Source organism: Massilia cavernae (genome assembly GCF_003590855.1).
Lineage (GTDB): Bacteria > Pseudomonadota > Gammaproteobacteria > Burkholderiales > Burkholderiaceae_D > Telluria_A > Telluria_A cavernae.
Genome location: NZ_QYUP01000115.1, coordinates 1 through 57,552 on the forward strand (window position 1 = coordinate 1; position 57,552 = coordinate 57,552).

At 62.5% G+C, this 57,552-nt stretch carries 52 protein-coding genes and 1 pseudogene; 20 read left to right on the top strand and 33 right to left on the bottom strand.

Annotation, left to right across the window (positions count from 1 at the left end):
* The 6 genes from D3872_RS12645 to D3872_RS12670 form a co-directional block, all read left to right on the top strand.
* Positions 1-516 (top strand): flagellar basal body P-ring protein FlgI (locus D3872_RS12645; protein WP_182915796.1); only part of this gene is annotated, 516 nt, incomplete at its 5' end.
* Between the two features lie 12 nt (positions 517-528).
* On the top strand, positions 529-1,506 hold the full coding sequence (gene flgJ / locus D3872_RS12650; RefSeq protein ID WP_119811104.1) for a flagellar assembly peptidoglycan hydrolase FlgJ: 978 nt from the start codon (positions 529-531) through the stop codon (positions 1,504-1,506).
* Between the two features lie 86 nt (positions 1,507-1,592).
* Entirely contained in the window at positions 1,593-3,560 is a 1,968-nt protein-coding gene (flgK, locus tag D3872_RS12655) for a flagellar hook-associated protein FlgK (protein WP_119811105.1), read from the top strand.
* A gap of 23 nt (positions 3,561-3,583) precedes the next feature.
* Entirely contained in the window at positions 3,584-4,813 is a 1,230-nt protein-coding gene (flgL, locus tag D3872_RS12660; protein ID WP_119811106.1) for a flagellar hook-associated protein FlgL, read from the top strand.
* Between the two features lie 112 nt (positions 4,814-4,925).
* Positions 4,926-6,251 carry an IS4 family transposase gene (locus tag D3872_RS12665; protein ID WP_119811147.1) on the top strand — a complete coding sequence of 442 codons (1,326 nt, stop codon included), beginning with the start codon at positions 4,926-4,928 and terminating at the stop codon, positions 6,249-6,251.
* 195 nt (positions 6,252-6,446) lie between these two features.
* Positions 6,447-7,133 carry a transposase gene (locus tag D3872_RS12670; protein ID WP_119811107.1) on the top strand — a complete coding sequence of 229 codons (687 nt, stop codon included), beginning with the start codon at positions 6,447-6,449 and terminating at the stop codon, positions 7,131-7,133.
* A gap of 56 nt (positions 7,134-7,189) precedes the next feature.
* Here D3872_RS12670 and fliR read toward each other — a convergent pair whose 3' ends face one another.
* The 13 genes and pseudogenes from fliR to fliF all read right to left on the bottom strand — a co-directional run bounded on the left by fliR (position 7,190) and on the right by fliF (position 18,442).
* A complete protein-coding gene (fliR, locus tag D3872_RS12675; protein WP_119811108.1) occupies positions 7,190-8,005 on the bottom strand; it encodes a flagellar biosynthetic protein FliR in 816 nt (271 codons plus the stop codon).
* Between the two features lie 33 nt (positions 8,006-8,038).
* The gene (gene fliQ, locus D3872_RS12680) at positions 8,039-8,308 is read right to left on the bottom strand and encodes a flagellar biosynthesis protein FliQ (RefSeq protein WP_119811109.1); all 270 of its coding nucleotides are present in this window, start codon (positions 8,306-8,308) and stop codon (positions 8,039-8,041) included.
* Between the two features lie 9 nt (positions 8,309-8,317).
* The gene (fliP, locus tag D3872_RS12685; protein WP_182915798.1) at positions 8,318-9,034 is read right to left on the bottom strand and encodes a flagellar type III secretion system pore protein FliP; all 717 of its coding nucleotides are present in this window, start codon (positions 9,032-9,034) and stop codon (positions 8,318-8,320) included.
* A 40-nt stretch (positions 9,035-9,074) separates the two neighbouring features.
* Positions 9,075-9,737, bottom strand: a complete 663-nt coding sequence (gene fliO / locus D3872_RS12690; protein ID WP_119811111.1) for a flagellar biosynthetic protein FliO — start codon at positions 9,735-9,737, stop codon at positions 9,075-9,077.
* Positions 9,734-10,153, bottom strand: a complete 420-nt coding sequence (gene fliN, locus D3872_RS12695) for a flagellar motor switch protein FliN (protein WP_119811148.1) — start codon at positions 10,151-10,153, stop codon at positions 9,734-9,736. Before fliN ends, fliO begins: the two co-directional genes overlap by 4 nt.
* Positions 10,154-10,205: 52 nt before the next feature.
* On the bottom strand, positions 10,206-11,186 hold the full coding sequence (gene fliM, locus D3872_RS12700) for a flagellar motor switch protein FliM (RefSeq protein ID WP_119811112.1): 981 nt from the start codon (positions 11,184-11,186) through the stop codon (positions 10,206-10,208).
* Positions 11,187-11,197: 11 nt separating this feature from the next.
* Positions 11,198-11,698: a flagellar basal body-associated protein FliL gene (fliL, locus tag D3872_RS12705; RefSeq protein ID WP_119811113.1), complete on the bottom strand. Its 501-nt coding sequence runs from the start codon at positions 11,696-11,698 to the stop codon at positions 11,198-11,200.
* Between the two features lie 225 nt (positions 11,699-11,923).
* A complete protein-coding gene (locus tag D3872_RS12710) occupies positions 11,924-13,216 on the bottom strand; it encodes a flagellar hook-length control protein FliK (RefSeq protein ID WP_229459299.1) in 1,293 nt (430 codons plus the stop codon).
* Positions 13,217-13,241: 25 nt separating this feature from the next.
* A complete protein-coding gene (gene fliJ / locus D3872_RS12715) occupies positions 13,242-13,682 on the bottom strand; it encodes a flagellar export protein FliJ (protein ID WP_119811114.1) in 441 nt (146 codons plus the stop codon).
* A 37-nt stretch (positions 13,683-13,719) separates the two neighbouring features.
* The gene (gene fliI, locus D3872_RS12720) at positions 13,720-15,117 is read right to left on the bottom strand and encodes a flagellar protein export ATPase FliI (RefSeq protein WP_119811115.1); all 1,398 of its coding nucleotides are present in this window, start codon (positions 15,115-15,117) and stop codon (positions 13,720-13,722) included.
* The gene (locus tag D3872_RS12725) at positions 15,117-15,770 is read right to left on the bottom strand and encodes a flagellar assembly protein FliH (protein WP_229459300.1); all 654 of its coding nucleotides are present in this window, start codon (positions 15,768-15,770) and stop codon (positions 15,117-15,119) included. Before D3872_RS12725 ends, fliI begins: the two co-directional genes overlap by 1 nt.
* Positions 15,770-16,765, bottom strand: a complete 996-nt coding sequence (fliG, locus tag D3872_RS12730; RefSeq protein WP_119811116.1) for a flagellar motor switch protein FliG — start codon at positions 16,763-16,765, stop codon at positions 15,770-15,772. Before fliG ends, D3872_RS12725 begins: the two co-directional genes overlap by 1 nt.
* Positions 16,758-18,442: pseudogene (gene fliF, locus D3872_RS12735) on the bottom strand (flagellar basal-body MS-ring/collar protein FliF). The gene fliG and the pseudogene fliF overlap by 8 nt, the downstream one beginning before the upstream one ends.
* Before the next feature lie 233 nt (positions 18,443-18,675).
* On the opposite strand from fliF, the gene fliE reads away from it, so the two are divergent.
* Positions 18,676-19,026 (top strand): flagellar hook-basal body complex protein FliE, encoded by a 351-nt coding sequence (gene fliE, locus D3872_RS12740; protein WP_119811117.1) that lies wholly within the window; start codon positions 18,676-18,678, stop codon positions 19,024-19,026.
* A 73-nt stretch (positions 19,027-19,099) separates the two neighbouring features.
* On the opposite strand, the gene D3872_RS12745 is transcribed toward fliE, so the two are convergent.
* The 13 genes from D3872_RS12745 to D3872_RS12805 all read right to left on the bottom strand — a co-directional run bounded on the left by D3872_RS12745 (position 19,100) and on the right by D3872_RS12805 (position 33,291).
* On the bottom strand, positions 19,100-20,290 hold the full coding sequence (locus D3872_RS12745) for an IS4 family transposase (protein ID WP_119810180.1): 1,191 nt from the start codon (positions 20,288-20,290) through the stop codon (positions 19,100-19,102).
* Positions 20,291-20,494: 204 nt separating this feature from the next.
* Positions 20,495-21,256 carry a flagellar brake protein gene (locus D3872_RS12750; RefSeq protein WP_119811118.1) on the bottom strand — a complete coding sequence of 254 codons (762 nt, stop codon included), beginning with the start codon at positions 21,254-21,256 and terminating at the stop codon, positions 20,495-20,497.
* Positions 21,249-21,605, bottom strand: a complete 357-nt coding sequence (locus D3872_RS12755) for an EscU/YscU/HrcU family type III secretion system export apparatus switch protein (protein ID WP_119811151.1) — start codon at positions 21,603-21,605, stop codon at positions 21,249-21,251. The genes D3872_RS12750 and D3872_RS12755 overlap by 8 nt, the downstream gene beginning before the upstream one ends.
* The gene (fliK, locus tag D3872_RS12760) at positions 21,595-22,719 is read right to left on the bottom strand and encodes a flagellar hook-length control protein FliK (protein ID WP_229459301.1); all 1,125 of its coding nucleotides are present in this window, start codon (positions 22,717-22,719) and stop codon (positions 21,595-21,597) included. The genes D3872_RS12755 and fliK overlap by 11 nt, the downstream gene beginning before the upstream one ends.
* A gap of 30 nt (positions 22,720-22,749) precedes the next feature.
* On the bottom strand, positions 22,750-23,079 hold the full coding sequence (locus D3872_RS12765; RefSeq protein WP_119811120.1) for a flagellar protein FliT: 330 nt from the start codon (positions 23,077-23,079) through the stop codon (positions 22,750-22,752).
* A gap of 2 nt (positions 23,080-23,081) precedes the next feature.
* A complete protein-coding gene (gene fliS, locus D3872_RS12770) occupies positions 23,082-23,522 on the bottom strand; it encodes a flagellar export chaperone FliS (protein WP_119811121.1) in 441 nt (146 codons plus the stop codon).
* A 34-nt stretch (positions 23,523-23,556) separates the two neighbouring features.
* The gene (fliD, locus tag D3872_RS12775; protein ID WP_119811122.1) at positions 23,557-25,602 is read right to left on the bottom strand and encodes a flagellar filament capping protein FliD; all 2,046 of its coding nucleotides are present in this window, start codon (positions 25,600-25,602) and stop codon (positions 23,557-23,559) included.
* Positions 25,603-25,703: 101 nt separating this feature from the next.
* Entirely contained in the window at positions 25,704-26,066 is a 363-nt protein-coding gene (locus D3872_RS12780; RefSeq protein ID WP_119811123.1) for a flagellar protein FlaG, read from the bottom strand.
* An 81-nt stretch (positions 26,067-26,147) separates the two neighbouring features.
* The gene (locus D3872_RS12785; RefSeq protein ID WP_119811124.1) at positions 26,148-27,674 is read right to left on the bottom strand and encodes a flagellin N-terminal helical domain-containing protein; all 1,527 of its coding nucleotides are present in this window, start codon (positions 27,672-27,674) and stop codon (positions 26,148-26,150) included.
* 370 nt (positions 27,675-28,044) lie between these two features.
* The gene (locus tag D3872_RS12790) at positions 28,045-29,568 is read right to left on the bottom strand and encodes a flagellin N-terminal helical domain-containing protein (RefSeq protein ID WP_119811125.1); all 1,524 of its coding nucleotides are present in this window, start codon (positions 29,566-29,568) and stop codon (positions 28,045-28,047) included.
* 312 nt (positions 29,569-29,880) lie between these two features.
* Positions 29,881-31,437, bottom strand: a complete 1,557-nt coding sequence (locus D3872_RS12795) for a GGDEF domain-containing protein (protein ID WP_119811126.1) — start codon at positions 31,435-31,437, stop codon at positions 29,881-29,883.
* Positions 31,438-31,555: 118 nt separating this feature from the next.
* Positions 31,556-32,203 carry a response regulator gene (locus tag D3872_RS12800; protein WP_119811127.1) on the bottom strand — a complete coding sequence of 216 codons (648 nt, stop codon included), beginning with the start codon at positions 32,201-32,203 and terminating at the stop codon, positions 31,556-31,558.
* On the bottom strand, positions 32,203-33,291 hold the full coding sequence (locus D3872_RS12805) for a sensor histidine kinase (RefSeq protein ID WP_119811128.1): 1,089 nt from the start codon (positions 33,289-33,291) through the stop codon (positions 32,203-32,205). Before D3872_RS12805 ends, D3872_RS12800 begins: the two co-directional genes overlap by 1 nt.
* A 105-nt stretch (positions 33,292-33,396) precedes the next feature.
* Here D3872_RS12805 and greB point away from each other — a divergent pair, with 105 nt between their 5' ends.
* Positions 33,397-33,963: a transcription elongation factor GreB gene (gene greB, locus D3872_RS12810; protein WP_119811129.1), complete on the top strand. Its 567-nt coding sequence runs from the start codon at positions 33,397-33,399 to the stop codon at positions 33,961-33,963.
* A gap of 22 nt (positions 33,964-33,985) precedes the next feature.
* The gene (locus tag D3872_RS12815) at positions 33,986-35,359 is read left to right on the top strand and encodes a DUF3422 family protein (RefSeq protein WP_119811130.1); all 1,374 of its coding nucleotides are present in this window, start codon (positions 33,986-33,988) and stop codon (positions 35,357-35,359) included.
* Here D3872_RS12815 and D3872_RS12820 read toward each other — a convergent pair.
* The 3 genes from D3872_RS12820 to gmk are packed head-to-tail and all read right to left on the bottom strand — an operon-like array spanning position 35,331 to position 38,505.
* A complete protein-coding gene (locus D3872_RS12820) occupies positions 35,331-37,574 on the bottom strand; it encodes a RelA/SpoT family protein (protein ID WP_119811131.1) in 2,244 nt (747 codons plus the stop codon). The two genes, D3872_RS12815 and D3872_RS12820, sit on opposite strands and share 29 nt — an antisense overlap.
* Positions 37,575-37,623: 49 nt before the next feature.
* Positions 37,624-37,827: a DNA-directed RNA polymerase subunit omega gene (rpoZ, locus tag D3872_RS12825; protein WP_119811132.1), complete on the bottom strand. Its 204-nt coding sequence runs from the start codon at positions 37,825-37,827 to the stop codon at positions 37,624-37,626.
* 33 nt (positions 37,828-37,860) lie between these two features.
* Positions 37,861-38,505: a guanylate kinase gene (gene gmk / locus D3872_RS12830; protein WP_119811133.1), complete on the bottom strand. Its 645-nt coding sequence runs from the start codon at positions 38,503-38,505 to the stop codon at positions 37,861-37,863.
* Positions 38,506-39,011: 506 nt separating this feature from the next.
* Here gmk and D3872_RS12835 point away from each other — a divergent pair.
* The 6 genes from D3872_RS12835 (at position 39,012) to D3872_RS12860 (ending at position 47,076) form a co-directional block, all read left to right on the top strand.
* A complete protein-coding gene (locus D3872_RS12835) occupies positions 39,012-40,688 on the top strand; it encodes a DUF1302 domain-containing protein (RefSeq protein WP_119811134.1) in 1,677 nt (558 codons plus the stop codon).
* Between the two features lie 12 nt (positions 40,689-40,700).
* Positions 40,701-42,056 carry a DUF1329 domain-containing protein gene (locus D3872_RS12840; RefSeq protein ID WP_119811135.1) on the top strand — a complete coding sequence of 452 codons (1,356 nt, stop codon included), beginning with the start codon at positions 40,701-40,703 and terminating at the stop codon, positions 42,054-42,056.
* A gap of 79 nt (positions 42,057-42,135) precedes the next feature.
* The gene (locus D3872_RS12845) at positions 42,136-43,197 is read left to right on the top strand and encodes a WD40/YVTN/BNR-like repeat-containing protein (RefSeq protein ID WP_220476936.1); all 1,062 of its coding nucleotides are present in this window, start codon (positions 42,136-42,138) and stop codon (positions 43,195-43,197) included.
* 17 nt (positions 43,198-43,214) lie between these two features.
* Positions 43,215-45,659 (top strand): efflux RND transporter permease subunit, encoded by a 2,445-nt coding sequence (locus D3872_RS12850; protein ID WP_119811137.1) that lies wholly within the window; start codon positions 43,215-43,217, stop codon positions 45,657-45,659.
* Between the two features lie 49 nt (positions 45,660-45,708).
* Positions 45,709-46,260, top strand: coding sequence for a DUF2889 domain-containing protein (locus D3872_RS12855; RefSeq protein ID WP_119811138.1), 552 nt, complete (start codon positions 45,709-45,711; stop codon positions 46,258-46,260).
* A gap of 30 nt (positions 46,261-46,290) precedes the next feature.
* Positions 46,291-47,076 carry an SDR family oxidoreductase gene (locus D3872_RS12860; protein WP_119811139.1) on the top strand — a complete coding sequence of 262 codons (786 nt, stop codon included), beginning with the start codon at positions 46,291-46,293 and terminating at the stop codon, positions 47,074-47,076.
* Between the two features lie 65 nt (positions 47,077-47,141).
* Here D3872_RS12860 and D3872_RS27045 read toward each other — a convergent pair whose 3' ends face one another.
* Positions 47,142-47,306, bottom strand: coding sequence for a lipase secretion chaperone (locus D3872_RS27045; RefSeq protein WP_119811140.1), 165 nt, complete (start codon positions 47,304-47,306; stop codon positions 47,142-47,144).
* 483 nt (positions 47,307-47,789) lie between these two features.
* Complete coding sequence (locus D3872_RS12875; RefSeq protein WP_119811141.1) at positions 47,790-48,626, bottom strand: LysR family transcriptional regulator; 837 nt, start codon at positions 48,624-48,626, stop codon at positions 47,790-47,792.
* A gap of 167 nt (positions 48,627-48,793) precedes the next feature.
* Between D3872_RS12875 and D3872_RS26045 the strand changes: the two genes are divergently transcribed.
* From D3872_RS26045 to D3872_RS26050, 3 genes are all read left to right on the top strand, one after another.
* Positions 48,794-49,480: an MBL fold metallo-hydrolase gene (locus tag D3872_RS26045; RefSeq protein WP_229459302.1), complete on the top strand. Its 687-nt coding sequence runs from the start codon at positions 48,794-48,796 to the stop codon at positions 49,478-49,480.
* 330 nt (positions 49,481-49,810) lie between these two features.
* Entirely contained in the window at positions 49,811-49,978 is a 168-nt protein-coding gene (locus D3872_RS26500; RefSeq protein WP_229459303.1) for a hypothetical protein, read from the top strand.
* Positions 49,962-50,834, top strand: a complete 873-nt coding sequence (locus D3872_RS26050) for an alkyl sulfatase dimerization domain-containing protein (RefSeq protein ID WP_229459304.1) — start codon at positions 49,962-49,964, stop codon at positions 50,832-50,834. Before D3872_RS26500 ends, D3872_RS26050 begins: the two co-directional genes overlap by 17 nt.
* Positions 50,835-50,897: 63 nt before the next feature.
* Here the strand turns inward: D3872_RS26050 and D3872_RS12885 are convergent, their stop codons facing one another.
* The gene (locus D3872_RS12885) at positions 50,898-52,316 is read right to left on the bottom strand and encodes a DUF1254 domain-containing protein (protein WP_229459305.1); all 1,419 of its coding nucleotides are present in this window, start codon (positions 52,314-52,316) and stop codon (positions 50,898-50,900) included.
* A 147-nt stretch (positions 52,317-52,463) separates the two neighbouring features.
* The gene (locus tag D3872_RS12890) at positions 52,464-55,163 is read right to left on the bottom strand and encodes a winged helix-turn-helix domain-containing protein (RefSeq protein ID WP_119811143.1); all 2,700 of its coding nucleotides are present in this window, start codon (positions 55,161-55,163) and stop codon (positions 52,464-52,466) included.
* A gap of 293 nt (positions 55,164-55,456) precedes the next feature.
* Here D3872_RS12890 and D3872_RS12895 point away from each other — a divergent pair, with 293 nt between their 5' ends.
* Both D3872_RS12895 and D3872_RS12900 read left to right on the top strand, forming a co-directional pair.
* On the top strand, positions 55,457-56,227 hold the full coding sequence (locus D3872_RS12895) for an enoyl-CoA hydratase/isomerase family protein (protein ID WP_119811144.1): 771 nt from the start codon (positions 55,457-55,459) through the stop codon (positions 56,225-56,227).
* A gap of 62 nt (positions 56,228-56,289) precedes the next feature.
* Positions 56,290-57,534: a thiolase family protein gene (locus D3872_RS12900; protein ID WP_119811145.1), complete on the top strand. Its 1,245-nt coding sequence runs from the start codon at positions 56,290-56,292 to the stop codon at positions 57,532-57,534.
* The last annotated feature ends 18 nt before the right edge of the window (positions 57,535-57,552 follow it).

Below are 57,552 nucleotides of genomic sequence, written 5' to 3' on the forward strand. Positions count from 1 at the left end.
TTCTCGACCGTCAGCAAGGTGGTCGAAGCGATCAATACCCACTTCGGCCCGGACATCGCGACCGCGCTGGACGGCCGCGTGATTCGCGTGCGCTCGCCCTCGTCCTCCGACCAGCGCGTGGCCTTCCTGGGCATCCTCGAAGGCCTGGAAGTGAACCCGGCCAGGTCGGCCGCCAAGGTCATCATGAACGCCCGCACGGGTTCGGTGGTGATGAACCAGGCCGTCACGCTGGAAAACTGCGCCATCTCGCACGGCAACATGTCGGTATCGATCGGCGTCGACACCGAAGTGAGCCAGCCGAACACGCTTTCCGGCGGCCGGACCGTGGTGACGCAAAAGGCGAGCATCGATATCAAGAAGGAACCGGGCCGCGTGATCAACGTCAAGGGCGGCGCTTCGCTGGCCGAAGTGGTCAAGGCGATGAACGCGATCGGCGCCACGCCGCAAGACCTGCTGGCCATCCTGCAGGCGCTGAAGGCGGCCGGTTCGCTGCGCGCCGAGCTCGAGATCATCTAAGGCTTGACGAACATGGTATCCGCGACCAACGACCTGACCGGCAAGCTTGCGCTCGACACGCAGGGACTTGGCCAACTGAAGCAGTCGGCCAGGACCGGCTCGCCGGAAGCTTTGAGGACCGCCGCGACCCAGTTCGAGGCCATGTTCATCAACATGATGCTGAAAAGCGCCAGGGAAGCCACGCCCGCCGACGGCCTGATGGACAACCAGCAGACCAAGACCTTCACCACCATGCTCGACCAGCAGCTGAGCCAGAACCTGGCCAAGCGCGGCGTCGGGCTGGCCGACGTGCTGATCCGCCAGCTGTCATCGCAGCAGGTCAACGCGCAGGCGCTCGCCATCGGCGCCGAGCAGAATGGGCAGGGCGCCAATACCTCGCTCGACCTCACCTCGCTGGTGCCGAAGCAAGCACCGCATTCGCTGCATGGCAAGGAACAGGCGCTGTCGCCGTTCGCCACCGGTACCGGCGCCAAAGCGTCCGCCAGCGCCGTGCCGGCCACGCCCGGCATCACCGCCAGCGGGCGGGTGCAGTCGCCGCACGTGCGCGGCTTCCAGGAAAAGCTGGGCTCGCACGCCGACGAAGCGAGCCGCACCACCGGCATCCCGGCCAAGTTCATGCTCGGCCAGGCCGCGCTGGAAACCGGCTGGGGCAAGCGCGAGATCCGGAATGCCGACGGCAGCAGCAGCCACAACCTGTTCGGCATCAAGGCCGGGCCTGGCTGGAAAGGCAAGGTTGCCACCGCCGTCACCACCGAATACGTGGACGGCGTGCCGCGCACCAAAGTGGAAAAATTCCGCGCCTACGACAGCTACGCCGACAGCTTCAAGGACTACGCCAGGCTGATCACCAACAACCCGCGCTACGAAAAAGTGTTGGCCAACGCCACCGACGCCAGCGGCTTCGCGCAAGGCCTGCAGCGCGCCGGCTACGCCACCGACCCGATGTACGCGGCCAAGCTGACACGCATCATCAAGCACTCGCTGGCGTAAAACGGCAGTGGATTGCAAATTTGTCAAATCAAGTTTTGCAAAACGCTGCCGTTACATAGATTAATTAATGGAAGGCTAGGGAAATCATGGCGGGAAGTATCCTCAATATCGGCAAGAGCGGACTGTTCGCCGCGCAGGTGGGCCTGGCCACGACCGGCCACAACATCGCCAACGCCAACGTCGCCGGCTACACCCGTCAGGGCGTGGTGCAAGCGACCGCCAACGCGCAGGACTACGGCATCGGCTTTGTCGGCAGCGGCACCCAGATCGCCGAGATCAAGCGCTACTCCGACAACTTCCTGAACGCCCAGGTGCGCAGCGCCCAGGCCTCGAAAAGTTCGCTGGACTCCTACTACGCCCAGATCAGCCAGATCGACAACCTGCTGGCCGACAACACCTCCGGCCTGTCGCCCGCGCTGCAGAACTTCTTCGCCGGCATTCAGGACCTGGCCTCCGACCCGTCGTCGGTGGCCGCGCGCCAGGCCGTGCTGTCGAACGCCGAATCGCTGGCATCGCGCTTCCAGGACCTGGACAGCCGCATGAGCGAGGTGCGCGAAGGCGTTAACAGCCAGATCGACACCAAGGTCACGCTGATCAACTCCTACGCCAGCCAGATCGCCGACCTGAACGACAAGATCGGCAAGCTCAGTTCGTCCGGCCACGGAATGCCGAACGACCTGATGGACGCGCGCGACCAGCTGATCGCGGACCTGAACAAGGAAGTCAAGGCCAGCGTTGTCACCGGCGGCAACAACAGCGTGACGGTTTCGATCGGCGCCGGCATGCCGCTGGTGGTGGGCGCCAAGTCCTTCCAGCTGGCGGTGGCGACCTCGCCGACCGACCAGACCCGCATGCAGGTCGCCTATGTGGCCGGCAACAAGATGACCGTGCTGGCCGACGACGCACTGCCGGGCGGCGAGCTGGGCGGACTGCTCGAATTCCGCGCCAAGACGCTCGACCGCGTCCAGAATTCGCTGGGCCGCGTGGCCATCAGCATTGCCGAAACCATCAATGCCCAGCACAAGCTGGGCCAGGACGGCGCCGGCAACCTGGGCGGCGACTTCTTCACGGTCGGCCCGGCCGTGGTCGGCCGGTCGCACACCAACAGCCTGGCCAGCACCACCGAAGTCAAGGCGCAGGTGACCGACAGCACCCAGCTGACCAACAGCGACTACAAGGTCGACTACGACGGCGTCAAGTTCACGGTCACGCGCATGTCGGACAAGAAGACCACCGACATCAGCCCCTACCCGCAGACCCAGCCGCAAGTCATCGACGGCGTCGCGTTCGACATCAGCGGCAGCGCCGCCGCGGGCGACTTCTTCATGGTGCGCCCGACCATTGCCGGCGCCAAGGACTTCAACCTGGCGCTGAGCGACATCTCGCACATTGCCGCGGGCGCGCCGATCACCACCGGTTCGCCGCTGACCAATAGCGGCACCGCCAAGATCAGCGAAGGCAAGGTCGACGCCGGCTACCTCACGCCGGGCAACAAGCTCACCAGCCCGGTGACCTTGCAATACACCAGCGCCGGCGCGGGCGGCCTGACCGGCTTCCCGGCCACGCAGGCGGTTACTGTGACCAACAACGGCGTCGACACCGTATATGCGGCCGGCACCACCCCGATCCCATTCGTGGCCGGCGCCAACTACAACTTCGGCGGCGTCAACGTCAGCTTCACCGGCAAGCCGTCCGAGGCCGACAGCTTCACGGTCGGCCCCAACACCAACGGCGTGCGCGACAACCGCAACGCACGGGCGCTGGGCGACCTGCAGACCAAGAACATCCTGAACGGCGGCACCGCCACCTACCAGTCCGCGTACGCGGAGCTGGTCAGCTTCGTCGGCAACAAGACGCGCGAAGTGCAAGTGAACGGCAAGGCATCCGAAGCGCTGCTGGGCCAAGTCACGGCCACCCAGCAAAGCGTGTCCGGGGTCAACCTCGACGAAGAGGCCGCCAACCTGCTCAAATACCAGCAAGCCTACCAGGCTGCCGGCAAGGTCATGCAAATTGCAGGCACACTGTTCGACGCGCTGCTCGCGATCGGCCGCTAAACCGCAAGAACCGGAAGACTACCATGCGCATCAGCACCGCCACCATGTTCGAGACCGGCACCAGCCAGCTCGGCACACTGCAAAGCAACATGGCCAAGACCCAGATGCAGCTCTCGACCAACCGCCGCATCCTGGCGCCCTCGGACGACCCGGTGGCCTCGGCGCGGGCGCTCGAAGTGACGCAATCGCAATCGGTCAACACCCAGTTCGCCACCAACCGGCAGAACGCGCGCTCCTCGCTGTCGCAGGTCGAACTGGCGCTCGCCAGCACCACCACGCTGCTGCAGGACATCAAGACCCTCACCGTCAGCGCCGGCAACGGCACCTTGCTGCCGGCCGATCGCCAGGCGCTGGTGATCGAACTGACCGGGCGCATGAACGACCTGATGGGCGTGGCCAACAGCGGCGACGGCGTCGGCGGCTACCTGTTCTCCGGCTACCGCTCCAGCACGATGCCGTTCACGCAAACCGCGACCGGCGCGCAATACCACGGCGACCAGGGCCAGACCAAGCTGCAGGTCGGCTCCTCGCGCCACATCGCCATCAGCGACTCGGGCAGCGCCATCTTTGAGAACAACCCGACCGGCAACGGCACCTTCCAGACGGCGGCAGCGGCCACCAACACCGGCACCGGCATCGTCTCGTCGGGCTCGATTTCGAACGCGAATGCGCTGACGGGCCACGACTACACGGTGGCGTTCCAGCTGACCGGCACGCCGCCGGTGAGGACGTACACGGTGACCGACAACACCACCGGTATGGCGGTACCGCCGCCGCCGGCGGCGCCGGCGATGCCCTACGAGAGCGGCCGGCAGATTGCGTTCGACGGGATGGTGTTCGACATTTCCGGCGCGCCGGCGAACGGCGACACCTTCACGGTCAAGCCGAGTGAAAAGCAATCGATCTTCACGACCCTGACCAACCTGATCGACACGCTGAAGCTGCCGGCGGGTGGAGCGGGGCAAGCCGCGCTGACGAACGGCCTGAACACCGCGCACGACAACCTCGACGCCGCGCTCGAGAACGTGCTGGCGGTACGGGCCGGCGTCGGCTCGGCGCTGAAGGAGCTGGACTACCTCGATGGCGCCGGCGAAGACCGCAACATCCAATACTCCGCCACGCTGTCGGATTTGCAGGACCTCGACCTGGTGAAGACGATATCGCTGTTCACGCAACAGCAAATGACGCTCGAAGCCTCGCAAAAATCGTTCAAGACGCTGTCGGGGCTGTCGCTGTTCAACTACATCGGCTAAGTTTCCAAAATCGGGGTCAGACCATAATGGCGTTGACTTAAGCTTTTGAAGCCCACTTTTTCGTGGCTCTGGTGTTGTAAACAATATTTTGTTGTGTTAACTTTGCGGCGTGATACTTTCAGACGCCATATTGTTTGCCAACGAAGTACCTGAGCCGTTCGACTGGAACCGACTCGGCGAACATTTGCCGTTTGAATGGATAGAGGCCGCCCTTGTGGAGCAAGGGAAGGCAAGCATACGCCATCGTCGCCTCCCGGCGCAGCAGGTCGTCTGGTTAGTGATCGCACTGGCGCTGTATCGCCATCATTCTATCGGCGAGGTACTCGCTGAACTGGACTTGGCGCTGCCAAACGTAACAGCGCCGTTTGTGACGGATGGTGCGGTGACACGAGCGCGCCAGCGACTTGGCGCGAAGCCCGTCGAGTGGCTTTGCCAGATGTCGGCGAAGGCGTGGAGCAGCCAGGACAAAGAAGCCTACCTGTTCAACGGCCTCGTTTTATTGGCAATCGACGGCACCACTCTGCGCACCCAAGACAGTGCGGCAAACCGGGCCCACTTCGGGGCGCAGGCCTATGCCAAGGGGACTGTCGCGAGCTATCCCCAGGTGCGCGGCGCGACCCTGACCCATGTGCCCACCCATCTGGTTGTCGACGCACGATTTGGTCCTTACGCCACCAGCGAAAAAGCCTTCGCAATGGAACTTATCGACAGCATCGCCGACGATTCGCTGACCGTCGTCGATAAAGGTTTCTTGTCTGCGGAGCTGCTGTGTCGAATCACCACTCGCGGGCGCAATCGTCATTTCCTCGTTCCCGCCAAGAGTAATACCAAATGGACCGTTATCGAAGGTGGTCCAGATGACGCGATCGTGGAAATGCAAGTGTCGGCAGCGGCGCGCAAGAAGGCGCCCGAGCTGTCCAAGACTTGGCGCGCACGCGCTATCGCGATGATCGATTCGAAAGGCCAAAAGCATTTCTTGCTCACATCCCTGACCGATCGCATCGCATTTAAGGCCGCTGAACTGATCGCGTGCTACGCCCGCCGCTGGCACATTGAAACCAGTTACCGCGAGCTCAAACAATCAATGATGGGCATGGCGTTGACGTTGCGTAGTCAAACGGTCGACGGCGTCATGCAGGAGATTTGGGGCGCGATTATTGCCTACAACCTGATTCGACTTGAAATCGCGAAGGCGGCGCTCGATGCCGGATGTGCCCCGACCGACATCAGTTTCGTGCGTGCGTTTCACACCATCCAATATGAACTGCTTTGGGCTGCCGCCACTCGGGCGCAAGGCAAGCTGCCATCCTTGCTTCAGAACATGCGGCAAAGGCTCGTCACCGAGCTCACTGTAAAACGACCCGGCAGGAAACATGACCGGGTCGTTAAATCGAAATCGCAGCGCTACCCATTCAGGAAAACTAAGAAAATAGCTTAAGTCAACGCCATTAGGGTCAGACCACCATTGTTGAAAGCTTTTCAAAATCGGGGTCAGACCAAGGGTCAGACCACCATTGTTGAAAGCGTTTTGCTCCATGCGTCTGTCGCGCATCGCGTCCGATTGACGCCCGTTCATTGCATGATCGTCTTGCTGGCTTAAGGTTGAAGTCGCTTCAACTTTTGAGGAACGATCATGGCTCGGCGTGCTCGCCTGGTTCTGCCTTCTGTCCCCCTTCATATCATCCAACGCGGCAATAATCGTCACCCGTGCTTTATCGAATACGGGGACTACAAAGTCTATCTGTCCATGCTTCAGGATTGCGCAGTCCGGACTGATTGCGAGGTGCATGCATACGTGTTGATGACCAACCACGTACATTTACTCGTAACACCGCTAGAGGCAGATTCCGCAAGCGAACTCATGAAGATTCTGGGCCAGCGATATGTTCAATACATCAACCGCAAATACATTCGGACCGGCACTTTATGGGAGGGACGTTTCAGGTCCTGCCTCGTAGAGGATGCCCGATACCTCCTGACCTGCTATCGATATATCGAGCTCAACCCAGTCAGGGCGGGAATCGTCGGCCATCCGATGCAATACCGCTGGTCGAGTTATCGCTCGAATGCGGAAGGTGTCACAAGCAAGCTCATCAAACCGCACCTGACCTACCAACACCTTGGGCCGATTGAGAGCGAACGGCTGGATGCCTATCGGGCGCTATTTCAGGATGAATTGTCTGCGGAAACGCTGACGAAGCTCAGGCGTGCGACGAACGGAAATTACGCTTTCGGCGGCCGCGTGTTCGCATCGAGGGCGGAGGAGCTATTGCAACGACCGACAGAGCCTCAATGTCCTGGAAGACCGAAGATCACGTAGTCGTAGTTTCGAAAATGGTGGTCTGACCCCGATTTTAGAAATGTTGGCAGCGGGATCTACGGCCGCGGGGCCGCGGTCGGCGGCGTACGCTCGCTCGCCGTCCGCGGGATCAGCCGGCTCGCTTCAATCCCTTGGTTGAACAGGTTCTGGATCGGCCCGGCCAGGTACGGCATCATCAGGCTGATCACCAGCAGGCCCACGCCCAGCGTGATCGGGAAGCCGATACCGAACAGGTTCAGCTGCGGTGCGGCGCGCGTCAGGATGCCAAGCGCGATGTTGGTGATCAGGAGTGCCGCGACAATCGGCAGCGACAGCTGCAGCCCCGCACTGAATATCTTCGCGCCCCAGCGCGCCATCTCGTATGGCGCCCCCGCCGAAATCGGGGTGGCGGATATCGGCAGGGTGTAGAAACTCTCCACCAGCGCTTCGAGCAGCACCAGGTGCGCGTTGACGGCAAGGAAGGCCATCGTCGCCGTCAGCGCCAAGAACTGGCTCACCGCCGACGAACGCCCCTGCGACAGCGGGTCGAAGAAGGTCGCGAAACCCAGGCCCATCGTCATGCTCGATACTTCGCCCGCCATCTCGATCGCGGCAAACACGATGCGCATCGCAAAACCCATCGCCAGCCCGATCAGCAACTCCTGCACCAGGATCAGCAGCCCGGCCCAGGAGATCGGGTCCGCCGCCGGCGCAGCGGGAATCGTGGGGGCGACGATGGCGGCCAGCATCACGCCGAGCGCGACTTTCACGCGCACGGGCACGCTGGTGTTGCCGAACAGGGGGGCGGAGGCGACCAGCCCGAGGATGCGGGTCAACGGCCATAGCAGGGCCGCGATCCAGGTGTTCATCTCGGCTGTGGTGAGCGTGATCATGGCATCAGCTCGCCACGTTGACAGCAGAATTCATCAGCCAATCAGGCCGGGAATGCCGGTGAGTACGCCACGCATGTAGTCGAGCATGACGGCAAGCATCCACGGCCCGGCAATCACCAGCGCGACAAAAATGCCGACCAGCTTGGGAATGAAGGACAGCGTCGCTTCGTTGATCTGGGTGGCGGCCTGGAAAATGCTGACGATCAGGCCGATGATCAGCGCGACCAGCAGCATCGGCGCCGCCACCATCAGGGTGACTTCCATCGCCGTGCGGCCCATCGTCATGACGCTTTCCGGGGTCATGGCCTTCTCCTAGTAGAAACTTTGCGACAGCGAACCGAGCAGCAGCTGCCAGCCGTCGACCAGCACGAACAGCATCAGCTTGAAGGGCAGGGCGATCACGGCGGGCGACATCATCATCATACCCATCGACATCAGCACGCTGGCGACCACCATGTCGATGATCAGGAACGGGATGAAGATGGCAAAGCCGATCTGGAACGCGGTCTTCAGCTCGCTGGTGACGAAGGCGGGGATCAATACCCGCAGCGGGATGTCTTCCGGACCCTGCAGCGCGGGCGAACGCGAGATCTTGACGAACATGGCGAGGTCCGACTGGCGCGTCTGCTTGACCATGAAGGCCTTCAGCGGCACCACCGCGCGGTCCATCGCTTCGCCCATCTTGATTTCATTGCGTTGCAGCGGTTCGTAGGCGTCGGTGTAGATCTTGTCGAACACCGGCCCCATCACGAACAGGGTCAGGAACAGCGCCAGCCCCACCAGCACCTGGTTGGGCGGCGCGCTTTGCGTACCGAGCGCCTGGCGCAGCAGCGACAGCACGATGATGATGCGGGTGAAGCTGGTCATCATCAACAGCGCCGCCGGCAGGAAGGACAGCGCCGTCATCAGCAGCAGCGTCTGGACCGGCAGCGAGTACGAGGTGCCGCCTCCCGGCGCCGGGGCGCTGTTGAAGGCCGGGATGCCTTGCGCGAAGGCGCACAGCGGCAGCGCAAACGCGCCCAGCACCATCAGGTACTTGAGCGCGGTGGCAAAGGTCGGGAGCTGCAGCTTATCTTGCATTACGTTTGTCTATCGTCTGTTTGAGCCAGTCGGCGAAGCCGCCGGCCGGCGCTGGGTTCGGGTGCAGAATGGCGGCGTGCTCGGGCCCGTGCTGCTTCGGCATCGTCGCCAGCGCGTTCACGCGGCCCGGCGAGGCGCCCACCACGATCCATTGGTCCCCCACTTCCACCACCATGATGCGCTCGCGCCCGCCAAGGTTGAGCGCGCCGACCAGGCGCAGGTTTGCCGGCCCGCCCACCGCTTTCGGTCCGTAGCGCTTCATGAACCAGGCCAGGCCGGCCAGGAGGCCGAGTACCAGCAGCAGCGCGAAGATCGTCTGGATCAGGTTGCCGGCCGAGGTGCCCACATTCGGCGACTGCATCGGCTGCACCGGACGCGGCGACGCCGCCTGCGGCTGGGCCGGCGGCGACGGAACCATCTCGGGAACTTTCGGCATGTCGCCTTCGGCTACGGGCGCTTGGGGCGCACCGTTCACGGCAGGCGCGGCATATCCCGGGTCGGCCGCCGTGGCAGGGGCCGGCTTCGCAGCCGCAGTTGCCGCGGGAGCGGCGCTTGTTGGATTGGTAATAATTTGGGCGGCAGCAGTGCCGGCGAGCGCCGGCGCGGCCAGGCCGCACAGCAGCGCCGCCGCAGTAAGCACGCGCGCCGTCATTTGTTGAGTTTTCTGATCCGTTCGGACGGGGTGATGATGTCCGTCAGGCGAATGCCGAACTTGTCGTTCACGACCACCACCTCGCCCTGGGCGATCAGGCAGCCGTTGACCAGCACGTCCATCGGTTCGCCGGCCAGGCCGTCGAGCTCGACCACCGACCCCTGTGCCAGTTGCAGCAGGTTCTTGATGGCGATCTTGGTGCGGCCCAGTTCAACCGTCAGCTGGACCGGGATATCGAGGATGAAGTCGATGTCGTTCGGGGTGTCGGTCCTGGTGCCCTGGTTCGAGAAATCCTTGAACACGGCGGCGGTCGCGGCTTGCTGCTTTTCGAGCGCTTCGGCTTCCGCCTTGGCCTGCTCGGCAATCGCGGCGCCCCAATCGTCGTCCATGCTTTGGTCGTCTTGGTTATCGGACATGTTGCTCTCCTGTGTTTCCATGCCGGCGGCTCAATCGGCGCCGGATTTGTTGTTACTTGAGGTTCTCTGACGTGGCCAGCAGCTTTTCCACCTTCAGCGCGTATTGGCCGTTCAAGACGCCATAGGTGCATTCCATCACCGGCACGCCGTCGACGGTAGCTTCGATCGTCTCGGGCACGTTGAGCGGAATGATGTCGCCGACCTTCATGTTCAAGATTTCGTCGAAGGAAGCGCGGCCCGTGCCCAGGGTCGCTACCAGTTCCACTTCGGCAATCTGGATCTGCTGGGTCATCAGGCGGATCCAGCGCTTGTCCACTTCCAGCGCTTCGCCTTGCAGGCTCGACGTCAGCGTGTCGCGGATCGGCTCGATCATGGAGTACGGCATGCAGATGTGGATCTGGCCGCTGACCGAACCGAGTTCGACCGTGAAGGTGGTGGACACCACCACCTCGTTCGGCGTCGCGATATTCGCGAACTGGGTGTTCATTTCCGAGCGGATGTATTCGAACTCGACCGGGAACACCGGCTCCCACGACTTGGTGTAGGTCTCGAACACGATATCGAGGATGCGCAGGATGATGCGTTGCTCGGTCTGGGTAAAGTCGCGGCCCTCGACGCGGGTGTGGAAGCGGCCGTCGCCGCCGAACAGGTTGTCCACCAGCAGGAACACCAGGCCCGGGTCGAACACGATCAGGCCGGTGCCGCGCAGCGGTTTCATGTGCACCAGGTTGAGGTTGGTCGGCACCACCAGGTTACGGATGAATTCGCTGTACTTCGATACCCGCACCGAGCCCACCGACACTTCCGCGCTGCGCCGGATGAAGTTGAACAAGCCCACCCGCAACAGGCGCGCAAAACGCTCGTTGATGATCTCGAGCGTCGGCATGCGGCCACGGACGATCCGTTCCTGCGTCGCCAGGTTGTAGGTGCGGACCCCGGAAGTCTCTTCAGGCGCGGCTGCGTCGTCCTGATCGCCGTTGACGCCCTTCAGGAGGGCATCGACTTCTTCCTGGGATAGGAAATTATCGGACATGGCTGCTTTGCTTACTGGATGATGAAACTGGTGTACAGCACGTCGGTGACTTCCTGCGGCTCGCCCTTGTCGACAAACGGCGCATTGATCGAAGCGATCAGTTCGCTTGACAGTTGCTGCTTGCCCTCCGGGGTCGACAGTTCCGAGGCCTTCTTGGCCGACAGCAGCAGCAGTACGCGGCTCTGGACCTTCGGCATGTTGGCCTTCAGGACCTCGACCTCTTCCAGGGTCGGCACCTGCAGCGTGAACTGGATCTGCAGGTATTGTTCGCCCTCTTCAGGCTGCAGGTTGACGACGAACTTTTCGATCGGCACATACACCGGCGGCTCGCCCGGCTGGGCTTTCTCTTTTTTCTGCGCGACGTCGGCGCCGCCCTTGGCGCCGAGGGTGAAATACCAGGTCGCGGCGCCGCCGACGGCAAGCGTCAGCACGGCCAGGATGATGATCAGGATCAGCTTCTTCGGGGAAGCTTTTGGTGCTGCTGCCGCTTCCGCTTTCGGATCAGCTTTCATTTTTGCATTCGCTTTCAAGAGACCTCAACCGGCTGAAAATGATTCACGCCGCCATTATGTCATTATCGGGAATAAACGCGCAGGCGAATCGCTTGAATAGAGGCAATAAGGATGGTCTATCCTTACCTTGTCTCATAGACAGATGCGAATGTTGAAACAAGCGGCGCGCATGCCTTGCGGGGCAGGGCGACGGTCTCGGCCATCCGCCTGCCCGCCATCGGACGATCAGGCAAAGATGTCGACCGTGCCCGGCAGCGAGCCGGAGGCCACCGGTCGCGCGACCGGAGCTGCCGCGGCGTCGGCGCTGCCGCCGTTGCCGTTGCCGGCGAATCGGCCACCCGAACCGGCGCCGCCCGCCTGGCGTTCGCCCTCGGCCTGGCGCTGGTCGTGCGTGCCCGCATCGACGGTGGCGTTACCCAGCGCGATGCCGCTCTCGTCGAGCATCTCGCGCAGCTTCGGCATCGCGTTTTCCAGCGCCTGGCGCACTTCCAGCTGGCTAGAGGAGAAGGCCACGCTGGCCTGGTCGTTGGTCACGTTCAGCACCACCTGCACCGGGCCCAGGTCGGGCGGGTTCAGGGTCAGCGTCGCGCTCTGGTCCTTGCCGGCCACCATCCACACGATCTTCTGGCCGATCTGGTTATCCCAGGCCGGTGTGCCGACCCGCGCCGAGATCTTGTCGGTGGCCACGCCGGCCGCCGCCTGCGCGATGTTCAGCGATGCCTGCGCCGCAGGGGCGGCCAGCGGCGCTGCCGCCGGCGCCTCCTTCAGCGGCGCCGGTTCGGCGCGCTCGCGCATCAATACGTTGGCGAACTTGGAAGGCTCGGCCTTCAGTTCGGCCGGCAGTTCGGCGCCGGCTTGCGCGCCGCTGTCGGTGGCCGCTGCCACGCCTTGCGACAGGGCGTCCTGGCCCTTGGCCGCAGCCGGCTGCTGGTCGCCCAGCGCCAGTTCCGCGCCCTGGATCAACTGGCCGGACAGGTCGGGCTGCACCGCTTCCACATCTTGCACGATCGCCGCTGCACCGCCGGCCGGCAGCGCCTCGGATGCCAAGGCTTCCTTCGGTACCGCGCCTTGCAGCTGGTTGAAGCTGGCCACCAGCGCGAGCATGTCGGTCACCGGCATTTCGCTGGCCCGCGCCGCGGCTTCGGCCGTGGCCTGGCCGGCTGGCTTCTCTTCCGCTGCGGCTGCCTTGCTGTCTTTTGCGCCGGCGGCGGCTTCCGTGGATTCTCCCGTTTCAGCCCTTTCGGCTGGCTGGCGCGCAGCATCGGCTTGCGCCGGCTTCGATGCTTCCTGCTTTGCCGTCGGCGCCTTGTCGGCCTGCTTCGCCTGGGCGGCAGGTTTCGCCTGCACTTGAGGCTGCGCCTGCGGGGCGGGAGCGGCCAGGTTCTGGCGTTGGGTCATTTCGCGCGACAAGGCCTGGCTGAACTGCAGGCCGCTGTTTTCGGACTGCGGCAGCGCGTTCTGGCGCGCCGGCGCCGGGCTGGCGGAAGTGAGTTGGGTCAGTAGGTTCTGGGTCTGCATGGTGCTGGTATGGTTCGTTAGTGGGTCAGCGTTTGTAGAACGCCTGCCGTGCTGCGTGTTCGTCCATCGCCTTCTGGTCGCGCTTGTTCTCGATGCGCAGCGCTTCGGCCGCCGCGCGCTCGTGCAGCGTGCGGTAGGAGAGGCGCTTGCGTTCGGCCGCCTGCCAGCTCAGCTTCTCCGCGTTGCTCTTGTACTCGGCGTGCTTGATCACTTCGCGCTGGCCGTTGATGGCGTTATCGAGCTTGTCGACGAAGGCGACGAAATTCCGGTATGCCATCGGCGTCATGCCCGCCATCTGGCTCTGTTCGAGGCGCTTCGCATAATCGTCGCGGTAGCCGAGCAGCATCTGGAGCTTTTGCTGGGCGTCTTCCACAGCCTTGAGCGCAGCCCCGAGCCGCTTGGCGCAATCGTCGGTCTCGCGCTGGGCGAGGTCGATCAGGGTGTCGAGGGCTGAGGTTTTGGCCATGATGGGTCAAATTATAGGTGCCGCCCGCGGCAATCAATCAGCTGAACAGAGAGGTAAGTTGCCCCAAACTCTGCTGCATGCCGGTGTTCTCGCTGATCTCCTGGCACAGGAAGGTTTCAATCTTGTCATGCAGGGCGATGGCCTGGTCCAGCACCGGGTCGCTGCCGGAGGCATAGGCGCCCACGCTGATCAGGTCGCGCGAACGTTGGTAGCGCGAATACAGCTGCTTCAGGTGACGCGCGGCGCGCTGGTGTTCGACCGAGGTAATCGTGTGCATCGCGCGGCTGATCGACTGTTCGATATCGATCGCCGGATAATGGCCGGCTTCGGCCAGGTGGCGGTTCAAGACGATGTGGCCGTCCAAAATACCGCGCGCCGCGTCGGCGATCGGGTCCTGCTGGTCGTCGCCCTCGGACAGCACCGTGTAGAAGGCGGTGATCGAACCGCCGCCCTCCAGGCCGTTGCCGGCCCGTTCCACCAGCACCGGCAGCTTGGCGAACACCGAGGGCGGATAGCCCTTGGTGGCGGGCGGTTCGCCGATCGCCAGTGCGATCTCGCGCTGCGCCATCGCGTAGCGCGTCAGCGAATCCATGATCAACAGGACGTTCTTGCCCTGGTCGCGGAAGTGCTCCGCAATGGCGGTGGCGTAGGCCGCACCCTGCAGGCGCATCAGCGGCGGGCTGTCGGCCGGCGCCGCCACCACGGCCGAACGCGCGCGTCCGTCCGGGCCGAGGATATGTTCGATGAATTCCTTGACCTCGCGTCCCCGTTCGCCGATCAGGCCGACCACGATGACGTCGGCGGTGGTGTAGCGCGCGATCATCCCCAGCAGCACCGACTTGCCGACGCCGGTGCCGGCGAACAGGCCGAGGCGCTGGCCGCGGCCGACGGTCAGCATCGCGTTGATGGCGCGTACGCCGACGTCGAGGGTTTCGGTGATCGGCGCGCGGTCGAGCGGATTGACCGGACGCGCATTGATCGGCGCCACTTCGTCGGTGCCGAGCGGGCCGAGGCCGTCGAGCGGGCGGCCGGCGCCGTCGACCACGCGGCCCAGCAGCTTGTCGCCGACCGGCAGGTGGCGCGCGCGGTCGCTCGGGCGGCGGCGCGGATGATCGACGGTGCCCGGGCGCGGCACCGAGGCTTCGACCGGGAACACGCGGGTGCCCGGCACCACGCCTTCGATGTCGCTTTGCGGCATCAGGAACAGGCGCTCGCCTTCGAAGCCGACCACTTCGGCCTCGATGCGCGCACCCGAGGCTAGCGGGATGGTGCAGGCGCTGCCCACCGCCAGCTTCAGTCCCACGCATTCCATCACCAGGCCGGCCACGCGCGTGACGCGGCCCGACACCTGCATCGGCTCGACGAAGCCGACCAGCGAGTCGCAGTCGCGCAGGTAGGACTTCCAGCGCGCGGTGTGGCGGTCGGCGCCGCTCATCAGTCCAGCCACTCCACGTTCTTGCCGAGCGAGTGGGACAGGCGGTTCCAACGCGACGCCACCTGGGCGTCGATCTGGTTGCTGGCGGTGTCGATCTTGCAGCCGCCGCGCGCGATGCGGGCATCCTCGATGACGCGCCAGCCACCCTTGTCGAGTTCTTCGCCGATGGCGTCGCGCACGATGGACGCATCTTCCGGATTGAGCATCAGGATCGCCGGCTGCTGCAGTACCGGCAAGTATTCGATCGCTTCGCGCACGACAGGGATCACCAGCTCGGGCTTGACCTGCAGGGCGGTGCGCATCATGTTCCTGGCCAGGTGCAGCGCCAGTTCCAGCACGTCGCCGGCGATGTTCTCGTCGGCCTGCGACAGCGCGTTGCCGAAGGTGACGGCGATCGACTGCAGGTGCTCGAGCTGGGCCGCCGCTTCGGCGCGGCCGACCGCCAGCGCATCGGCGTAGCCGGCCGCGTGGCCTTCATCGTAGCCTTCGGTCCTGGCCTGCTCGCGGATCGCGTTCAGCTCGTCGACGGTGGGCAGGCTGATCGCCGGCACGTCGAGCGGCGCCGGCGCCGCGGTGGGGACAGGGCGCGGGTCGAAGGAGTTCATCTCCCAGCGCTGGTAAGCCGTCTGCATCTCTTTCGGAATGGTAGCCATCAGACGAAGGAATCCTCACCTTTGCCGCCGAGGACGATCTGACCTTCGTCGGCGAGGCGGCGCACGATCTGCAGGATCTGCTTCTGCTGCGACTCCACCTCGGACAGGCGCACCGGGCCCTTCGACTCCAGGTCGTCGCGCATCATCTCGCCGGCGCGCTGCGACATGTTGCGGAAGATCTTCTCGCGCAGGTCCTGCGACGCGCCCTTGAGCGCGATGATCAGCATCTCCGACTGCACTTCGCGCAGCAGCAGCTGGATGCCGCGGTCGTCGATGTCGATGATGTTATCGAACACGAACATCTCGTCCATGATCTTCTGCGCCATGTCGTTGTCGTAGTTCTTGATGTTGTCCATCACCGAACTTTCCTGCTCGCCGCTCATGAAGTTGAGGATCTCGGCCGCCGCGCGCACGCCGCCCAGCGAGGACTTCTTGATGTTCTCGTTACCCGACAGGAGCTTGGTCAGCACGTCGTTCAGCTCGCGCAGCGCGGCCGGCTGCACGCCGTCCAGCGTGGCAATGCGCAGCACCACGTCGTTGCGCAGGCGGTCGGTGAAGTTCTGCAGGATCTCGCAAGCCTGGTCGCGTTCGAGGTGGACCAGGATGGTGGCGATGATCTGCGGGTGTTCGTTGCGGATCAGTTCAGACACCGACGACGCATCCATCCACTTCAGGCTTTCGATGCCCGAGGCATCCTTGCCGCCCAGGATACGCGACAGCAGCACGGTGGCCTTGTCGTCGCCCAGCGCCTTGGTCAGCACCTGGCGGATGTATTCGTCGGAGTCGAGGCCGACGGTCGAATTGAGCTCGGTCTGCGAGCGGAACGAATCGAGCACCTGCACCACCTGCTCGTGCTGCACGCTCTTCATGGTCGCCATCGCGGCGCCCAGCTTGAGCACTTCGCGCGGACCGAGGAACTTCATCACCTCCGCGGCTTCCTCCTCGCCGATCGCGAGCATCAGGATGGCTGCCTTGTGGATGCCGTTATCATTCATTTGAACCTACCCATGCTTTCACTACGTTTGCCACTACCCGTGGATCGTCCTTGGCCAGCGTCTTCGCCATCGCCAGGTTGTCGCGGTAGCCCCGCGCGGTGTGCGAGTCTACTTCTTCCATCTGCACCCTTACTGCCTCGGCCTGCGCTTGTTCCGCGGTCGGCGGCTCCTGCGGCGCCGGCAGCGGCGGCACGTCGGTGATCTGGTCGAACTTGCGGAACACGGGGCGCAGCAGGGGACGCAGCAGCCGGAAGTAGAGGAAGCCCAGCACCAGCGCCAGCAGCACGTAGCGGCCGATCTCCTTGGCCAGCGGCAGGTTGGCCGGGTCCTTCCACCACTCGAGTTCCGGCTCCGGCGTGGCAGGCTTGTCGACGCCGTCGAACGGCGCGTTGGTCACGTTCAGCGTATCGCCGCGCGCCTGCGAGTAGCCCATTGCCTCTTTCACCAGGTCGTTAATCTGCGCCACTTCGGCCGCGGTCAGCGCCTTGATGGTGACCTTGCCGGTCTTCGGATCGACGATGCGGCGGTAGTTTACCAGCACGCCGACGGTCAGGCGCTTGATGCCGCCCATCGGGCGCTGCTCGTAGCGGACGGTCTTGTCGACTTCGTAATTGGTGGTCGAATCCTTGCGGGTCGGGCCCGAGGCTGCAGGCGGCTGGCCTGGTGCGCCGGCGCCGCCTTCGATCGGTGCGGTGGCCGCGCCCGGAGGCTGGTTCGACAGCGCGCCCGGCACGCCGGACGGGTTGGCGCCGCCAGGGCCGTTCGCTTCCGAGACCTGCTGGCTGCGGATGGCCGACGCTTCCGGCGGCGAATTCGGCTTGTAGCTTTCGGCGGCGGTATCGACCTGGGCGAAATCGATATCGGCGGTCGCCTCGGCGCGAACGTTGCCCTGGCCGACCAGCGGGGTGATCAGCGACTCGACCTGCTTGATGATGCGCTGCTGGACTTCGGTGACGTACTTCAGCTGGTTCGGATCGAGCTGCTTGGCGCCGCCGGCCGGCTTGCCGTTCTCGGACAGCAGGTTGCCGGCCTGGTCGACCACGGTGACGTTCGACACCGGCAGTTCAGGCACGCTGGACGCGACCAGGTGGACGATGGCCGATACTTGGGCGACGTCGAGCACGCGGCCCTGCTGCAGGTTGAGCAGGACGGAAGCGGTAGGGCGCTGCTGCTCGCGCACGAACACGGACGGTTTCGGCAGCGCCAGGTGCACGCGCGCCGAGCCGACGGCGGCCAGCGACTCGATCGAGCGCGCCAGTTCGCCTTCGAGCGAGCGCTGGTAGTTGACTTGTTCGTGGAACTGGGACACGCCCAGCTTCTGGTTTTCCATCAGCTCGAAGCCGACGTTGCCGCCTTTCGGCAGGCCCTGCGACGCCAGCTTCAGGCGCGCGTCGTGCACATGCTCGGACGGCACCAGGATCGCGCTGCCGCCCTCGGAAAACTTGTAGGGATCTGCATCTGGTCGAGCGAAGCCGTGATGGCGCCGCCGTCGCGGTCGGAGAAATTCGAGAACAGCACCTTGTAGTCCGGCTGCTGGCTCCACATCCAAACGGCCGCCATCAGGGCCAGCACAGACGCCACGCCGAGGCCGATCACGAAATTGCGGCCGAGTGGGGACTGAATGAACGAAGGCTTGCGTTCGGTGGTGTCGACAAGTTCTTCCGCTGCTGCTGCCATATTGTTATCCGAGGGAGTAAAGGACCAGGCCTGCAAGGACTGGGCTCAGGAAGGATTATGCTGGCGCGGCCCGGGAATCAAACGGGTGAAAAGGGGCCGGTTTAGGCCTTTCCTCGGAGGAAAATATGGCGTGCCTGCTGATATTCTGACAGCCTGACATCGCTGTGTACGCACATTGTACGCGCGGCGGGCGCATGAAAACGCCCGGCAATAGTTTATACGGAGAAAACAACATGGACGTAGGATCGATAGGCGCGGACCGGATCCAGGCGATGATGGCGCAATTGAAAGCCCAGGCCACCAAGCCGGTGGGCGCACCGGCGGTTGCGCCGGTTGGTGGCGGCGAAGCGCCGGCGGCCAAGGTCAACTTTGCCGACGCGCTCAAGAACTCGCTCGAATCGGTCAGTGCCAGCCAGAGCAAGGCCAGCGAAATGGGCAAGGCGTTTTCGATGGGCGACGACAGCGTCAGCCTGTCCGACGTGATGATCTCGATGCAAAAAGCCAGCATCAACTTCCAGGCCACCGTACAGGTGCGCAACAAGTTGGTCTCGGCCTACCACGAAATTATGAACATGCAAGTCTGATAAATCGGGACAAAGACAATCGGGGTCAGACCACCATTTTCGGACAATCGGGGTCTGACCCTGAGCCTTCCCCTCATATTTCGTACGTCTCGAGCATGGACCCGAGCTCGTTCAACGCTTCGGCGATTTGACGTCGCGTTAAGAGTGCCGAGCTGTGATATTGCAGCCAGTGGCGCGCTAGCGACAGGATGGATAGGGTGGCAGCCGCTTTCTTGCGACTGCCATAGTGAACAGCGAACCCGTTGCGGCGTACGGCCAAGCCGATCAGCCACAGCGCGAACGCAAGCAGCGATGCGATGAGCAACAAGATGGTGAGTCGATGTGGCTTGCGTGTTTGGCTGCTGCTGAGCCCCATTCCCCATTGGGAGCTTTTGAGGTCGCGGAACGTCTGCTCGATCTGCATGCGGCCCTGGTACAAATTAACAACCGCCTTGGCACTGAGCCTCGACAGGCGTGGCGAAACAGCCAGCAACCACGGCTCCCGTTGCCCTGCGCTCTGCTTCTTACTATGGTGGCTCTGCGATTTTTTCCCGAACACAGTCTTGCATGTGCGCCCTTTGGGTACTCTCTTGATCATCACCAAACGGCATGGCACAGGGTTCGAACGGACGTAATTGAAGCTCCCCAGGTCGCGTGCACGTCCCTTCGTGTCCGCGAAATGCTCTTTGCAACCGCGCCAGTCACTTTTGCCACTGGGGGTCACCATGTCGCGGTTTCGGATGCGTCCTATCCAGGCAAACCCGAGTTGATCGAGCATCTTGAACCACGCGGCGCGAAAGCCGGCATCGGTGATGATCAAGGGCTGACAATGGGCTGGCAGCACCGAGCGTAGCGTCTTCATGAACTCGCGGTGCACCGAAGCCGCACCATACTGCGCGGTGGGGTGTATCTCTTCATAGATGACGATAGCGCGGCCCTTCACAACGACAGCCGCACGCAGCACGTGTTGGCTGATGTCGGCTAACAAATCGGACCAGTCCACGATAATGCTGATCTTCGATTGGCCTTGCAAGACGCGCTGCGCGACTGCGCGAAATATCTCCACGCGTTCGGTCGCCAGATGGGGATTGCTCAACAGCCGATCACAGCGCTTGATGCGATGACGCAATGAGCTCGAGCCTTGCACAGACTTACTCATCTTCAGCAAACCAAGCCCGCCACTCCGCGCCGCCTCAATCATCAAGGCAAGGCAATGCCGGCGTTTGGCGTGTATCGATGGGCATTGATCGGCTAACAAATCTTGTATGATTCGTCCTGCATGCATAGTCTGTTCCTTTCGTTCGCAGTTTGGTCGCTACAAACGAAAGGGTTAACACAGCCATGCATGCGCCGTTTTTGGGATTAGAAGTTAACAGGCATCCAGCCTGTTTACAAGCAATTTTTGAGGGGAAGGCTCAGGGTCTGACCCCGATTTAAGCACGGAAATGGTGGTCTGACCCCGATTTAAGCAACAGAGTTTGTTCGTGATTTAGCCGAGGCCGGCGAGGCGGGCGTTGCGTTCGCGCTCGAGCTTGGTGATGTAGCGCTGGACGTTGGCCAGGTTGCCGCGCGAGATGTCGACGAACTCGCATCCGAGCCTACGATTGGTCTTGCTGTTGAGCAGGGTGATGTCGAGCGAGTTGCGGATCTGTAGCGTCGTCGTCACCGTACCAATCTCGGGCAGCTCGATCTTGCAGCCTTCGTAGTTGTGGCCGATGGTGTTGCCGAGCAGGAGTTTGTTGTCGAGGATGGCAATGCCGCCGCAGCTGATGTCGGCCAGCGGAAACACGTTGACGCCGCCACCCAGCTCGAACGGCATCGGGATCACCGCGCGCACCGGGTTGCTGACCGGCGTCGGCATGCGGTAGTACTCGCGCCGTTGCAGGCGGATCAGCGAGTCGGGAATCGGCATCCTGAAGGCGGGCCCGCCGCCGTGGGTGGTGGCCTCGACCCCGTTTTCCGCCACGAACAGGATGCGGATCTTGTCGAGTGAGGTTTCGAACGAGATGCGCGGGGCGGCGGCGATCCGCCGGTTCTGCTCGCTGTTGATGGAGCAGTCGAGGTAGAGCATGCCGGAATCCGGCTCGACCGCCAGCACCGATGTCACGCATGCTTCCGGCTGCCCGCGCACGAGCATGCTCACCAGCTGGTTTTTGTCGCCGATGTTGCGCAGCAGCGCAATGATCTCCTTGCGCGACTCGATCCGGTAGTCATGCCAGTTTTCACGTCCGGAATCGCTGATTTCATGCATGTTTTATGCCGCTGTTCTCTTGTGTGTCGATGAGCCGGGCAGTGTCTGGCGGCGCCGGACGTGTTCCACCTGAAATTTGCCCTGATTCAATATGATATAGCCATGCCAGCAGTTCCGCAATCGCCCGGTACAGCGCGGGCGGAATCTGCCGGTCGAGGTCGATTTGCATGAGCAAGGCGACAAGTTCTTTCGATTCGTGCACGAAGACGCCGGCGTCGCCGGCGCGCTGGATGATCTGTTCGGCCACCAGCCCCTTGCCCTTGGCGACCACTTTCGGCGCGCCGTCGCCGCCCTGGTAGGCGAGCGCGACCGCGGTCTGGTGGCGGGCGCCGCCGCCCTTATCGGCCATCGCCGCCGCCAACGTCCGCGGCGCTGCTGATGTCGAGCGAGGCCAGCGGGCTGCCGGCCGCGCCCAGCGCCGCCGCCAGTTCGCCCGCGCGTGCGCGCAGCACGGCGCTGGTTTCGCCGGACTCGGCCTTGAGCTGGATGTGCAGCTGGTCGCCGGCGATCACCAGGGTCGCGGCGATCTCGCCCAGCCCGGCAAAGCGCAAGCGCAGTCCGCTGCGCCAGCCCGGCTCGGCGTCGGCGTCGCCGCCGCGCGCGCCGCCTTCCGGCGCATCCTTGTGGATTTCCCAGTGCATGTCCTGGCCCGGCCATACCTGGCCTTGCCACGCCACGCGGCCCTGTTCATGGGCGGCCAGCTGCTGGTTGATCAGCTGGGCCGCGGCCGGGTCGGTTTCGGCGCTGGCCGTCTTGGCCGGCGCGTCGGCCAGCGCGCGCTGCATCTGCGGCTCGCGCATCAGCTCGGGCAGGGCGCGCTTGCCTTCGGCCCATTCGGCCACGTGCGATTCGTAGAACAGCCCGCTTTGCGCGATCGCGCCTTCCAGCGCCTGCGCCAGCCGCGCGGGCTCGGGCGTACCCGGCCCGGCCAGCGGCGTCGCGGCCTGGATCGCCTGCGGCTGGCCGGCCTGGCCCTGGGCGGACGCCAGGATGCGCCCCAGCATGCGGCCGGCCTCGCTCAGCGAAACCTGGGCGTTGCGCGGATCGGCCTGCGCGCCTTGCGCGTCCGCCGCGCTGCCCGGCGCAGTCCCCGGATTGGCGCGCGCGGCCGCGAGGGCGCCGGCGCCGGGCGCGCGCGCCTCGCCCAGTTCCTGGTAGATCAGCGTGGGGTGGAGCAGCTGGCCCTGGCCGGGCGTCAGCTGGAAGGCGGCGCGCGGCTGAGTGCTGACGAGGGTCATCGGGACTTCCGTGCCCGGCAGGGTGCCGGGCGGCAGCGCCATGCGGGCGTTCTGGTCGGCGACGCGGACCAGGAAACTGCCGTCGGCGAGTTTCGCCAGTACCGCGACCGGCAGCGCCTTGCCCACCTGCGTGGCGAGCGAGCGTTCGAAGGCTTCCTGGCGGGCATCGCCGACCGGGAGCGCAGGTATGGCGGCGACGACGCGGCCGACACCAGGGACAGACATGCGCTCCATGCAGCGGTGCGGGCGGCGTCCTTAGACGGCGCCGTAGGCGGCCGCCAGGCGGCGCTGGGTTCCGGTGTTGTTGATCAGCGCCGACAGCTGGGTCATCCATGGCATGGTCAGGTCGCGGATCTTGCGGTCGTCGTCCAGCAGTTTCTTGATGCACTGGACCTTGCGCAGGCGGCTGTCGCCGTTCAGCTCGACCTTGGCTTCGTTCTGGCGCAGGGCCTCGACGTGGCCGGCGCAGCGCGTTTCCAGCACCACCAGGCGGTCCCAGTCGCTGCTGCTGGCGGCGGCCACCATCTGTTCGGTCAGTTCGACCATCGATTCGTAGGTCGACAGTACTTCTTGGCTAGTCATCATGATCAGGCACTCGCAAGGACAGGGGCGGTGTTGGCTACAACCGGCGCCGGCGGGGTGTTGCCGATCTGGTTCCATGCGTCGCGCAGCTCGGACAGCAGGCGGTGCACTTCGTCCAGCAGTTCGGGCTGGTTGTTCAGGTTCGCCATCAGCAGGCGGTGGCCCATGTATTCGTACAGCGAATCGAGGCCCTGGGCGATCTGGCCGCCGACTTCACGGTCGAGGCTGGCGCGCAGGCCGTTTTCGATGATCTGGATCGCCTTCGAAATCTGGCTGCCCTTTTCCGGGATGTTGCCCGATTTCATATGCGCCTGGGCGTTGCGGATCGCCGTCAGGGCGCCGTCGTAGAGCATCACGATCAGCTTGTGCGGGCTGGCCGCCATGACGCCGGTTTCGATGCCTACCTTGGCGTACGCGTTGGCGCCGCTCTTCATTGATCCAAACATAGTGTTCCTTCCCCTTTGTTGTGGCGATCCGCGTTTACTTGGATACCGTGCTCAACTGAGCCAACTGCTGCGTCAAATAGTTACTGGTCGAGGTCATGCGGGCGATGCTGGCATCGAGCGCGTTGAACTGGGCGCGGTAGCGCTTCTCGATTCCCTGGAGCTTCAGGTTCATGGCATCGCGCGATTTGCCGATGTCCTTGATGGTGTTTTGCAGGCTGTTGGTCTGGCCGATGATCATGCCGTCGGTGCCGGTGAAGTTGTCCACCAGCTTGGTCAGCAGGTCGGCGTAGCCTTGCGAGAAGCCGACGGTGCCGCGGGCGGCTGGCGCCGGGCCGCCCGTGACTTCAAATTTCACGCCCGACAGCGTCGAGCCGGTGCCGGCGGTCAGCAGCTGGCCGGAGCCGGTCGCGGTCACGCCGCCGATGGTGCCGGCGACGTCGATGCCGTCGGTCGAGGCGCCGCCCGGCAGCAGGGAGGTCGCGGCAGTGCCGCTGACGACCACCTTGGATGCCGAGCCGTAGCGGTTCGAGGTGATCGCCAGCTGGCCACCGGCGCCGGTGCTGACCGCGACGCTGACGCCGGCCGCGGTGAATTCCGAGGCGCCGTTGATTTTCGACTGCAGGTGCGCCACCAGCGAGGCGGAGGTGTAGGTGCTGGCCGCCAGCGTGACGCTGGTGCTGATGCCGTCGACGGTGAGCGACATCTGGTCGTTGGAGCCGGCGGTAATGGTCAGGGTGGTCGGCGCCGCGGTCGCGGTCGTATTGCCGCGGGTGGCCAGCGCGCTGACGTGCAGCAGGCCGGAGCCCGGCTTGGTCTGCGCGGTCGAGCCGATGAACTTGACCAGGCTGTCGGTGGAGGTGCCGACCGAGGCGAACAGACCGGCCAGGTGGTCGAAATTGGTCTCGATCGCCGTGGTCAGCTTGGCCGAGTCGAGCGCCATGGTGCCGTCCTTCTGGAACGTCACGCCGACCTGGGTCAGGTTGGTCAGCGGGCTGCCGGAACCGGTCAGGCTGGTGCCGAGCATCGAGCGCACCTGGGCCTGGATGTTGCGCACCGAAGCGTCGCCCAGCAGCGCGCCGCCGACCTTGGTCGCCGGGTCGTAGGAGGTGAGCGACTTGATGGTCTTTTCGAGGTCGTTGTAGGCCTTCACCAGCGACTGCACGCCGCTCTGCACCGAGGCGGTGTCGCGCGCCAGGGTCAAGGTGGTGCTGCCGACCTTGCTCACGTTCAGGGTCACGCCCTGGATCGCTTCGGCCACGGTCCTGGTCTTGGCGCTGACGGGAATGCCGTTGATGGTCACGGCCGTGTCCTGGGCCGCAGTGCTTTGGGTCATGTTCTGGACGCCGGCCGGGTTGTAGGCCAGCAGGTCGGACATGCTGGTGTCGACCGGGGCGCCGGTTTCGCGCGCCACGCTGATCTTCATGCTCGACACGGCGCCGGTGGCGGTCGAGGTCAGCACCAGGCGGTGCGGGTTTGCGCTGCCGTCCGACACGATGGTGGCGGTGACGCCGATCTTGGCCTTGTTGATGGCGTCGCGGATGCCTTGCATCGAATTGTTCGAACTGTCGATGACGACGCTGCCGCCGATCTGGTTGGGGTCCTGGGTAAAGGTTGGGTCGGGCGGGGTGGCGGCCGGGTCGTTACCGTACACGCCATTGGTCAGCTTGCCGCCGGTGATGGTGCCGAACTGGAAAGTCAGCGTGGTGGTCATGCCGTCGCCGATCGGCGCGGTGCTGGTGGCCCTGCCGCCGGTGGAGATGGTTTGCGCCTGGGCCAGCTTGGTAACGTCGACGGTGTAGCTGCCGGCCACCGCCTTGCTGGTGGCGGTGCCGCTCACGATGGTGGTGTCGGCCGCGGTGGCGTTGACGCCCTGGAACTTGGACGGCAGCTTGAGGGCGTCCAGCGCAGTCTGGAAGCTGCCCAGCGCGCCTTTCAGCGTGTTGAACGCGGAGACTTTGGCAATGGTGGCCGCCTCTTTCTTGTTCAAGGTCGTCAACGGCTGCGACTCGACCGCCATGAGCTGGCTGACGATGCTGTTTACGTCGAGATTTGAACCGATGCCCGGTGATGAGATGGCCATTGCGTCTCCTGCGGAAAACAATAATGTAAGTGATTATCGGCAGGGTTTAACCCGACTTTAGAGGGTTGTTTCCCCGCCAGTTCGGTTATTCGGCAATTACTTCATGCCTTTTGCCTTATCAGCAAGCCCTGCAGGCGGTCCAGCGCCTTGGCGATTTCCAAAGCTTCAACACTGGGCATCTGGCGGATCACTTCGCGGGTGTCCAGGTCGATCACCTTGACCACGGTGCGCTTGCTGTCGGTGTCGATCGAAAACTCCAGGCTGGGCGATATCGCCTGGACCGTCTTATTGATGGTCTTGACGGCATCGTCCACGTCGCCCAGTTCGCTGGCCGGGTCCTTCTGCTGCACCGGATTGACTGTGTGGAGCGCCGCCACCGCCGGAGCTGGGGTGCTGACCGGCGCCGCGGTCCGGTCGTAGGTATCGGCTTTTGGCATCATGCTGCCTAAGGGCTGTAATTTCATGGCAATTCCTCTCCAACGAAAATGTCCCCGGACGGCAAGGACCGGTCCGGGGATGGCTTCAAATTACGATTTACTTACTGTTTAACCACCGCGCAGCAGGGACAGCACGCCGTTCGGCAGCTGGTTGGCCTGGGCCAGCATGGCGGTACCTGCTTGCTGCAGGATCTGGCCGCGGGTCAGGTTGGCCGTTTCCGCTGCGAAGTCGGTGTCCTGGATGCGGCTGCGTGCGCTTGCCAGGTTTTCCGACGTCGCCTGCAGGTTGCTGATGGTGTTGGTGAAGCGGTTCTGCACCGCACCGAGCGAAGCACGCGAGTTGCTGATGTTGGCCAGCGCCGAGTCGATCACCTTCAGCGCGCCGTTTGCGCCGCTTGGGATGCCGTTGGTCATTGCGGTCACATCGATCGACGACACTGCCGACAGGTTCGAGCTGACTGCGGAACCGACCGTGCTCATGATGCCTGCTGCGCTGGCGGTGGCGGTGAAGCCGGATGCCGAGCTGAAGGTCACCTTGGCGCCGACGGTCGCTGCCGAGCCGTTGACGGTGGTCGCGGTCAGGGTCACCGCGGTGCCGGAACCGCCGTCGGCTGCCGCCATGCCGGTCACGGTGATGGCGGTCTGCGCCGAGTTGTTCTTCACGCCGATGTCGTAGCCCTGGGACTGGGTCATCGTGATCTTGCCGGTCACTGGATCGGCCACCGCGGTGATGCCGGTCGAGCCGGTCTGGTCGTTGATCGCCTTGGTCAGCGCGCCGACGTCGGTGGCCGACGCCAGGGTGGCGCTGATGGTCACCGGATTGGCGGCGCCGGCCGAGGTAGGCGCGCCTTGCAGGGTCAGCGACACGGTACCGGCCACGAAGCCGCCCAGGGTTGCCTGGGTGGAAGCGCTGGCGGTCACGCCGGTGGCGCCGGCTGCTGCGTTGACGGTATCGGCAATTACCTTGCCCGATGCGCTAACGGCAACGGTCAGGGCGCCGGTTGAGGCGCCGTTGCCCTGGATGGTCAGGGTGCCGGCTGCCACGTTGTTGGCAGCGATCGCAGCCGATGCCGAAGCAACTGCGTTGATCGCGGTGCCGCCGGTGTTCTGTGGCAGGGTATTGTTGCCGATTGCCGAAGCCTGGGCGCTGCCGATCGAGAAGTTGATGGTCTGGTTGGCGTTGGCGCCGACCTGGAACTGGGCGTTGTTCAGGGTGCCGTCGAGGACGTTCTGGCCGTTGAACTGGGTGCTGGTCGCTACGCGGTTCAGTTCCTGTTGCAGCTGGCTGACTTCCTGCTGCAGGGACGAACGGTCGGAGGCGGAGTTGGTGCCGTTGGCAGCTTGCACGGCCAGGGTGCGCATGCGCTGCAGCAGGTCGGTTGCCGTTGCGAGGCCGCCTTCAGCGGTCTGGGCCATCGAGATGCCGTCGTTGGCGTTGCGTGCTGCCTGGTTCAGGCCGTTGATCTGGCTGGTCATGCGATCCGAAATCGCCAGGCCTGCTGCGTCGTCTTTCGCGCTGTTGATACGCAGGCCGGAAGAAAGGCGCTGCAGCGAGGTCGCGAGCGAGTTCTGGGATGCGTTCAGGTTGCGCTGCGAGTTCAGCGAGGCGATGTTGGTGTTGATGTTAGCTGCCATGATTGTATTGCTCCACACATACTGCTTGAATCGGGGTGGGCGACGTGCCGCAGTTCACCTTGGTCTGCTCCCCTGTTCCGAAGCAATCACACCGTAGTTGAATCAGGTAACGGTGGCTTCCCGAAAAAGTTGATGGAGAAAACGCGACTTTATTTCGCTTTTTTGGCCTCATATTTCCTCAAGCCGCCCCGCTAAACGGCAGTAAAAATCCAAACTTGAGGGCAAATAGAAATTAAATCTGGGGCTGGATTCTTGGCGGTGAGGGACTGCGCGGCACGCGGCAGCGTCGAGGTACAGGCGAAAAAAATCCCCGGGCCGGTCAAGCCGGCGCGGGGATTCTGGGTCAGGCTGGTACTGCTACTGCTGTTGATTAACCACGCAGCAGGGACAGGACGCCGTTCGGCAGCGAGTTGGCTTGCGCCAGCATCGCGGTACCGGCTTGCTGCAGGATCTGGCCGCGGGTCAGGTTGGCCGTTTCAGCTGCGAAGTCGGTGTCCTGGATGCGGCTGCGTGCGCTGCTCAGGTTTTCCGAAGTGGCTTGCAGGTTGCTGATGGTGTTGGTGAAACGGTTCTGGGCCGCACCCAGCGACGCGCGGGCGTTGCTGATGTTGGCCAGTGCCGAGTCGATCACCTTCAGCGCGTTGTTTGCGCCGCTTGGGATGCCGTTGGTCATTGCGGTAACGTCGATCGACGACACAGCCGACAGGCCCGAGCTGACCGCCGAACCGGTGGTGCTCAGTACGCCTGCAGCGCTGGCGGTGGCGGTGAAAGCCGATGCCGAGCTGAAGGTTACCTTCGCGCCGACGGTCGCTGCCGAGCCGATGGCTGCGGACGCGGTCAGGGTCGCCGCGGTGCCGGTGCCGCCGTCGGCAGCTGCCATGCCGGTCACGGTGATGGCGGTCTGTGTGGAGTTGTTCTTCACGCCGATGTCGTAACCCTGGGCCTGGGTCAGCGAGATCTTGCCGGTCGAGGTGTCTGCAACGGCGGTGATGCCGGTCGAGCCGGTCTGGTCGTTGATCGCCTTGGTCAGCGAGCCGACGTCGGTGGCCGACGCCAGGGTGGCGCTGATGGTCACCGGGTTGGCAGCGCCGGCCGAGGTAGGCGCGCCTTGCAGGGTCAGCGACACGGTGCCGGCCACGAAGCCGCCCAGGGTTGCCTGGGTGGTTGCGCTTGCAGTCACGCCGGTGGCGCCGGAAGCCGCGTTGACGGTGTCGACGATAGCCTTGCCCGATGCGCCAACGGCAACGGTCAGTGCACCGGTCGAGGCGCCGTTGCCCTGGATGGTCAGGGTGCCGGCTGCAACGTTGTTGGCAGCGATCGCAGCCGATGCCGAAGCAACTGCGTTGATCGAGGTGCCGCCGGTGTTCTGGGCCAGGGTGTTGTTGCCGATTGCCGAAGCTTGGGCGCTGCCGATCGAGAAGTTGATCGTCTGGTTCGAGTTCGCGCCAACCTGGAACTGGGCATTGTTCAGGGTGCCGTCGAGGACGTTCTGGCCGTTGAACTGGGTGCTGGTCGCAACACGGTTCAGTTCCTGTTGCAGCTGGCTGACTTCCTGCTGGACAGACGAACGATCCGAAGCCGAGTTGGTACCGTTGGCAGCTTGCACTGCCAGGGTACGCATACGCTGCAGCAGGTCGGTCGCGGTGGACAGGCCGCCTTCAGCGGTCTGCGCCAGCGAGATGCCGTCGTTTGCGTTACGTGCTGCCTGGTTCAGGCCGTTGATCTGGCTGGTCATGCGATCCGAAATCGCCAGGCCTGCCGCGTCGTCTTTGGCGCTGTTGATGCGCAGGCCCGAGGACAGGCGCTGCAGCGAGGTCGCCAGCGACGATTGCGAAGCGTTCAGGTTACGCTGCGAGTTCAGCGAGGCGATATTGGTATTGATATTTGCTGCCATGGTATTTCTCCAGACGAGTGCTGCTTGTATTTCGGGGTGGGCAACGTGCCACTGGTCACCTTGGTCTGCTTCCGTGTTCTGAAACAATCACACCGCGGCTGAGTCAGATAACGGTGGCACCCCGAAAAAGTTGATGGAGAAAAACATGATTTATTTCATTGGCCAGGCCTTTAATTTTTGAATGCGGTCCCGCTAAGACGACAGATGGAAAAGAAACTTTAGGGTCAAAAAATTAAAATTTCCTGGCCAGATTGATGGGTTTTGTGCCCCAGAAAAGCTTCGCTTTCCCACCATGCGCGAGGCGGGAACTCCCTATTCGGCGATGACGACGCGGTTCTTGCCGCTCTTCTTGGCCTTGTACATCGCCGAGTCGGCGCGCTTGATCAGGGTTTCCTGGCCCTCGTGGGGCAGGCGCATGGCGACGCCGGCAGAGAAAGTGATCAGCAATTTTTCGTTTTCGTGCAGGAAGAAGTGCTTGGTCAGGTCGCGCTGCAGGCGGGTCATGGTCTGCGACGCCGCTTCCACCGTCGTTTCCGGCAGCAGGATCAGGAATTCCTCGCCGCCGAAGCGCGCGATCACGTCCATCGAGCGCAGCGTGCTCTTGACGATCTGTACAAGGTGCTTCAGCGCGGAGTCGCCCGCGATGTGGCCGTAGGTGTCGTTCAGGCGCTTGAAGTCGTCCAGATCGAGCATGGCGATGCACAGCGGCGTGCCGCGGCGGTCGGCGCGCGCCATCTCGCGCTCGAACACGTCGTCCAGGCCACGGCGGTTCAGGCTGCCGGTGAGCTGGTCTTCGCGCACCAGGTCGCTCAGGTGGCGCAGCTTTTCCTCGAGGGTATGGATGCGCGTCTCGGCGTCGTGCATTTCCTGCCTTGCCGCCACCATGCGGTCGCGCGACTTCAGGGTTTCTTCCTGCACCGCGCGGGTGTCGCGCAGCACGTTGTCGAGCACTACGTTCAGTTCGTCGATGTTGGCCGCATGGCTGATCTGTTCGGAGTAGCCGCCGATCTTCTCGTGGAAGTCGCCGGTCGACTCCGCCACCGAGCCGAGGCGGTCGATGAACGTCATCATCATGTTGCGCACGGTGTGCTTGACGTCCGACAGGCTGTGCTTGAGCTGGCCCTGCTTGTAGATTACTTCCTTCATGCTGCGCATCGCCTCTTCCAGCGCGCGCTGGTCGAGCGGGCCGGCGATCAGGTTTTTTACCGCGTCGACCTGGCCGCGCAGCCAGCTGTCGTCGTCCAGCAGTTCGCTGACGTTTTCCAGCAGCAGGCGGAACAGGCGCAGCAGCAGTTCCTGCTGCTCGGCCACGTCGCCGCTACGGATCTCGATCTGGTAGCACAGCTGCTTGAGGCGGGCCGCCACTTCGTTCAGCGCGGACTCGTTGTTGGCGGTCTTGACGGCCGCGCCCAGCGATTCGGCTTCGCCGGCCAAGGCAGGGGAGCCGGCCAGCAGCGAGGCCACCGCGAACACCAGCGTGCGGCTGAGCAGGTCGCGCAGCAGGCGCGCCTCAGGTTCGTCGGCCAGCACGGCCAGTTCGAACGGGCCGGGCTTCTTGAGTTGTTTATCCAGCAACTGGGTCATGCCGCGCGTGAGGCCTTCCCAGTCGCGCGCCTTGAGGGTGCGCTGCAGGCGGCGTCCGGCTTCGCCAACCTCGCCCGGGGTTTCGCTGAGGCGGGTCGTGACCTGGCCCAGCACCAGTTCGGCGGCGGCGCCCTCGGCAGGCGCGGCCTGTGCCCCGGTGATGCCCGCGATGTCGTTATAGATGGTGCGGTAGGCCTCGGGCGTCGGCGCGATACGTTTCACTGCAAGGCGGCGGAAGGCTTCGCGCGCGATGTCGGCGGGATTCTGGGCGGGGGAAGTGGACATGGCGCTGTGATGACATATTCGATTGCACGAATGATAAGCGGCTTACCGCTTTGCCATCGCGAAGATAAGGCGGGTAAACCTGCCTTATTTCTCAGCATTAATAAATGGTGCCGTCCGTCTATTCGATCAGCTGGTTCTTGATGGCGTAGTGGGTCAGCTCGGCACTGTTTTTCAGTTTCATCTTCACCAGCAGGCGGGCGCGGTATTCGCTGATGGTCTTGACCGACAGCGACAGCTCCTCGGCGATCGCGCTGACCGTCTTGCCCGAGGCGATCATGGTCAGGGTCTGGTATTCGCGGTCGGACAAGGTGTCGTGCAGCGGGGTGGTATGGTCTTCGCTGACCTGGGCGGCCAGTTCCTGCGCCAGCGCGGCGCTGACGTATTTCTGACCGGCGGCCACCTGGCGGATCGCCGTCACCAGCTCCTTCGGCGCGCTCTGCTTGGTCAGGTAGCCGGCCGCGCCCGCCTTGAGCGAGCGGATCGCGTACTGGTCTTCGCGGTGCATCGACAGCATCAGCACCGCCATGTCGGGGTTTTCCTTCTTCACCTGCTTGAGCACGTCGATGCCGCTCTTGTCCGGCATGGAAATGTCCAGCAGCATGACGTGGCACTTCGCCTTTCGGAACATCTTGATCGCGTCGAGGCCGTTCTCGGCTTCGCCGGCGACGATGATGTCGGGCGAGTCGGAAAGGATCTGCTTGAGTCCCGCGCGCACGATGGCGTGGTCGTCGGCGATGAAGACCCGGATGGTTGTTTTTTGGTTCATTAGCTTGCGCGCTGTTGCTCTGTGGTCTTGATGGTTACTATCGTGCCACCTCCGGGCGCCCCCGACAAGGCCAGCGTACCGCCCAGCGCGCGCGCACGCTCGCTCATGCCGCGCAGGCCGAACGCTTGCGGCTTGAGGCGGTCGGCCGGGGCGATGCCGACGCCGTTGTCTTCGATGGTCAGCACGATCTCGTGGCGGCGGCGCTGCAGGCACACCGTCACCCTGGTCGCCTTCGCGTGCTTGGCGATATTCGTCAGCGCCTCCTGGAAGATCCGGAACAGCGCGGCGGCGTGGTCGCTGGGAAGCTCGATTTCCTTATCCGGGCAGGTGAAAGCACAGCGGATGCCCATCTGCTTTTCGAATTCGCCGGCCTGCCACTCCAGCGCGGCGACGATGCCGAAGTCCAGCATCGACGGACGCAGGTCGAGGGTGATGCGGTGCACCGCTTCGATGGTGCGGTCGACCAGGGCATCGACGTAGGCGGTTTTCTCCGCCAGCTCAGGATTGTCGGCTGGCAGGCGGCTGGCCAGCATCGCCAGCGCCATCTTGATGGCGGTGAGGTTGCCGCCCAGGTCGTCGTGGATCTCGCGCGCGATGCGGGTGCGTTCCTCTTCCTTGACCTGTTCGATATGCGCCGTCAGCTCGGCCAGGCGGGCGCGCGAGCGCGCCGTCTCCTCCTGCTCGCGCTTGCCGGCGGTGATATTGGTCATGATGCCGTCCCACTGCACGGCGCCGGGCGCGTCCGGCAGCGGGTGCGGGGTCGAGCGCAGGTTGATCCACTTTTCGTCGTTCCAGGCGTCGTCGATGGCGATGCGGCCTTCCCAATTCCACGCCGTCATCGAGCTGGCCGAAGCATGCATCGAATCGAGGTAAGCCTTACGGTCGTCCGGGACGATCAGCTGCAGGAAGCGCTCGGGGTGGTCCTGCAGTTCGGCCGCGGGCAGGCCGAGCAGGGCGCTGCAGCCTTCGCTCAGGTAGGGAAAGGCGACACGGCCGCCGGGATGCATCGCGAACTGGTAGACCAGGCCCGGGGTATGGGCGGCGAAAGCATGCAGCGCGTCGGCCGCCGGCGGCAGGTTGTGGGTCATCGTACGGATGGTGGATGGAAGTCCGGGAATGATACGTGAAATCACCTGCGGCGGGGCCCAAAACGGCTGCGAGCACAAAGGCGCGGGCGCCGTTACAATAGACTGATGAACAAGGCATTTGTTAAAGAGTCGGACAACGACGAGGACGAAGAAGCGGCCGCCCTTGCGCAGGCCATCCCGGCAGGGGCGAAGAACTACATCACGCCGGCCGGGTACCAGCGCATCAAGGACGAACTGCTGCAGCTGATCGACGTCGACCGGCCGGAGGTGGTGCGCGTGGTGCACTGGGCGGCGTCGAACGGCGACCGCTCGGAAAACGGCGACTACATCTACGGCAAGAAGCGCCTGCGGGAGATCGACCGCCGCATCCGCTTCCTGACCAAGCGCATGGATTCGGCCGCCGTGGTGGACCCCAGTGTCCATTACGGGAACGACCAGGTGTTCTTCGGCGCCACCGTCACCTACGCCAACGCGGCCGGCGAGGAACACCGGGTCACCATCGTCGGAATCGACGAACTCGACCCGCTGAACGGCAAGATCAGCTGGGTGTCGCCGGTGGCGCGCGCGCTGACCAAGGCGCGCGAGGGCGACCTGATCACGCTGCAGACGCCGCTGGGCGCCGACGAACTCGAGGTGCTGAACGTGACTTATCCGCGGCCTATCGAGGACTGATTCCAAACTAACGAGAGATGCAATGGCGATCGTCCATACCAACCTGAACCACCTCCTGCGCATACCCCTTGCGGCCGAAATCCATTCGCGGCCTTCGCTGCGGCTCACCGGGCATGAGCAGCTGACCCACCTTGCGGTCTACCTGCGCGAAAACGGCAATCCCTTGCTGGAGCACGCCGGCCGGCAGCACGAACTGCTGGCCGCGCTGTGCCTGCACTTCGGCGTCGCCGGGCCCACCCGCGACGCGCGCTATTTCTTCCATGATTTCGGCAGCTTCCGCCTGCAGTGGGAGTCGCACACCGAGTTCGCCACCTATACCTTCGCCGAGCGGCTCGATGCGCCGCTGCCGCTCGAACGCGCGTTCGACCAGGTGCCGCTGCGCCATGTGCCGGAGGAGTGGCTGCAATCGCTGGCGGGCCGGATCATGGTGGCCACCCACGTCGCCATGACCAAAAGCGGCGCGACCATGTCGGACATGGGCCGGGCCTTCGGCGGCAACCTGGCGGCGGGCTGCGACAGCCATGATTTCGCGAGGGTATGGACGGACTTTGCGATAGCACCCGACGGTTTCGGGCGCGTCATCATCCAGGACCTGGGCATGCAGTACCAGCAGGCCGGGCGCCTGGTCCAGCGCGTGCTGGAGGTGGAGACCTACCGCATGATGGCCTTGCTCGGGCTTCCGCATGCCCAGCAATCGGCGCCGGTACTCAATGCCATCGAGGACGACCTGGTGCGCCTGACTGCCGGCATGACCGACTCGATCCAGCGGGTTGCCGAGGGTGGGCCGAACGAAGAGCGCGAGCTGCTGCAGAAGCTCACGGCACTGGCAGCCCGCATGGAGAAACAGGCGCTGGACAACAGCTACCGTTTCGCAGCCTCGAAGGCCTACTACCGCCTGGTGCTGGCCCGTATCGACGAACTGCGCGAGACCCGCGTCGAAGGCATACCAACCGTGCGCGAATTCATGGACCGGCGCCTCGCGCCGGCGATGAACACCTGCGAATCGACGGTGCGCCGGCAGGAAGAGCTGGCCGAACGGATCGCGCGCACCAACGCCCTGCTGCGCACCCGGGTCGGCATCGTGCAGGAGCAGCAGAACCGCGACATCCTCGAATCGCTCAACACGCGCGCGGCCCAGCAGCTGCGGCTGCAGCAGGCGGTGGAGGGATTGTCGGTGGTGGCGATCTCCTACTATTCGATCGGCCTGCTCAGTTACGTGGGCAAGGCGGCCAAGGCGGCCGGGATGCCGGTCAACCCGGACATCGCGACCGGCGCGCTGATTCCGCTGATTGTCGGCCTGGTGTGGCTGGGACTGAGGCGCATGCACCACCGGATGTCGGCGCGCCCCACGCCTGACCGGGAGGCCGTTATGGGCGTTCGCGTTCGACCCGGTTGACGCCGCCGACGCGGCGCAGGTTGCGGATCAGGTGGGCCAGGTGGACGCGGTCCTTCACCTGGATCGTGAAGCGCAGCTGCGTCATCACGTGTTCGTCATCCTCGTCCATCCCCACGTAGGTGATGTTGGCGTCGGACTCGCCGATTTCGGCGGCCACCCGCGCCAGGATGCCTTTTTCGTTGTTGATCAGGAGGCGGATGCGGCAGTCGAAGCGGCGGTTCAGCTCCGCGCCCCACTGCACCGGGATCCAGCGGTCCGGCTCCTTGGTGCGCAGGCGCTTGGCCGGCACGCAGTCGGAGGTGTGCACCATCAGGCCCTGGTCGCGGCGCAGCTGGCCCATGACCTGGTCGCCCGGGATCGGCAGGCAGCAGGCCGCCAGCTGCACCGACACGCCCTCGCTGCCGTAGATCGTGACCGGGTCGAGCTCGTTGGCCGCGGCGGCGCTGGACGGCTGGACGCCGGTGAATTCGTCCATCAGGCCGAAGATGTGGCGCGCCACCAGCGTGGCCATGCGCTTGCCGATGCCGATGTCGGCATACAGTTCTTCGATCGACTTGGCCGACGACTCATTGAGCAGTTTCTCGATGGTCGGGTCGGGCAGGTCGGGGTTGACGTTCAGTGAGGTCAGCGCCTGCGCCAGCAGTTCCTGGCCCAGTTCGACCGACTCGGTCAGGTTGATCGTGCGCAGGTGGTGGCGGATCGCGGAACGCGCCTTGCCGGTGCGGACGAACGCCAGCCAGGTCGGGGAAGGGCGCGAGTCCGGGTTGGTTTCGATTTCGACGATGTCGCCGTTATGCAGCTCGGTGCGCAGCGCCGCCGGCTCGTTGTTGATCTTGACCGAGACCGTGTGGTCGCCGATGCCGGTGTGGATGGTGTAGGCGAAATCGAGCGCGGTGGCGCCGCGCGGCAGCGCGATGATCTTCGACTTCGGCGTGAACACGTACACCGAATCAGGGAACAGGTCGACCTTGACGTGCTCGAGGAATTCGGCCGAGTCGCCGGTCTGCTGCTGGATGTCGAGCAGCGACTGCAGCCAGGCGTGGGTCTTCTGCTGCAGGTCCGACATGTTGGAGTCGCCGGTCTTGTACAGCCAGTGCGCCGCCACGCCCGATTCGGCGGTGCGGTGCATGTCTTGCGTGCGGATCTGGAATTCGACCGGGGTGCCGTAGGGGCCGATCAGGGTGGTGTGCAGCGACTGGTAGCCATTGAGCTTGCGGATCGCGATGTAGTCCTTGAACTTGCCCGGCATCGGCTTGTACAGGCCGTGCAGGGTGCCGAGCGCCACATAACAGTTGGCGAAGCTGTCGACCACCACGCGGAAGCCGTACACGTCGAGCACCTGCGAGAACGACAGGTGCTTGTTGCGCATCTTTTTGTAGATGCCATACAGGGTCTTTTCGCGGCCGTAGACTTCGGCGCCGATGCCGGCGGCCGCCAGCGTGCTCTTGACCGCTTCGAGGATCTTCTTGACCACCTCGCGGCGGTTGCCGCGCGCGGCCCTGACCGCCTTGCCCAGCGTGCGGTAGCGCAGCGGGTAAAGGTGGGAGAACGACAGGTCCTGCAGCTCGCGGTAGATGTTGTTCAGGCCGAGGCGGTGCGCGATTGGCACATACACTTCCATCGTCTCGGCGGCGATGCGGCGCTTCTTCACCGGTGTCATGTGCTCGAGCGTGCGCATGTTGTGCAGGCGGTCGGCCAGCTTGATCAGGATGACGCGCACGTCCGAAGCCATCGCCAGCAGCATCTTGCGGAAGTTCTCCGCCTGCGCTTCGATCTGGCTCTGGAATTCGATTTTCTCCAGCTTGGACAGGCCGTCGACAAGGGAGGCGACCGGCGCGCCGAAGCGCTCGATCAGTTCATCCTTCTTGACGTCCTGGTCTTCCATCACGTCATGCAGCAGCGCGGCCTGGATGGCCTGGACGTCGAGCTTCCAGTCGGCGCAGATCTCGGCGACGGCGATCGGATGGGAGATGTAGGGCTCGCCCGACTTGCGGACCTGGCCGAGGTGCATCTCGTCGGAGAAACGGTATGCTTCCTTGACCTTCTTGAGCTCGGAAGGGTTCAGGTATTCGGCCAGCTTGGCCGATAACTGGGTGACTGAAGCGACGCCGGACGGCGCGGCGGGTGGGGCTGGTTCTTGCGGCTTGGTCGCCGGACGCGCGGCCCGGCGACCCGAAGTGCCTGTTTGTGTCGAATCCGGTGTTGTCAGGTTCATACGCAAGGTCGGTCGGCCGCGATAATGTTAACTCAGGCAAGCCCCGAAATTACATCGGGACCTTCTTCAGCATTTCCAGGCCTACTTTACCAGCTGCAACTTCACGCAGCGCGATGACGGTTGGCTTGTCCTTGGCTTCGACCTTTGGAGTGTGGCCTTGCAGCAACTGACGAGCGCGGTAGGTGGCGACCAGGGTCAGCTGGAAGCGGTTAGGGATATGCTTCAGGCAATCTTCAATGGTAATGCGGGCCATAATTACTCCTAATTTTGTACGGGGTGTGCCGTGTCACGATTGTTGCGCGTGGATACCCAGTTGGGCAAAAAGCGAGGCGTTGCGCGCGGCTTGCTGGGCAAAACGGCTGCGGGTCGCTTGGACAATCGACCTCATCTCGGACAAGGCGACGTTGAACTCTTCATTGATAATAACATACTCGAACTCCGGGGCGTGAGCGATCTCGCCGCCGGCCGCCAGCAAGCGGCGCGTAATAATCTGCGGTTCGTCGGTGCCGCGCTTGTGCAGGCGTTCTTCCAGCGCCGCGATCGACGGCGGCAGGATGAAGATGCCGGCCGCGTCCGGGAACTGCTTTTTCACCTGGCGCGCGCCCTGCCAGTCGATTTCGAGCAGGATGTCGGTGCCGGTCTTCATTTCCTTCTCGACCATCAGGCGCGAGGTGCCGTAGTAGTTACCGTGCACTTCGGCCCACTCCAGGAATTCCTCGCGCTCGGTACGCGCGAGGAAGTCTTCGCTAGTGGTGAAATGGTACTCGCGGCCATCCACTTCGCCGGGACGCGGCGCGCGGGTGGTGGTGGAGATCGACAGCTTGATGCCCGGTTCCTGCGCCAGCAGCGCGTTGACCAGGGTGGACTTGCCGGCGCCGGAAGGCGCGGCGACCACAAACAGGCTGCCGGAGAAGCCGGAAGTAGGTTGCATGGATATCCTTTGATAGTTCTGAGCTTATCCTCTCAGTATACCGTTTCCACGGCGGCACCACGATGATCTTTTTGCCACTGGTCAAAGGTTGGGCGGGTTTCCGCCCTTACTCCTTATGGGCCAGCGTCAAGGCACCGTATCGGCGTTCGACATTGAGGCCGAACACCATATCTCTCTTTCCAACAACGTAAGGCCTTAGTTCGCTAAAGGCATTCCTGGCTTGGCGTGTCGCTGAAAGCGCGACGCGTTGCTTTGTCTTGTCGGCCTGTCTTGACCCCTCTTTGGAGGGGGGCGAGCGGAAATTCGCCTCGTTTAACCTCGCGTTGAAGGGAACGGGGCATGCCGACACTGATTAAAAAAGAAGCAAAACCAATCCACTACGAGGGGGCAGTGAAGATGGAGGGAGGCGACATGCGGATTTGAAGCGCTCTGGGAGGCTCTGATGCAAATGCGCAGCAGGGGACAAAAAAGCATTAGAAAAAAAATAAAGACTTAGGAGAATCAAGATGAGCAATACCAAACAAGTGCGATTCAGCGGCTTTCGGCGTACCGCATTTGCGGCAGCGGCTGCTGCCTTGTGCGCGGGCTTCTGCGCCAGCGCGAACGCATTCGAAATCCCTACCGGCAATGACGACGTGCAGCTGCGCTTCGATAACACCATCCGTTACAACTTCGGCCATCGCGTCGAAAAGCAAAATCGCAGCATCCTGCTGAACCTGAACGCCGACGACGGTAACCGTAATTTCAAGAAGGGCAGCACGGTAACCAACCGTCTCGACTTGCTGACCGAATTCGACGTCGTCTATCAAAAGAAATTCGGCGCCCGCGTGTCCGTGGCATCCTGGTATGACCAGGCGTATTCGGGCGGCTTCGACAACACCAGCCTCGCCACCTCCAACCATTTGGTCAACGGTGCGCCGGCCTTTGGCTTGTCCCCGTATGCAGACCGCTATTACAACGGCTTGTCCGGTGAAGTCCTTGACGCCTTTGTGTTCGGCGGTTTCGACGCTGGCAACACGGCGGTTACGGTGCGCGCCGGCCGCCATACCGTGAACTGGGGCGAAGCGCTGCTGGGCAGCGGCGCCATCCACGGCGTGACGTATGCACAGGCACCGCTGGATCAGGCCAAGGGCTTTGCGAATCCGGGCGTCGAGGCCAAAGAATTGTTCCTGCCCCAGACCCAGATATCCGGCGCTGTCCAGGTAACGCCGGCATTGACGTTTGCCGGTCAATACTTCTTTGAATGGGACGCCACCCGCATTCCTGAAGGTGGCTCTTATCTGGGCTTCAACGATGCGCTGCAATTCGGCGGCGAAGCGCTGTATCTCGCACCTGGCGTGCGTGCGGCTCGCGGTAAGGACATCAAGCCGAAGGAGCGTGGCGATTGGGGGCTGTCCGCACGCTGGAGCCCGGAATGGCTGGACGGGACGATGGGCCTCTACGTGCGCCAGTTCTCCGACAGGCTGCCGCAGCTCTCCATCATGGCCGCCGCGCCGCGCCAGTATTTCATGAGCTATGCCGACAACATCGACCTGTACGGCATCAGCCTGACCAAGCAGATCGCCGGCATCAGTTTTGGCGCAGATCTGAACTACCGCAAGAACATGCCGCTCAACAGCGATGCAGTCGCCATTACTTCGCTGGCGGCCTTGCCAACGCCGGGTAATGTCCCTGGCGCACGCGGCGAAACGGTGCATGGCGTGCTCAATGCCCTCGGCTCGCTTCCCGCTACGCCCTTGTGGGGAGGGGGTTCCTGGGCCGCCGAGATGACCTGGAACCGCTGGCTGTCGGTAAGCCAGGGACAGGCGTTCTTCAAGGGGCGTGACGGCTACACCGGCATCGACCGCGTCAGCAGGGACTTCGTCGGCCTGGCATTGAACTTCACATCGGTTTGGTACCAGGTGTTCCCGGGTGCAGACCTGTCGATGCCACTGAGCTACTCACGCGGTATGTCGGGTAACGCCGCAGCGGTGCAATTTGGCGGCAACAAGGCTGCTGGTACGTACGCGGTCGGCTTCGGTCTGGACGTGCACAGCAAATACCGCTTTGACCTGAAGTATGTCGACTACTTCGGGCATTCCCAGGTGAACCCGGCGACCGGCCAAATGACGGCTGTGAACGGCAGCGGTACATGGCTGCAAGACCGCGGCACGGTCTACCTGACATTCAAGACCGCATTCTAAAAGGAGACTTAGATGAAAAAACTCGTCACAGCATTGATCGGCGCGGGCCTGTTGTCCGCGGCCGTCGGCATCGCTCACGCCGCGGTCACCGCGGAAGAAGCGAAGAAGCTCGGCACCACGCTGACCTCAACCGGCGCGGAAAAGGCCGGCAACAAGGAGGGCACCATTCCGGAGTATACGGGTGGCCTGACCACGCCGCCGGCTGGCTTCATCAAGGGCAGTGGGGTGCGCCCCGACCCGTTCGCCAGTGAAAAGCCCTTGTTCTCGATCGATGCCAGGAACATGGCCCAGTATGCGAACAAGCTGAGCGAAGGCGCCAAGGCCTTGATGAAGGCCAATCCCGACTTCCGCATCGATGTCTACAAGACGCATCGCTCCGTAGCGTTCCCGAAGTCCGTATTGGAAAACACGGTCAAGAATGCGACCCGGGCCAAGGTCGCCGACGATGGATATTCCATACAGGGTGCGCGGGCCGGCATTCCCTTCCCGATTCCAAAGAACGGCATCGAGGTCATGCAGAACTATAAGGGCCGTTATCAAGGCCTGTCCGTTATCCTGCCCAAGTATTCCGCCTACAACGTCGACAGTTCCGGCAAGCTGGTGTTGTCGACGCAGGGCACATACTTTACTGAAGCTCCGTTCTACGACCAATCGAAGCCCGAGGATCCCACAGTGCTCACCCGGGTTCGCGCCAACTACACTGGACCGACGCGCCGTGCCGGCGAAAGTGCGATGGTGGTGGATGCGCTGGACGAGAACAAAGGACGGCGCGCCTGGCAGTACCTGCCAGGACAGCGACGCGTGCGTCTCGCGCCGGACCTCGCCTATGACACGCCGAATAGCAGTACCTCCGGCATGGCGACCTATGACGACACCAGCATGTTCAACGGCAAGATGGACCGCTACGACTGGAAACTGGTGGGCAAAAAGGAAATGTACGTCCCGTACAACACCTATGAGTTCACTTACGCCGCCAAGGCAGAAGACGTATTCCAGCCGAAGTTCATCAATCCGTCCATGGTACGTTGGGAACTGCACCGCATGTGGGTAATCGAGGCGACTTTGAAGGAAGACAAGCGCCACATCTATTCGAAGCGCACCTTCTACCTGGACGAGGATAGCTGGAATGTCCTGGCCGTCGACCAGTACGATGGACGCGGACAGCTCTGGCGCCCTGGCTTCTCCTACCAGACCCAATCCTATGACGTATCGGCCAACAACAACAGCCCCTCCGGTCACTACGATCTGATTTCCGGCAGCTACTACATCAACATGTGGCCAGGCACCAGCGGAATCAAGTACTCGGAGTCCATGCGGCCGGACACGTTCTGGTCGCCTGACGGTCTTGCAGGTTCGGGTGTTCGTTAGTAAGACAAGGCAGTAAAGCAGGCTGCGGGAGGCGAGGCATGGTCTCCCGCCGCTGACGTATATAGACAGGAGCAAAGACGTGCAATACAAAATTCTATTTGCGCCGATGGTGCTCGGTGCCGCAATGATCACTGGTTCCGTCGCAGCTGAAACGGACTTCCGATCGCCGCTGGCGCTGCCGGCAGCCAAGAGTTCCCTGGCGCTGCGCGCGCCGCTCAATGCATTGGCAGTGGCCGGCAAGCGCCTGGTCGCCGCAGGCCAGCGCGGCCACATTTTGTATTCCGATGACGGCAAGAATTGGACGCAGGCCGAAGTGCCGGTCAGTTCCGATCTCACGGCTTTATATTTTCCAAGCGCGCAGCAGGGCTGGGCGGTCGGCCATGAAGGCGTCATCCTGCACACCGCCGATGGCGGCGCCACCTGGACCAGGCAATTGGACGGCAAGCAAGCGGCCGCGCTGATGTCGAGGCACTATGGCAAGCCGGCCAATCCGGACGAACCTGGCGCACGACGGCTACAGCAGGACGCCGAAAGTTTCGCCGCGCAAGGTGCGGATAAGCCCTTCCTCGATGTCTGGTTCGAAGACGATAAGCGAGGCTTCGTCATCGGTGCATTCAACCTGATCCTGCGCACCGAAGACGGCGGCCAGAGCTGGACGCCCTGGCTGAACCGTGTCGACAACCCGAAAGCCTTGCACCTGTATGCGATCCGTCCTGCCGGCGGCACGCTGTTCATCGCCGCCGAACAAGGGCTCGTATTGAAATACGACCGCGCCCAAGGTCGTTTCACCTCCCTGGAACTACCGTACAAGGGGACGCTGTTTGGCGTCACCGGTACGGAAAACATGGCGCTGGTGTATGGGCTGCGCGGCAATGCCTGGCGCAGCACCGACGGTGGCGCTTCCTGGATCAAGGCCGATACCGGAGTGAATGCCGGCATCGCCAGCGGCATGGTTCGTGCCGACGGCTCCGTGGTACTGGCCAGCCAGGCCGGGCAGGTGCTGGTGAGCAGCGATAACGGTATCAGCTTCAAGCGGGCCAAGGTCACGACGGCTGCGCCGGCATTTGCCATGGCGGAAACCAGCAACGGCGCCATCGCATTGGGCGGTATCGGCGGGGTGCGTGTCGAAGCGCTGAAGTAAAACAAAGAGAGAATGCAATGGTAACGAACAACATCGACGACATGCCGCCTATCCGCGCGTTGAAGGATTTCGACAGCAACTCCGGCAGCCGCTTCGAGCGGCTGATTTTCAACAACCGCCTGCTGGTGATTCTCGCTTGTGTGCTGACCACGCTGGTGCTGGGCTTTTATGCCACCAAGCTCACGCTGAATGCGGCATTCGAGAAGACGATCCCGCACAACCAGCCCTACATCAAAAACTTCCTGGACCACCGCAATGACCTGAAAGGCCTCGGCAATGCAGTGCGTATCGTGGTTGAAAGCAAGAAGGGCGACATCTTCGACCCTGCGTACCTGCAGGCGCTGAAGCAGATCAACGATGAATTGTTCCTGACCCCGGGCGTGGACCGCGCCAACGTCAAGTCGCTGTGGATGCCGGTGGTGCGCTGGAACGAGGTGACCGAAGAGGGCTTCAGTGGTGGTCCCGTGATGCCGGACAATTACGACGGATCGCCCGAGCGCACCGAGCAATTGCGACAGAACATCGCCCGCGCGCAGATCTACGGCAGCCTGGTCGGTACCGATTACAAGTCCAGCATGATCTTCGTGCCGCTGATGGACAAGGATGCACGCACCGGCAAAGCGCTTGATTACCGGGAGCTTTCCAAAAAGCTGGAAGACATCCGCGCCAGGTATGCGAAAGCCGAAGGCGCCGGAGTCGATATCCGCATCGTCGGCTTTGCCAAGGTGGTGGGCGACCTCCTGGACGGTTTGCAGCAGATGATGATCTACTTCGCTGTCGCCGCCATGATTGCTGCAGCGATTATCTTCTGGTGGACGCGCTGCATGCGCAGCACGGCGCTGGTCTTGCTCTGTTCAGTTGTCGCGGTGCTGTGGCAACTCGGCCTGGTCGCCAGGCTCGGCTACGAGCTCGATCCGTATTCGATCCTGGTACCGTTCCTGGTGTTTGCGATTGGTGTGTCGCATGGCGCGCAAAAGATGAACGGCATCATGCAGGACGTCGGTCGTGGCACCCATAAGCTGGTCGCCGCACGGTATACCTTCCGCCGCTTGTTCCTCGCTGGTTTGACTGCCCTGGCCGCCGATGTGGTCGGTTTTGCCGTATTGATGCTGATCGACATCCCGGTGATCCAGGACCTGGCGATTACCGCCAGCCTCGGTGTGGCCTTGCTGGTGTTCACCAATCTCGTGCTGCTGCCTGTATTGCTGTCCTGCGCCGGAGTCAGCCAGAAGGCGGCGGCGCGTGCGCTACGCGCCGAGCAGCGCGAAGAAGGCGGCGTATGGAAATGGCTGGAACGCTTTACCGAGCGGCGCTGGGCCATGGGCGCCATCGCCGTCTCGCTCGTCATTGCGGTGGCGGGCTTCATTGTCAGCCTGAACCTGAAGATCGGCGACCTCGATCCTGGCGCATCGGAACTGCGTCCCAAGTCGCGCTACAACCTCGACAACGCCTACATCACCGGCAAGTATTCGCTTTCGAGCGACCAGTTTGCGGTGATCGTCAAGACCAGGCCAGAAGGTTGCCTGGAATACGCCACGCTGATGGAAACCGACCGCCTGGGCTGGATGTTGCAGCAGATTCCGGGTGTGCAAACCACGATGTCGCTGCCGGATGCGGTGCGCAAGATCACCGCCGGTTCGTTTGAAGGCAGCAACAAGTGGATGAGCATTTCTTCGAACCAGGACGTGCTGAACTACGCGGCGCGTACCGCGTCCACCAGCAATCCGGACCTGTTCAACACCGAATGCTCGGTCATGCCGGTGGTCGCCTATCTCTCCGACCACAAGGCGGAGACGCTCGACCGGGTAGTGAAGGCAGCGGAGCAGTTCGCCAAGGAACACAGCACGCCGGACCGCCAGTTCCTGCTGGCCGCCGGCAGTGCCGGGATCGAAGCGGCCACCAACATCGTGGTCAAGCAAGCCAACGTCACGATGCTGCTGTACGTGTATGCGGCGGTGATTGCACTGTGCTTCATCACCTTCCGCAGCTGGCGCGCGGTGGTGGTGGCAGTGGTGCCACTGGTAATCACTTCGATCCTGTGTGAAGCGCTGATGGTGGCGCTGGGCATGGGCGTGAAGGTAGCAACGCTGCCGGTGATCGCCTTGGGTGTGGGCATTGGCGTCGACTATGCCCTTTACCTGCTCTCGATCCAGTTGCAGCAGCAGCGCGCGGGCGCAACACTGGCTGATGCGTATCGCCATGCATTGCGCTTTACCGGCAAGGTGGTGGCCCTGGTCGGCGTGACACTGGCTGCCGGAGTGATCACCTGGGCGTGGTCGCCGATCAAGTTCCAGGCTGACATGGGCATCTTGCTGACCTTCATGTTCATCTGGAACATGGTGGGCGCCCTGGTGCTGATTCCGGCGTTGTCGCACTTCCTGTTGGGGCGCGTCGGCCACGCCGGTGCGAAGGAAGAGCCGGTAGGCGTAGAGCAATTTGCGAAGGTCGCCAAGCGCGCCTGAGTACACCTGGAACGAATAAGCGATACAACAGCTGAACGAGGAGAACGTGATGGACAATCAAGCATCGGCGCCGGCGTTTGCACACCGACGCACCATCGACTGCCAGACCGTAGAGCGCGAGGACGGCATGTGGCAACTGGAAGCGACCCTCTACGATTTCAAGGGTGCGCCTTTTCCCACTGCGAAGGGTACGGTGATGCCGGGCGAGGCCTTGCATCATATTCGGCTGACATTGGTCTTCAACGAGGACTTGAAAATACAGGAGGCGCAAACGCGTCTGTTCAGCGGCCCATCACACGAATGCCGGCACGTCGACACCAGCTACGCCGCACTCGTTGGCATGACGCTCGGCCCAGGCTTCAGCCGCAAAGCACAGGAATGCTTTGGCGGGGTGCTGGGTTGCACGCACATGAACGAGCTGCTGCCGGTCGCGGTGACCGTCGCCATTCAGACGGCCTTTGCCAAGCGTGCGGAAGGAGGCCCTGCTGCATTGGCGCCGTACAGGCGACTGTTCGAGAACCAATGCCGTACGTGGCGCAGCGACGGACCGGCTATGCAAGCCGTCAGCAAGGCAATGCAAGAAAGTGGACCGTCTTCCTAACACTCTGGATGAAGAGGAGCAGAGAAATACATGCGTACCACCCAACAACTTTTTGACCTCACTGGCAAAACCGCGCTGGTCACCGGCGGCTCGCGGGGGCTTGGGCTACAAATCGCCGAAGCGCTGGGCGAGCAGGGCGCCAAGCTTGTACTTACCTCGCGCAAGCAGGCCGACCTCGACGAAGCGGTCGCGCACTTGCAGGAACGCGGCATCGCCGCGAGCGCCATCGCCGCCGATGTGTCGCAGGAATCCGCGATTGCGCCGCTGGTGGCCGAAACGATCGAACGCCTCGGCCATATCGACATCCTGGTCAATAACGCCGGCGCGACTTGGGGTGCAGCGGCGGAAGACTATCCGGTCGAAGGCTGGGACAAGGTGATGGACCTGAATATCCGTAGCGTCTTCCTGCTGTCGCAGGCCGTCGGCAAGCAGTCCATGATTGCGCGCCGATACGGCCGCATCATCAACGTGGCATCGATTACCGGCTTGTTCGGCAACCGTCCGGATTCGATGCAAACCATCGCCTACAACACCTCCAAGGGTGCGTTGATCAATTTCACCCGTACGCTGGCGGGGGAATGGGGCCGTTACGGCATCACGGTCAACGCACTGGCGCCGGGCTTCTTTCCGTCCAGGATGACCAAGGGGACGCTCGAACATTTGGGCGAGGAAGATCTCGCGCGCCGCACGCCGCTGCAGCGCATCGGCGACGACGAGGATCTGAAGGGCGCGACATTGCTGTTTGCATCGGATGCCGGCAAGCACGTGACCGGTCAGATCCTGGCAATCGATGGCGGAATTTCGGCAGTAAATTGACGCGTCAGGGATGCACCCGCCTGGTCGGGCGTGCCGGTAGCGATCTCCGGACGTCGCCGACTGCATCAGGCCCAAGTTACTCGTTTCCATTCCTCCTGTTGCCGGTCCAGTCGCGCCAGGCGCTCGGCAGCTTCGGGGTTCAGTGCCGCTGCCCGCATGCGATAGATCTCGTCGTGGCTCGCCCCCGAAAAAACCGGCAGCCATGATGGCCGCCGTTCCAAGTCCTGCATAAACTACTTTCGCTTTTTTCATGGCGCTCGTTGTTGTTACAGGCCCGCGTTCTTAAGACGGTTGGCATGCTGGCGATACAGGGTGACCGGGTTGGTCTCGAAGATGTTCACAAGGCCAGCCGTGTGACTGATGGCATCAATATGGTTCATCAGAATTGCTCCGAGAAACCCTGTCCTTCAGGGCAGGGAGTGAAAGGAGCCGGGCGCGAAGCGCACGCAGCCGTCCAAGTGAAAGAATGTTTTGAACTTTGATGTTGGTCCACGGTCAAACTCCATAAGTGCATCAGTATGCGATTACGCGCTGGGGCATGATGCATTGACCTGATACGCGCCTTAAAATCTTGTACAGACTTTCGCCGGCATGAAGTTGGGCAGCACAACGCGCCATAAAAAAACGGCAGGCTTAATGCTGCCGTTTCATAATGCATACGTTGCTTAACTTGTTCGTTCGGCTCGCTTGCTTCGTAGGCTCAAATTTTTTCGTCAAGCATGCAGCAAGCGATCGCATTCGATGATTGCTTCGATCACCTTCTCGGCTGTTGGCGACAGCGTGCGATGCGCGAGATAGACGATAGCGAATTCCATGCTTAAAGCTTTTGCATTCTCGACAACGATCCGACGCAGTGTGCCGGCTTTCAGCTCACGCTGCACGGCCGCCAGCGGGCCGTAAATGACCGTATCCGACTCTGCCGCCAGTTCCCGGAGCGCAAAAAAACTGTTGCATTCGATATGAAAGTGCAGGGGCTCGGATGCCTTGTACTGCAGCGCCTTGCGAAAGCTTTCGCGCAAAGCATCTGGAACCGGAATGGATGCGATTTGCATTTCACGCAAATTCGCCATCGTGCATTTTTCCTTTTGGAAGGTCGGATGGCGCGGCCGGGCGAACCACCCGCACTCGTAGAGCGAGAGGGGAACCACTGCCAGATCGGGCGACGATGGCATGGTGCGCTTCTCGACGACAAAGAAATCGATCGCCTCCGCGTGCAGGCGTTCCAGTAGCGTGGTCCAGTTTTCCACTTCCGTGCGTATCGACAGCTGTCGATAAGACTTCGACAGCGTGGCATGCACATGGGTTAGCAGAATAGCCGCCGGATACGGGCCGACGCCGAAACTCACATCGCCCAACTCGTGGCTGTTGAATAACCTCACGTCTCGGTCGAGTGCCCGGCTCTCGAACAAGACCCTGCGCGCGCGCTCCACCACCATTTTCCCTCCCTGCGTGAGGACAATTCCGCGTGGATGGCGATCGCAGATGAGCAGATCCAGTTCCTGCTCCAGTGACTGGATGCTGCGCGTCAGCGCCGGCTGACTCAGGTGCACTTTTCCGCCGCGCGCGCAAAACTTCCAGCGTCAGCAAGAGCGACCAGATGTTCCAGTTGGCGTATGTTCATTATGCACTTTCTGCAATGATTCAATAAATATATGCAATAGTATTATATTTAGACTTCGTATAAGTTGCTCCTTTCATTACTGGAGGAGAGATCACGATGACACGCAACACAACGTTCAAAAGGGCTGTTTGCCTTGCACAAAAAAACCTGTCAGGTGCCGCCATTGCATGTGCGTTTGCAGTGAACGCCGTCGCGTCGGACAATGCGGCACAGTCATCCGAACCGCCGCTCGGAAAATCCGCGACCGCGCAGACCGCAGCCCGCAACGCCGCAGTACTGCAACAATTACCTTTCACCGAACGCGAGGACTTCGCGTCGGTCAAGCGCGGCCTGATCGCGCCGTTCAAGGGTGACATCAAGAACGCTGCCGGACGAATTGTGTGGAGCCTGAACGCCTACGAATTCGAACAGGCAGACAAGAGCCCCGACACGGTCAATCCGAGCCTGTGGCGCCTGGCCCAGCTCAATGCTCACGCTGGCCTGTTTAAGGTGACGGACCGTGTCTATCAGGTGCGCGGCCTCGACCTTTCCAACATGACCATCATCGAAAGCGATACCGGATTGATCATCATCGATCCCTTGTCCTTCACCGAAACCGCGCGCGCCGCCATCGACTTGTATTACCAGCATCGTCCGAAAAAACCGGTGCTGGCCGTGATTTACAGTCATAGCCATGCCGACCATTTCGGCGGCGTGCGCGGGGTGTGGAAGAGGCGGCGAGTCCAAGGCCGGCAAGGTGGAAAATCTACGCGCCGGTCGGCTTATGGAACACGCGGTCAGTGAGACGTCCTTGCCGGCAAATGCGATGAGCCGGCGCGCAAATATCAGTTTCGGAGGGCTGCTGCCGCCCGGTGAAAGGGCCATGTTGACTCCGGCGTCGGCAAAGCGCGGACCGTCGAAATGGTACGTTCGGCCTGATCGCGCCGAACCGTGCTGGTGAAGGACGAATGAAGCGCATCGCATGCGATGGCGTTGATGTGGAATTCCAGTTGGCCCTGGACCACTGAAGCACCCTTCGGAATGCTGTACCTGCGCAAGTACCCGCGGCTTGGGCATCGCCGAAAAACGCTGCGCAAATGATGCACAACGTCCTGACGCCACCGCGGGGCGCTGGTGGTGCGGGATGCCAAGCTATGGGCGAAGAATCTGGACGAGAGTTTGGCGCGCTATGGCGACAAGGCTGATGTCATGTTCGGCCAGCACAACTGGCCGACGTGGGGCGGCGAACGCATCCGCACCATGCTGGCGGACGAGCGCGACATGTATGCCTTCCTCAAATAACCGCACGCTCAACCTGCTGAACCACGGCTACACGCCAATGGAGATCGCCGAGGCCATGCAGAAGCTGCCCGGTAATCTGGAAAACAAGTGGTACGCGCGCGGTTACTACGGCTCGCTCAGCTTCAACTCGCGCGCGGTGTACCAGCGCTATCTCGGCCTTTATGACGGCAACCCTGCCAATCTGAATCCGCTGGCGCCGGCGGAAGCCGGCAAGCACTATGTCGCGGCGATGGGCGGCGCGGCCAATGTGCTGAAACAGATGCGCGCCGCGATGACGAAGGGCGACTACCGCTGGGCTGTTCAAATGGGTAACCACCTGGTCTTCGCGGAACCGGACAACAAGGAAGCGCGCGATGCGCAAGCCGATGCGCTGGAACAGCTGGGCTACCAGTCGGAGAATGCCTTGTGGCGCAACATGTACCTGACCGGCGCCATGGAACTGCGTAACGGTGTCGGAGACAACAGCGGTATGTTGAATACCGCAGCGTCGGCGGACCTGATCCGCGCGCTGGAGCCGTCCATGTTCTTCGACTTCATGGCGGTGCGGCTGAACGCCGACAAGGCAGCCGGGAATGACATGATGCTCAACTGGGTGTTCGAGGACTTGAAGAAGCCGTTTGCGCTGACACTGCGCAATGGAGTGCTAACCTATCGTGAAGGCAGCAAGCATGCGAAGGCTGACGCCACAATCACCATGAGCAAGGCTACGCTCGACCGCATCGGCCTGCGTCAACGCGATTTCCCGACCGCGATCGAACAAGGCGAGATCAAGGTCGAGGGCGATGGCAAGAAGCTTTTCGAACTGCTCGGTATGCTGGATACGTTCAAGCAGATGTTCAATATCGTCACGCCATAGCTATGCCGAAAAGCCCTGCATTGGAAAGCAGAGCGGCCGCAGGTGCATAGTATCTGCGCCGTTTTACTCGGCCCGCTGGAGCTTGGGCGCCGTCCAGGTGCCATTCAATGCCGCGGGCTTGGGCCAGTACAAGCGCCCGGCGACGTAGAACGGCCCCTTGGGCGCCGGCAGCCAGTTAGTTTCCTTGTCCTTGCCCGGCGAATCGTGCTGAACGTGGAGCGTGATGCCGCCATCGGCGTCGCGCTTGAGGTCCGGCAGCATCGGCGAATTGATCAGGTAGCGGTTGAGCGGATTGGCAACCAGGAGGCGTGTCGACAAGTCATACATGGTGAGCGACCAAAACGCATTGACCGGCGGTAGCTGGTCCGGCGCAAAGCGCAGCGTGTAACGATTGGCGCCGTCCACCTTCTGCCCGGTGGAGTCGAGATAGAAAGGCGGGTAGATCGTCTCTTCCTTGTCATTGCCGTAGAGCCCGCTCACGGTTCCTCGCATCCTGTACAGGTAATTGCTCTTTAAGAATTCGCGGCTACCGAGAAAGCTCATCGTGGAGACTTCGCCTTTGACGACCCGCTTACTCAGTTCATCAAACTCGTGCCAGGCGTCCGCCATTCCCGCCGCGATCGCCTCCCGGATCTCCGGAGACAGCGTCTGTGCATCGAACTGTTTGCCCGCACCGATGCCAAGTTTGGCGAAGCGCCCCATCAGCACTTGCTCGGATGGATGGGGCGGACAAAAGCGCAGGACGAAATTCAACTGATTGAAGAATTCCAAAGAGGTGCGCTCCTGCTGAGCGGAGAGCGGTTTGAGGAAGTCAACTTCAGGTGCGGCAGCAGGCGCGGGTTCGCCGAGAAACGCGGACAGCGTTTGCACCTTATAGCCGGCCTGCACCTTCTTGACATTCTCGATGTCGGCCGGTCCGAGGAGCTGGGTGCGGTAGAAGACAAAGGCAAAGTCGGTTTCGGAGCGGAACACGGCATTGATGCCCGGCGGCGTTTTGCCTTTCCAGTGAGGACCGGCGAGGAGAAACTTCCCGCCATTGTTGCCGGTGGTGCGACTGCCGGCATAGGCGAAATTGTGGGTGTGGGCGTCGACGAACTGCGCCGAGTAATAGCGGCCCTTTTCTACGGCAGGCAAGGTCAGCACCAGTGGCTCGGTACGCAGGTCGGCGCCGAGCTGCGAATACGGCGTATCCGCATTGGGTGTCGGAAAAGCTTTGTCGTCGGGAGTGTAGATTCGTGCAGTGTTATTGATCGAATTCCAGGGCGCTTTGAATTCCGGATGGCTGGAATCCTGGAAATAGGTATATTGAACGCGATAATGGTCCACCAAGGAGAAACCATAGGTGTAGGCATCCTTCGCGATTGCCCGCGCCTCTTCGACCGAGAAGGTAGGGGATTGGGCGCTTGCCACCGTTGGCACCAGCGCGCTGCCGAGCAGGACGCAAATCAGGATGCTGGCGAGCCGGCGTGAATATAAGAACACGAATTGTCTCCTCGTTACATGTACGAACGGGGAATTGTGGGGATAAGCCGCTTTGGATTTCCCCCCTACTTTGCAGGGGGGCACAGGCTGGCAAACGCAAAAATGCGTTGCTTCCGTTCCCAGGCATGCGGCTCGCATGCGTTGCCGCTAGTCGATAAGCCCCTGCTGGCGCGCCCAGGCCATTGCATCATACCGGCTCGACACACCCAGCTTTGCGAGGATATTCCTGACGTTCCACTTCACGGTTTCGAGCGTGATATTCAGCGTCAGCGCAATGCGCTTGTTCGACATCGCCTCCGAAACCAGGCGCAGGATTTCAAGTTCGCGTGGCGTAACGCTAACGCGCTGCGCCGTAGTATCGAGCTTGCCCGCCACATTCTTTCCTGGTGCATGTGAAATGGCGTGACCAAAGCGCCCCAACAGCTTGTCAAGATACTGTGCCGTAGTCTCGTCCACAGCGACATCGGATTGCAGCGTTGCCAGCAGTTCGCAGACGCGCTGTCCCTCATCGAGAAAGCTTCGCACAAGACCAAGCCGGGCTCCCGATTCCAAAGCCTGGATGAGACATTTTTTCGCTTCCTCGTCCTGCTTGAGGCTGTCATGCGCGATTGCCGCCAGCAGGTTCGCCATAACGAGCGTCGAGGATCGCCCGAGTTTCTCGGCATAGCGGCGCACATCGGACAGCGTAGCGAGCGATTCCTCGGGTGAGCAGTCGATGAGCGCAAGCCGTGCGCGCGCCATGCCGGCGATGATCGGAATCTCGGCGTTGCCGCCTTCAGTGTCCCTATGGGCCGCATCCAGCTCCTTCAACTTCGCCACGAGCTTGGCAGCGCGCACATGGTCGCCCTGCACAAGAAGGATTTTGACCTGTTCGGCGAGTGCATAGGCGAAAGGACGATCCAGTCCGAGACTGTGGAAGTGCACTGCTTGCGAGTCCAGGAATGCGAATGCCGCATCCGGGGTTTCCTGCAAAAAGTCGAGACGTGCATGGCAAAGCGTTGCACGCACCATGGTTTCCGGCATCGAAGAGCGGAGGATGCCGCCACGGTTCGCGAGAACCTCCCGTGCATCGTCGATCCGGTCAAGTTCATAGTAGGCGTCCGCGAGACTCGCTGCGCAAAGGTTTGCCGATACCGCGCCACGTCCATACACCGTTTCCGAACGGGCGAGTACGGTCGAACCGATACGTGCGGCCTCCTTGACGTTGCCTTCGACCAGCGGAATCAACACGCGCTGGCTTTCGACGACCAGCGCCAGGTCGTTATCGCGGTCTTCCGGACCGATCGGATTGTCATCGAGCAGCCTGGTTGCATCGTCGTACCGTCCAGCCGTCGTATAGGCCGCTGCAAGTGCTGCCAGATGGACGTAGCGGAGAAAACTGTTATCAGGGAATACAACACGCATGGGCTCGAGCAGGGCGATGACCCGCTTCGTATTGTCGCGTTGCATCGCCACTGTCGCATCGGCCAACGCGAACTTGGAAGAGATCGCCGGATTTTTCGCGGCGTCGCTGCGCCGGATATCTTCCAGCCATTGCTCCGCTTTTGCCGGCCGCGCGGTTAGCGCATAGGTAAGGCAGCCGAGAAAGAAAAGTTTGGGATGCGCAAACAGCGTTTGCTGCGGCAAGCGGTCGAGTAGCTGCAGCATGGGGCTGATGTAGTCCAGGCTCCAGGTGGCGGGAGCCGCTTGTTCGATCGCATTGACTGCGAAGTCCACATCATTGCCGAGATTAGCGTGGCGGACTGCCTCGACAAGAAAATCATGGTCGGCGAACCACTGGCTGGCGCGCCGATGCATCGCTTCAACCGCTTTTGGCCCATGCCGGGAGAGGCGGCTCGCGAGAAATTCGCCGAACAGTGGGTGGAAACGGAACCATGGCGAGCGGTCATCCGACTCTACCCGATAAATCATCAGATTTTCGTCTTCCGCGCGCTTGATCAAATCGGCCGCGCGTGGATTGTCGCTGACGAAGGCGGCAAGGTCCGCATTGAAGCGGCGGCAGACCGATAACGCTTCCAGGAAATCGGTCAATTCTTTCGGCAGGTGTGCCATCACGTCTTCGGCGAGATAGGCTTGCAGGTCGGTTGAGCGCCAGAGGAATGAGTGCAGCTTGCTGCGCGTTGCCGGGCGATTCCTCAACATGATGGCAATCAGTTGCAAGCTGGCCGGCCAGCCGCTGGTCAAGTCGTGGATCAGGCGCAGTTCATCTGCCGTCAATTTGACGGTGCTCAGATTTTGCTCGAAGAAAATCCGCGTTTCGTCCAGGTCGAACGGGAGTTCCGCGAATCCGATTTCCGCGACTTGTCCCAGCACGCGCAAACGGGAGAGCGAGAGTGGGGGCGCGGCACGTGACGCAATGACGATATGCAGGTTGGCCGGGCAATGATCCAGCAATTTCTGCATCAGCTTGTGCGCCCACGGGTCTTCCACGTGATGATAGTCGTCGATGAATAGATAAAGCTCCTTGGCGATGTCGGCGGCCGCACTGGCGACAACCGCAATCACGCCATCCATCGATGTGTTGTTGCCACCTTCCAGAAGGACGTCTTCCCCGATCTGGATTTCCAGGCGCTGGAAGGCGCCCAGCAAATAGGCGCAAAAGCTGGAAAACCGCTTGTCGTCCTGGGTCAGCGAAAGCCATGCAACCTGCGCGCCGGCCTTCATCAGTTCCTGGCGCCACTGCACAAGGAGGACGGTCTTTCCGAAGCCCGCACTGCCGCTCACCAGGGACATGGTGCAATGCTGCGTGTTGCGCAGATGGGCGAGCAAGTGCTTGCGAGGAATGTAGCGGGCACCAATACGCGGCGGCGCAAATTTGGTTGCAACAAGCAATCTATCGAAATTCATTTACAAGATTCCTGCAAGGATGGATGCGCAAGCGACATGCGCGGACAGCGCACAGTCGCAATCTGAGCGGGCGTTGAATGCACGCATATGCTCGACAGGCAACGTGCTCGGCTCTTTTTTATCGTAGCACGGCATTCGCTGGTTGATGGGCCAGGGCGCCGACATATTGCTGATCCAGCCATGAATTCCCCAGCGAGAGTACGCCCCCTCCAAAAACGGGGGAGGCGCCGGACGGCGTCGCGTAACTTCCCCCATAAGCAAAAAGCACTTTCTTTGGATTAAGGAGATTAGGGATGAGCGTTTCTCTCGCAGTGAACGGCCCCGTCGGCTGGGTTACCTTCGATCGCCCGAAGGCGATGAACGCCTTGAGCGTTGAGATGCTGCAAAGCATGACCTCCCAGCTCGAGGCATGGCGCACCGATCCCACAATCCGCGTGGTGGCGGTGACCGGCAATGGTCCGGCATTCTGCGCCGGCGCTGACCTGAAGCAGGCCGGTGCGCCGGTCGGCCCGGGCGAGCTGGATTTCCTGGACAACATCATCGTGTTCTTCAACTTGCTGCGCTCCTACCCGAAGCCGGTCATTGCAGCGGTCAATGGCCTGGCCTTGGCTGGTGGTCTGGAAGCAGTCTTGTGCTGCGACATCGTGATCGCGGGACAAAGCGCCAAGTTCGGCGATGCACACGCCAACTTCGGCGTGTTCCCGGGCGGCGGCGGCGCTGCCATCCTGCCGCGCAAGATTCCAGCCAATGTCGCCAAGTACTTGCTGTTCACCGGCGATGCGCTGCCGGCCGCTGACATGAAGACCTATGGCCTGGTCAATGAAGTGGTGGCCGACGGCGAACTGCTCGCCCGCGTGCAGGCGCTCGGCGAGAAATTGGCGCAGAAGAGCCCGATCGTGTTGACCCGCATGAAGCGTGTGGCCAACGCAGCAGCCGACAAGGCCGCAGGCGACGCGCTGCGCGATGAGGAATTGGAGCTTCGCAATCACCAGCGTTCGTACGACATCAAGGAAGGCTTGGCGGCATTTGCCGAAAAGCGCAAGCCGCAGTTCAAAGGACATTGATCTTCACTCCCTTCTCCCGCTTGCGGGAGAGGAGCGTGCGCACCTACTCTTTTCGAGGACACATGGAAAACATTTACATCGTTGGCGTCGGCATGACCCCGTTCGGCCGCCATACGGACAAGACCATCAAGCAGTTGACGGCGTGGGCAGTGGAAGACGCACTCAAGGATGCAGCTTGTGACCGCAAGTGGGTGCAAGCTGCATTCTTCGGCAACTGCACGCAAGGCCACTTCGACGGCCAGCACATGATCCGCGGCCCGGTCGCGCTATTGCCGATCGGCTTAGACAGCATTCCAATCTTCACGCTCGAAGGCGCCTGCGCATCCTCCAGCCATGCATTCAATCTGGCTGTCACGCAATTGCGTGGCGGTGCTGCTGACGTGGCGATCGCGGTCGGCGCGGAAAAGATGTTCTACAGCGACAAGACCAAGATGTTCTCCGCGTTCGAGTCGGCCTGGGACATTGAAACCTTCGAAGCGAACAAGAACTACCTGGCTGCCATGGGCAATAGCATCGTGCCGCCGCCCGGCTCACAGTCGGAAAAGCCATACAGCCCGTTCATGGACGTGTATGCCGCCTTGGGCCGCGGCGGCCTGATGGAGCGTTTCGGCATCACCCAGCGCCAGCTCGCCGCGGTGTCGTCGAAGAACCACGGTCACTCGGTTCACAACGAGCGTTCGCAATACCGCATGGCGATGAGCATCGACGAGATCCTCGCGGCGCCGCCGATCACCTATCCGATCACGCTGCCGATGTGCTCGCCGATCTCCGACGGTGCCTCCGCCGCGATTGTCTGTACCGAATCGGCACTGAAAAAGTATGGCTTCGACAAGAAGCGCGCGATCAAGGTATTGGCAAGCGTGGTGCGCTCGGCATCGGCCCGAGCCGCCGACGATTTCGACAATGGCTGCACGCGTCAGGCGGGCATTCATGCGTTCGAGCAGGCCGCCATTGGCCCGAAGGATATCAACGTGGCCGAAGTGCACGACGCGACCGCGATTGGCGAGTTGCTGTCGATCGAAGGCCTGGGCCTGTGCGAGGCGGGGCAAAGCGGCGTGATGGCCGAGCGCGGCGAATTCACGCTGGGCGGCAAGCTTCCGATCAATCCGTCGGGCGGCCTGGAATCGAAGGGCCATCCGATCGGTGCGACGGGCATCGGACAGATCTTCGAACTGGTGGAACAGTTGCGCGGCAACTGCGGCAAGCGCCAGGTCGAAGGCGCACGTTTTGCGATCCAGGGCAACGGCGGCGGTCTGTGGCGCGTCGAGGAAGCGACCGAGCACGTCGGTATTTTCGGTCTCGCCTGATCAATTCAAAGTCATAGG

Coding starts and splice junctions, on each gene's coding strand:
- greB (WP_119811129.1), top strand. CDS start 33,397: ATGAACAAGGCATTTGTTAAAGAGTCGGACAACGACGAGGACGAAGAA.
- D3872_RS12790 (WP_119811125.1), bottom strand. CDS start 29,568: ATGGCAGCAAATATCAATACCAATATCGCCTCGCTGAACTCGCAGCGT.
- D3872_RS12820 (WP_119811131.1), bottom strand. CDS start 37,574: ATGAACCTGACAACACCGGATTCGACACAAACAGGCACTTCGGGTCGC.
- flgK (WP_119811105.1), top strand. CDS start 1,593: ATGGCGGGAAGTATCCTCAATATCGGCAAGAGCGGACTGTTCGCCGCG.
- D3872_RS12755 (WP_119811151.1), bottom strand. CDS start 21,605: ATGGCCGATAAGGGCGGCGGCGCCCGCCACCAGACCGCGGTCGCGCTC.
- flgJ (WP_119811104.1), top strand. CDS start 529: ATGGTATCCGCGACCAACGACCTGACCGGCAAGCTTGCGCTCGACACG.
- D3872_RS12785 (WP_119811124.1), bottom strand. CDS start 27,674: ATGGCAGCTAACATCAACACCAACATCGCCTCGCTGAACTCGCAGCGC.
- D3872_RS12805 (WP_119811128.1), bottom strand. CDS start 33,291: ATGACCCACAACCTGCCGCCGGCGGCCGACGCGCTGCATGCTTTCGCC.
- fliE (WP_119811117.1), top strand. CDS start 18,676: ATGGACGTAGGATCGATAGGCGCGGACCGGATCCAGGCGATGATGGCG.
- fliR (WP_119811108.1), bottom strand. CDS start 8,005: ATGATCACGCTCACCACAGCCGAGATGAACACCTGGATCGCGGCCCTG.
- D3872_RS12815 (WP_119811130.1), top strand. CDS start 33,986: ATGGCGATCGTCCATACCAACCTGAACCACCTCCTGCGCATACCCCTT.
- D3872_RS12840 (WP_119811135.1), top strand. CDS start 40,701: ATGAAAAAACTCGTCACAGCATTGATCGGCGCGGGCCTGTTGTCCGCG.
- fliP (WP_182915798.1), bottom strand. CDS start 9,034: ATGGTGCTGGGCGCGTTTGCGCTGCCGCTGTGCGCCTTCGCGCAAGGC.
- fliM (WP_119811112.1), bottom strand. CDS start 11,186: ATGTCCGATAATTTCCTATCCCAGGAAGAAGTCGATGCCCTCCTGAAG.
- D3872_RS12855 (WP_119811138.1), top strand. CDS start 45,709: ATGGACAATCAAGCATCGGCGCCGGCGTTTGCACACCGACGCACCATC.
- D3872_RS12780 (WP_119811123.1), bottom strand. CDS start 26,066: ATGAAATTACAGCCCTTAGGCAGCATGATGCCAAAAGCCGATACCTAC.
- D3872_RS12890 (WP_119811143.1), bottom strand. CDS start 55,163: ATGAATTTCGATAGATTGCTTGTTGCAACCAAATTTGCGCCGCCGCGT.
- D3872_RS12850 (WP_119811137.1), top strand. CDS start 43,215: ATGGTAACGAACAACATCGACGACATGCCGCCTATCCGCGCGTTGAAG.
- flgL (WP_119811106.1), top strand. CDS start 3,584: ATGCGCATCAGCACCGCCACCATGTTCGAGACCGGCACCAGCCAGCTC.
- fliQ (WP_119811109.1), bottom strand. CDS start 8,308: ATGACCCCGGAAAGCGTCATGACGATGGGCCGCACGGCGATGGAAGTC.
- D3872_RS26050 (WP_229459304.1), top strand. CDS start 49,962: ATGCCTTCCTCAAATAACCGCACGCTCAACCTGCTGAACCACGGCTAC.
- D3872_RS12745 (WP_119810180.1), bottom strand. CDS start 20,290: ATGCATGCAGGACGAATCATACAAGATTTGTTAGCCGATCAATGCCCA.
- fliL (WP_119811113.1), bottom strand. CDS start 11,698: ATGAAAGCTGATCCGAAAGCGGAAGCGGCAGCAGCACCAAAAGCTTCC.
- fliS (WP_119811121.1), bottom strand. CDS start 23,522: ATGTTTGGATCAATGAAGAGCGGCGCCAACGCGTACGCCAAGGTAGGC.
- rpoZ (WP_119811132.1), bottom strand. CDS start 37,827: ATGGCCCGCATTACCATTGAAGATTGCCTGAAGCATATCCCTAACCGC.
- fliG (WP_119811116.1), bottom strand. CDS start 16,765: ATGAATGATAACGGCATCCACAAGGCAGCCATCCTGATGCTCGCGATC.
- D3872_RS12750 (WP_119811118.1), bottom strand. CDS start 21,256: ATGCATGAAATCAGCGATTCCGGACGTGAAAACTGGCATGACTACCGG.
- fliI (WP_119811115.1), bottom strand. CDS start 15,117: ATGAGCGGCGCCGACCGCCACACCGCGCGCTGGAAGTCCTACCTGCGC.
- D3872_RS12725 (WP_229459300.1), bottom strand. CDS start 15,770: ATGGCTACCATTCCGAAAGAGATGCAGACGGCTTACCAGCGCTGGGAG.
- D3872_RS12670 (WP_119811107.1), top strand. CDS start 6,447: ATGGCTCGGCGTGCTCGCCTGGTTCTGCCTTCTGTCCCCCTTCATATC.
- D3872_RS12800 (WP_119811127.1), bottom strand. CDS start 32,203: ATGAACCAAAAAACAACCATCCGGGTCTTCATCGCCGACGACCACGCC.
- fliJ (WP_119811114.1), bottom strand. CDS start 13,682: ATGGCCAAAACCTCAGCCCTCGACACCCTGATCGACCTCGCCCAGCGC.
- fliD (WP_119811122.1), bottom strand. CDS start 25,602: ATGGCCATCTCATCACCGGGCATCGGTTCAAATCTCGACGTAAACAGC.
- D3872_RS12765 (WP_119811120.1), bottom strand. CDS start 23,079: ATGATGACTAGCCAAGAAGTACTGTCGACCTACGAATCGATGGTCGAA.
- D3872_RS12860 (WP_119811139.1), top strand. CDS start 46,291: ATGCGTACCACCCAACAACTTTTTGACCTCACTGGCAAAACCGCGCTG.
- D3872_RS12835 (WP_119811134.1), top strand. CDS start 39,012: ATGAGCAATACCAAACAAGTGCGATTCAGCGGCTTTCGGCGTACCGCA.
- D3872_RS12900 (WP_119811145.1), top strand. CDS start 56,290: ATGGAAAACATTTACATCGTTGGCGTCGGCATGACCCCGTTCGGCCGC.
- D3872_RS12895 (WP_119811144.1), top strand. CDS start 55,457: ATGAGCGTTTCTCTCGCAGTGAACGGCCCCGTCGGCTGGGTTACCTTC.
- D3872_RS12795 (WP_119811126.1), bottom strand. CDS start 31,437: ATGTCCACTTCCCCCGCCCAGAATCCCGCCGACATCGCGCGCGAAGCC.
- D3872_RS12710 (WP_229459299.1), bottom strand. CDS start 13,216: ATGCAGACCCAGAACCTACTGACCCAACTCACTTCCGCCAGCCCGGCG.
- D3872_RS27045 (WP_119811140.1), bottom strand. CDS start 47,306: ATGCAGGACTTGGAACGGCGGCCATCATGGCTGCCGGTTTTTTCGGGG.
- fliN (WP_119811148.1), bottom strand. CDS start 10,153: ATGTCCGATAACCAAGACGACCAAAGCATGGACGACGATTGGGGCGCC.
- gmk (WP_119811133.1), bottom strand. CDS start 38,505: ATGCAACCTACTTCCGGCTTCTCCGGCAGCCTGTTTGTGGTCGCCGCG.
- fliO (WP_119811111.1), bottom strand. CDS start 9,737: ATGACGGCGCGCGTGCTTACTGCGGCGGCGCTGCTGTGCGGCCTGGCC.
- fliK (WP_229459301.1), bottom strand. CDS start 22,719: ATGTCTGTCCCTGGTGTCGGCCGCGTCGTCGCCGCCATACCTGCGCTC.
- D3872_RS26045 (WP_229459302.1), top strand. CDS start 48,794: ATGACACGCAACACAACGTTCAAAAGGGCTGTTTGCCTTGCACAAAAA.